Genomic DNA, 55,901 nt, shown 5'->3' with positions numbered 1-55,901 from the left:
CGTCGCGCATCACCGTACGGCCGCGAATGATCGTCGCCATCGGCAGACCGGTCGCCTCGAAGCCGTCGAACGGCGTCCAGCCCGAACGGGTGGCCATGTCGGCATGGATCAGGGTCTTCTTCGCCTTCAGGTCGACGATGGTCAGGTCGGCGTCATAGCCCTCGGCCATCCGCCCCTTGCCCGCCGTGCCGAACACCCGGTTGGCGCCCGCCGAGGTCAGATCGACGAAACGCTCCAGCGACAGCTTGCCGTTGGCGACATGGGTCAGCATGACCGGCACCAGGGTCTGCACCCCCGGCATGCCCGACGGCGACGCCGGATAGGGCCGCGCCTTCTCTTCCAGCGTATGCGGCGCGTGGTCCGAGCCCAGCACGTCGGCGACGCCGTGCTCGATGCCGCGCCACAGGCCGGCGATATGCGGCTGGCTGCGGATCGGCGGGTTCATCTGGGCCAGACCCTTCAGACGCGCATAGGCCTCGTCGCCGTCCAGCGTCAGGTGCTGGGGCGTGACCTCGACCGTGGCCACGTCCTTGTTGTCGGCCAGGAATTCGATCTCTTCCGCCGTCGTGACATGCAGGACGTGGATGCGGGCGCCGGTCTCGCGCGCCAGGGCCACAAGGCGCCTGGTCGAGCGGATGGCGCTCTCGGCGTCACGCACCTCGGGGTGGCTGGTCCAGTCGCCGGTGCGGGCCAGAGGCCGGCGCTCGACCAGACGGTATTCGTCCTCGGAGTGGAAGGTCGCGCGCCGCTTCACATGGCGCAGCACCTCGCGCACCCCGTCGTCGTCGGCGACCAGCAGGGTGCCGGTCGAGGCGCCCATGAAGACCTTGATGCCGCAGCAGCCGGGCAGACGCTCCAGCTCGCCCAGCATCGAGGCGTTGGCGTGGGTCCCGCCGATATAGAAGGCGTGGTCCGTCCACATCCGGTCGCGGGCGCGGGCCAGCTTGTCGGCCAAGGCGTCCGGATCGGTCGTCGAGGGTTCGGTGTTCGGCATCTCGAACACGGCGACGACGCCGCCCAGGGCCGCGGCGCGCGATCCGCTCTCGAGGTCTTCCTTCCACTCCAGCCCCGGCTCGCGGAAGTGGACCTGGGTGTCGATGACGCCGGGCAGGACCGTCAGCCCCGTGGCGTCGAACGTCTCGCCCGCCGAGGCCTGCGACAGGTCGCCGACGAATTCGACGCGGCCGTCATTGACCCCGACGTCCGCCATCCCGCGCCCGGCGTGATTACAGACCTCGCCGCCCCGCACGATCAGGTCATAGGTCTTCATCGCAGCACTCCCAGATCCGTCATCCTCGGGCTCGTCCCGAGGACCATTGTTCCGCGCTTGCGAGCCGACCCGACCAGAGGCAGCGCCAAGGCTCTCGCTCCCGGCGTTTGATGACAGATGGGTCCGCGGGACAAGCCCGAGGATGACGGTATTTGTTTTTCAGGCCGAAGTTTTGGCCGCCAGCAACTTTTTCGCCGCCTTCAGCACCCGCTCCGCCGGCAGGTCCATCATGTGCTGAATCGCCTGGTTCAGACGCGGATCCAGCGTCTTGAACTCGTCCAGAGAGCGCGGCCCTCGCACCGAGGCGCCCTGCCACGGGCCGACCTGGCCCTCGTCCGACGGCCCGAAGACCGCCACCGAGGGCACGCCGGCGGCGACCGCCAGCTGGGTCCAGATCGAGTCCGCCCCGACGTAGAGGCTGGCGTGCGACAGGGCGGCGGCGGTCTGCAGCCGTGTCAGTTTCCCTTGCGTCTCGATCACCCGGTTCCGGGCGACGGCCAGACGAATGGTGTGGGCCAGGTCGCGGTCGGCCTCTTCGCCGACGATCAGCAGCCGCCCGCCCGCCAGCGGCCCGTCATCGGCCAGCAGGGCCGCGACGACGCGGGAATAACGGTCGGCGGGCCAGCGCTTGCCGATCCAGTCCGTGCCCGGACCGACCGCCAGGATCGGCTTGCCGTCCGGCCTGACGATGGCGTCGGCCAGGCCTTGCGTCTCCTCGCCGAAGAACAGCCTCGGCGCCGGAACCTCATCCAGCTTCAGGATGTCGGCGGCCTGTTCGACGGCGTGCAGTTCCGGATTGACCTTGCCGCGCACCGCCCGCTTCTGGCGCCGCAGCTTGCCCGACAGGGTCGAGCCGCGCATGTCGACGACCAGTCCCCATTTGGTCTCCCGCACCTGATTCCACAGAGCGATCCATTCGAACCGGCCGTCGCGGTCGAGGGTCAGCAGCCGGTCGAGGCGCGGGGTGTCGGCGAACAGGGGCGAGGTCGCGGGCGATCCGACCACGGTGAAGGTCGCCTGGGGCATCGCCTCGACCAGATAGGCCAGGACGCCGGACGAGAGCACCGCGGCCTCAGCCTCGGCCTCGGCGATGTAGAGAATGGGAAAACGCGCCGCCATGGATGGACCGTATACGGATTCTATCGTGGGTTCAGAGAGATGAAACGGGCAGTTCAGTCGGCTTTGGTGGAAAAGATTCCCCGAAAGAGTCTGGGCGGCCCTCGCTCCCTGAACGCGCCAACCCTATCTTGGCCGCATGACAAACCTCGCCGGCCTCGACAGCCGCGCCCTGATCCGTGTGTCGGGTGAGGACGCGAAGTCTTTTCTGAACAATCTGCTGACCCAGGAAGTCGAGACCCTGGGTGAAGGCGAGCTGCGTTTCGGCGCCCTGCTCTCTCCGCCCGGACGGCTGCTGTTCGACCTCTTCCTTTTCGGAGACGGGGATGCGGTGCTGCTGGATGTCGCGGCCGACCGGCGCGAGGCCCTGATCCAGCGCCTCTCGATGTACAAACTCCGGGCCAGGGTCGAGGTCGCCGCCGACGACCGTCCTGTCACCGCCAGCTGGCCCGCGGTCGCCGAGGGCTTCGTCGCCGACCCGCGCACCGCCCTGCTCGGCGGCCGCCGCTACGGCGAGACCGGAACCACCACCGCGCCCGAGGCCGACTACGACGCCCACCGCCTCGCCGTCGGCGTGCCCGATCCGGCGCGCGACACGGCGGTGGATCGCACCTATCCGATCGAGGCGGACTTCGACCTCCTGAACGGCATCGACTTCGCCAAGGGCTGTTTCGTCGGCCAGGAGACGACCTCGCGCATGAAGCGGCGCGGCGCCATTCGCAACCGCATGCTGCCCCTCGTCTTCGACGGCCCTGCGCCCGCCGTCGGGGCCGAGGTCCTGCTGAACGGAGACCGCCGGGCGGGCGAAGTCATGACCGGTGCCGACGGCTCGGCTATCGCCCTGCTGCGGCTGGACCGGATCGACGGCGACCTGACGGTCGAAGGCCGTTCCGTGACCGTCCGCCGCCCTGACTGGATGCCTGTCGAACCGGCGCCACACTCTGAAGACTGAACGTCGTTGCGCGATCAATGATTGATCGACGCCGCCTCGCTTCCGCCCTCGCCGCCGCGCCGCTAGGATCGGCCCATGACCGAATCCCTGCATCGCTGCGCCCCCCACCGCTGCGCATGGTGCGGGACCGACCCGCTCTATGTCGCCTATCATGACACCGAATGGGGCGTGCCCGAATACGACCCGCGCGCCCTGTGGGAGAAGCTGGTGCTGGACGGGTTTCAGGCAGGCCTGGCCTGGATCACGATCCTCAGGAAGCGTGAGACCCTGCGCGCCGCCTTCGCCGACTTCGATCCGGCAAAGGTCGCCCTGTTTGATGACGCCGACCGCGAGCGGCTGATGAACGACCCGGGCATCATCCGCTCCCGCGCCAAGATCGAGGCCGCCATCAAGGGCGCGCAGATCTATCTGGAGATGCAGGCCTCGGGCGAGGACTTCTCGGAATGGCTCTGGTCCTTCGTCGGCGGGGCGCCGATGCAGGGCCGTCGCGCCGGCATGGGCGACATCCCGACCCAGACGCCCGAGTCGGTCGCCATGGCCAAGGCGCTCAAGAAACGCGGCTTCAACTTCTGCGGCCCGGTCATCGTCTACGCCTTCATGCAGGCCACCGGCATGGTCAACGACCACATCCAGCCCTGCTTCCGCTGCGAGGAAGTCCAGGCCATGAGCGGTCCGGCGTAGGTCGTCCGGGGTTCAGGCCGGAATATCCGGCAGCTTCTGGATTTTCTGAAGCATGTCCCGGCTCTCGTTGCGTTCCGACTGGTTCTGTCGCTCGGTCCGACAGACCCGACGCGGGAAGCGGCTGCCCGTGACCGGCTCCATGCGACACACCACACGATCGAGATCGGTTTCCGTAGGCGCCGCCGCTTCTCCGGCCCCGGCCGTAGCGGGCTCGGTCGCCGGCGCCCGCGGCCTGGGCGGCGGCAGCGGCTGGGCTGTGAACACCTGAACCTGAAGCGTCATGGCCGCCGCAAGGATGAGAAACGACATGTACCTCTCCCGACTGCTTGAAGAACAACGATCACTCTTCGGCTGTGCAAAGTCAATGAGGAGGGATCGGGCAAGGTCCGCACGCCCGTTGCTTCCGCCGCGGCGCGGATCAGGTTAAAGGCGGCGAATGACCGGCAAGATCGCCAAACCCCAGCTCGCCCCGAAGCGCACCCTCCCGAAGTCAGACCGTGCCTTCCCAACCACCGCGCTCGAGGTGCTGCTCAGCCAGTCCGTCGGCGGGCCGGTCTGCGGCGTGGACGAGGCCGGGCGCGGGCCGTGGGCCGGTCCCGTCTCGGCGGCGGCTGTGATCCTGAACCCCGACGATTTGCCCGAGGGCATCGACGACTCCAAGGCCCTGACCGAAAAGCGCCGCTTCGAACTCGAGCCCCGCATCAAGGCCTCTGCCATTGCCTGGGGCGTCGGCTTCGCCTCGGTGGAGGAGATCGAGGAGCTCAACATCCTCCATGCTACGGGCCTGGCCATGTGCCGCGCCATCGAGGCGCTAGGGGTTGAGCCGAAGGCCGCGCTGGTGGACGGCAATTACCGGTTCAAGCTGCCCTGCGATGTAAAGACTGTGGTCGGCGGCGACGGCCTGTCCCTGTCGATCGCGGCGGCCTCGATCCTGGCCAAGACGGCGCGCGACCGGCTGATGATCGAGCTCGACGCCCAATACCCGGGCTACGGCTTCGCCAGCCACAAGGGCTACAATGCCCCCATCCACCAGGCGGCCCTGAAAGCCATGGGCCCCTGTCCGGCCCACCGCCCCAGCTGGGCGCCGATCCGGGCCTTGCTCGAAGGCTGACGTCTAGATGTGGAGTGCGCCGCCCAGCAGCGCGCCCATCGACGCGGCGACAACGGCGCCGGCGGCGATCGTCACCCACGGGGGCAAATCCGACATGATCTCTTTCAGCGTCGGCTCCGACACGCCCGTGTCATTGGCTGGCCGGCTGTCGAAGCGGCTGACACCCGGGGCGCGCCAGGCGACGGCGTCGCGGGCGTCCATGGCCTTGCGGTAAGCCTTCTCTGCGTTCTGGGCGCGGAGCGCTTCGGCTTGCGAGATCGGGGTCATCGACAGCTGTTCCATGCCGACCCAAACGGCCTGCGTCCGCTAGCGTTCCTTACGCAAAGGTTAAGCCGCCTCCGGCAGGGCCACAACCCGATCGGTGACGAGGAACAGATACTCGACATTCTTCAGCCGCCCGACGGCGCCGACCTTCTCGCCCTTGGGATTATGAATGCCGATGCGGGCGCCGACGTAGCGGGGGCGGTCGATCTCCACCACCTGCACCCGTCCGCGCGCCGACAGCATCTCGACCAGCTGGTCGCGGCTCAGATAGCCTTCGTCGTTGAACGACACGATCAGATTGGGCGCCTGGATCGCCTCGATCACCGCCCCCAGAGCAGGGCCGATGCCGGGCTTGGAGTTGAAGGCGCTCTTCCTCGTGCGGACATCGACCCGCTTGTTCGCGATCCCATAGGTCTCGGGCTTGTCCCACAGCACCAGACTTTCCCAGACGTGGTAATTCCCGAGATAGGAATGCTGGTTGTAGGGCGGGTCCAGATAGACGAGGTCGGCCTCGACCTGGGCCGCGATCTCGACCGCATCGCCCTGCGTCGCCCGGCACGGCCCGCCCGCCACGCCCGGCAGCAGGTCGGGCATCCTCAGCGACAGGGGCTTCAGGGCCCGCGGCGCCCAGGCCTTCATATAGGCCATATGCACCCCGGCGGTGGAATCCACCCGGTCGGCGGCCTCCATCAGCGAGACCATGGCGACGGCCTCCAGCTCCGGCTCCAGCCCCATGGCCACGATCCGGTCGCGCATGGCGTCGATCCGCGCCCCGTTCTCCGGATGGAAGAAGCGGGCGTCCTCGCAGAAGGTCTTGGTGAACCAGCCGGCCTCGGGCTTCACCTCGCCCAGCTCGGCGATGACCGCGGCGGCCCTGTCCGACCAGACCTCGCGGTCCGCCTGCACATAGGCCGTCGCCAGCGTATGGGCATAGGTGTTGATGTCGTTGGACCAGACCCGATAGCCCTGCCCCTTCAGGGCGTGGCCCACCCGGGCGCTGCCGGAGAACAGGTCGCAGACGGTCCCGCCCTCGGGCAGGACGCGCGCAACGGCCGCCTTGATGGGATCAAGAAGGGCCCGTTTCGAGCCGAGATATTTGATCATCGCGTTCAGTCCTCCCCCGTCGGGGGAGGGGAACCACGAAGTGGTGGAGGGGGCTGGCCCCGGACACCGCATGTGGACTAGCCCCTCCACCGCCAAGAGGCGGACCCCCTGCCCCGTTGGAGGAGGATCGCGGCCTATTTGGCGGAGCGCTTCGCCGGTTTGGACGGAGCATGGGCCAAACGCAGCAGATTCGCAGCCCCCGGCGCGCCGAACGGTGTCCCGGCCAGAATCAGGACGCGTTGCCCCGGCTGGGCCAGGCCGAACTCGACCGCGCTGTTGACGGCGTTGTCGGTCACGTCCTCCAGCGAGGTCGGCTCCTTGCCCAGACGCGGCTCCAGTCCCCAGACCAGGGCCAGCCGACGCGCCGTCTCGGCTTTCGGCGTCAGGGCCAGCATGGGCTGCAGCGGCCGCTCGCGCGACATCCGCCGGGCCGTGCCGCCCAGGGTCGTGAAGATGACGATACAGGCCGTGGATTGGGCCTCGGCAGCCTTGCGCGCCGCCGCGACCAGGGCGTCGGCGTCGAAATCGTCCATGCCCGCGTGTTCGGCGTCCATCAGGCTGGGCCAAGTCGGGTCCTTTTCGACCCGTTCCATGATCCGGTTCATGATGCCCACCGCTTCCAGCGGATAGTCGCCGGACGCCGTCTCGGCCGACAGCATCAGGGCGTCGGCGCCCTCATAGACGGCGTTGGCGACGTCGGAGGCTTCGGCTCGCGTCGGAGCCGGCGAGCTGGTCATGGATTCCAGCATCTGGGTCGCGACGATCACCGGCACCCCGCGCTGGCGGGCGGCGCGGATGATGGCTTTCTGGGCCACCGGCACCTCTTCGGGGTCCATCTCGACGCCCAGATCGCCGCGCGCGACCATGACGCCGTCGCAGTAGTCCAGAATGGCGCCCAGATCGGCGAGGGCCTGGGGTTTTTCGATCTTGGCCAGGCACGCCGCCTTGCCGCCGACCAGCCGCTTCAGCTCGGCCATGTCCTCGGCCTTCTGGACGAAGCTCAGGGCCACCCAGTCGACGCCGATGCGCAGGGCGAAGGCCAGGTCCTCGCGGTCCTTGGGCGTCAGGGCCGAGACCGGGATCACCGCCTCCGGCACGGCGACGCCCTTGCGGTCACTGAGCTTGTGGCCGCTCTCGACCGTGACGTCGGCCCATTCGTCGGATCGCTCGCCGACGCGCAACCGCACCCGGCCGTCGTCCAGCAGCAGCAGGTTGCCGGTGCGCAGGGCCTTGAAGATTTCCGGATGCGGCATCTGCACCCGCGTCTCGTCGCCGGGGGTCGGGTCAAGATCGAACCGCATCTTGTGGCCCGGCTTGATGTCGATCTCGACATCCTTGAACCGGCCCAGACGCAGCTTGGGACCTTGCAGGTCGGCCAGCACGCCCAGAGGTCGTTGCAGCGCCATCTCGGCCCCGCGCACCGCCTTCAGGGCGGCGGCATGATCGTCATGCGAGCCGTGGCTGAAGTTCAGGCGGAAGACGTCGACCCCGGCCTGGGCCAGGGCCTTCACCGTGCCGGGCGCCCGGCTGGCGGGCCCCAGGGTCGCGACGATGCGCGCGCGTCTTGCTCTGATCATTGGACTGTCCCGTTTTCCGGTCGCGTTTCCTGATCCCTTGCCGGGAATCTGTGGCCCTTCTGGCAAGGTAACACGCCGGACGGTAGATCAGAGCCCACCGGGAAACACGATGTGACGCCCTGTAACGAAGCACACGCGACACCGGCCTCAGGGCTTGGCGTCAGGCTCCGCCGCGACCACCGGACACGCCGGGACGTCATACAGGCCCAGGTTCTGGCACACGCCGTCCACGGTGTCCGCCGCCGGGACATTGACCAGATTGGCCAGGGTCGGGGCGATGTCGACGGTGCGCAGCGGCCAGAAATGCTCCTCGCCGCGCTCGCCTGGCCGCCAGAAGATGATCGGCACGCGACGGTCATAGTCCCAGGGCGAGCCGTGGCTGGCGATCGAGCCGCCGATCCGGGCGTTGGAGGTCAGGTTGTAGGCATAGGCGCGCAGGATGTCGGCGCCTCGCCCGGCGACGGCGCTCAGGCGCAGCCTCTCGCGGATCGTCAGCTCTTCAGGATTGAAGTTCCGGGCCGGCATCGGGTCCTGCAGCAGTTCGTCGCGCGGCACGGCCAGGACGATGTTCGGCTCGGCGTTCAGCAGCGGGACGGCGGCGGCGATAATCTGGCTGCGCAGCGGTTCCGGCAGTTCCTTGTGATCCTTGTCGGCGACGATGAAGCCCGTGCCGCCGCTCTGTAGCGGGTTGTCGGTCAGGTTGAACTGGGTCTTCAGCTGGGCATTGATGCGCGTCAGCATGGTGGTGTCATAGCGGCCCGCGGCGCCGCCCCGCTGGGCGATCCGCTCGGGGAAGTCCGACCCGCCGTGGTCGGCGGTCAGGACCACGATGGCGCCCGGGGTCGCCGCGACTCGGCTCAGGAACCGCCCCAGCGCCTCGTCCATGCGCAGCAGCTGTTCGCACATCTCAGGCCCCTGGGTGCCGTAGGCGTGACCGATCTTGTCGGTGCCCGACAGGCTGACGCCCAGCAGATCGACCACCCCGCGTCGGCCCAGTTGCTGGCTGTCCAGCAGGTAGGTCGCGGCGTCCAGGGTGGTCTCGTCGAGATACGGCGAGTCTTCCAGATTGGCGTCCTCCGGCGGCAGGTCGGCGTGGAAGGTCTGGCCGCCGACGGTCGAGGTCGAGCGCAGGGTGCGGCACTGGTCGTGCTGGAAGGTCCAGGTCGGGTTCGGATCGGCCGCCAGCTTCGCCTTGTAGGCAGCGTTGAATGCCGCGATCGGCGCCAGCCGCGCCTCGGCGTTCTGGCCGGGCTCGACATAGGTCGTCAGCATCGGCCCGGCGATCCAGAAGGTCCCGTCGGCGTGGTGGCCCGCCAGGTTGATCGCGCCCCGGTCCTTGCCCGAGACGGCGAAAACGCGGCTGTCCGGGCTCTGGGCCTTCACCCAGTCCGGCAGGTTGGTGACCAGAAGCTGGTCCGAGCCCACCAGACCATTCTCGCTATGGGCGCCCCCGGCGATGGTGTTCTGCGGCGCCGCCAGACAATAGAGCTCCTTGCCCGTCGCCGGATCGATCCACTCATTGGCCGGGATGCCGGTATGGGTCGGGTGGGCGCCGGTCAGGACGGTGGAGTGGCCGGGGCAGGTCGTGGTGACGCCGTGGCTCTGGAAGCCGTTGGTATAGACCAGCCCCTGATCGGCCAGGGTCCTCAGTCCGCCTGTGAACCGGCTGCGATACTGGTTGAACAGATTGGCGCTGAACTGGTCGATCACGATGGTCACGACCAGGGTCGGACGGCCCGGCGCCGCGTTCGATCCGGGGAAAGGCGCGCGCTCCGGAGCGGCGGCCTCCCCTGCGGTCTGCGCGAGAGCCGGCGCGGCTCCCAGCATGAGAAGAGCCGAGACGATCGCGGTGGTGGACTTCACTGGGGGACGCTCCGATGACCTTGTCGGCCCCTTAGCGCCCGCGCATGGCGGATGCGTGACAGTAAGCGGAACCGGGCGGTCCTCCTACGCCTCCGCGACGCTTTGTCCAGAGTGGGTCTAGGCCTCGCCCGAGGTCCGGCGGCGCGGGTCGCCACGCACGGTTGCGTCGGCGGACGGACTCTCCTCGGCGTCCACCACCCAGAAGCTCCAGGTCAGTGGGCACATGTCGGCGGAGAAGACGCGCTCACGCGTTTCGTCGCGCTTCACGGGCGACAGGGGTGCGATCCAGTCCAGGAAAGCCATGGTCTTAATTCCTCCGGACGGTTCTTCGACCGTTCCAGTGGACAGAATGGCGCGCGTCCGGCTGAAATTGGAAGCCCCCTGCCCCGCAAAGCACTCACACTTTCGGCAGATCGCCGACGTAGCGCCTCAGATGAGCCAGGGCGGTCTGGTCGCAACCATCGCTACGCGACGCCACGGTCTGGAGCAGGACATCCAGCATGGCCCCGGCCTCTCCGGGGGTCGCGGGCTGCCATTTCAGCAGGAATTTCTCGGCGGATTCGAACCGCTCCCACACCGGCTCAAGATCCTGGGCGGACCATTCGCGCCAGAAGGCGACGGCGGACTCGAACGTCCATTGGGGGTCGGATTTCGTCATGGATGATATTCTGTCGAAAGAGGTCGGGCCTTGGCCCGGAAATGGGATCGGGTTTGCCGGCGCGCCGACAGGGCCTCGGCGATGCCGAACCCGCAGGCGACCATCTGAAGCATCCAGAGCACCAGCCGCAGCGAGACGCCGGTCCAGATCAGCAGATCGGGCTGGGCCAGGGCGATCGCATAGCTTGAGGTCGCCGCCACTTGGAATCCCGCCGCCGCGATGATCCACCAGCGGCGGGACACCACGACCAGGGCGATCAGGGACGCCAGAAGGCCGATAGACATCAGTCCCAGCCCCCAGCGGATGTTCCCGATCACCAGCGGTTCCAGCAACGGCGGGGCCAGGATGGCGGACACGAACACCGCCGCGCCCAGGCGATCCTCGCGCTGGCCGAACCACAGCAGGCCCGCCAGGACGAGGACGGTCGGCGCCATGAGAAGATACTGGAGAAGATTCATCCCTAAACGCCGGCCCCTACCTGTCTGGTTCGCCTCGCCAGGCTCAGCCGACCGCGGAGGCCAGGGGTGCGGTGCTGCCCGGCTTGGTCTCGGTCGGGCTTTCCATGCGCCACGGCACGGAGAACTCTTCCGCCGTCTGCAGCAGGCCTTCATGGGCGCGGATGGTCGCGCCCCGGGCCTCGACGGCCAGGCCGATGGCCCGGGTCAGTTCGGCCAGGGCTTCCTGACCCGCGGCGGCCGCGACGCCGATCTCGAGCCGGCCCATGACCAGGGTCTGAGCCAGGGCGAGATGGGACGCCAGGGCGTGGTCGAGCTGGTGTTCGGCGGTCCGGAGTTCACGGGCGGCCTTGGCGCCCAGGGCGCGCTTGGCTTGCAGGGCCGACCGGGAGGCGGTCGGCAGAGTGCTGATGTTCGACATGAAGTTATCCCTCCGCCCCATGGCGGGATGAATGTGTTGGCGTCGTCTGCCTCAACGGGCTCCGGCGGGCGCCGCCTGCTGCATCAGCTCCATGCCGAGGTGCAGGATCGCGGCGCCGCCGACCGCCAACACCGTCCCTCCGATGGCGAAGGCCGCCACCAGCGCCAGTCGGAGAACCAGCCGCTCCGGAGCCGGAGGGATGGACCAACCGACGGACGAAGGGGTCCCTTCACGTCTCGTCGTGACGAGGTCGTTGACCGCCTCGGCCCCGGCATCAGGGAGCGAAACCGGTGAACCGGATATCGGTATTGCGGCGCCTAGGTATTGAATGCCGACGCGCTCCGCCGCGCGCCGCCGATCGCGCACGCCCAGCTTTCCGAAGATGCTCTGGAAATGCGCGGCCACCGTCCGACGGCTGATACCCAGCCTGTCAGCGATCTCCTGGTCGCTCAGCCGTTGCGCGGCCAGCTCCAGACATTGCTTCTCTCGAGCGGTCAGCGGCTGTTGCGACATCTTTCCCCCGACGCCAACCTAGTCTGCGGAATTGAGCGCCGTCCAGCCGAGGCCGCTCCCCGGAGACCTCAGAAAAAATATCGACGTTCGAGAACCGCCGGTGGATCGAGGGCCCTGGATGGCCTCTTGATCGGCGGGTGGTGCGGGCGGCCGGGATCGAACCGGCATGGGCTAGGCCCGACGGATTTTCATACCACCTCGACTTTCGCCGCCGCCCCCAAAGCCAGAGGGGGCGTTCGTGGTCTGGACTATCCCTTCGTCATGGCCCCGGCCGGCCGGCCGAAAGCTTTAGACGCCGCCCGTCTAGTCTCTACACCTTCCCGTCGGCGGACCGTCGGGCTTGGCTCGGGATCGCCAGTTGAAAGGGTTCCCCGAATTTGAGCGGTTCTACGTCCGGGATTTCCCCCGGCGCACTCAATCCTCAGCTTAAGTCCGTTGCGTCTACCGATTCCGCCACGCCCGCAGGCCGAACCCCCTCTATAGCCAGCGCCGACGGCGAGGCCAAGGCGGCCGCAAAGCCCCTGCCCGGCCCGCTCCGACTAAAGTAATAGCGCCTTGTGCCATTTCAGAACAACGCGATGGTGTACGGAAGTTAACCTTACTTCGCGGTCAACCAACCCGGTACATTAACCAGCAACAACGTTCGTAAAACTCATCTTTTACTTCTGATGACATTGTCTCCGTGGGGATCGGAGAACACCTATGTCTCGCTACCGTCTGCGCAGAAGCGCGGCACTGATGATTTTTGCTGTCGGAGCCTTGGGGGCTTCCACGGCATGGGCCGGCGAAGCCGGTCAAGCCACACGCGTTGCGATGCCGCTCGGCGTCGCCGCGCCCGCGCCGGCCGGCTTCCTGGACTTCTGTCGCAGGACGCCGACGCAGTGCGAGCGATCGGCCGCCGATGCGCGGGATCCGGCCGCCGTGTCGCGTCTGGCCGCCAGCCTGTTCTGGCAGCAGGCCTTCGCCCGGTCGAACGCCGCCGCTCCCTCCGCGACCCGTCCTGCGCCGACGACCGCCGGTCGCGGGACCTATGACTGGAGCCGGGTCTTCCCGGCCCAGCGCGCCCCCGCGCCTGTCGCCCCTGCCCCGGTTCAGCCGACGCGCGTCGCCGCCGTTGAAGCCGGCGCCGCGTCCGCCGCGGACTTCGGCTCCCAGGCCGTGGCCGTTGAAGCCGGCGCCGCGTCCGCCGCGGACTTCGGCTCCCAGGCCGTGGACGCCTCGGCCGACGGCATCGCCTGGCAGGCCGCCTCCGCCGCGGAGATCAACCGCAATCCGATGGCCCGCACCTTCGCCCGTCTGGGCGTCCCGGCGCCGCGCATCCAGACCTCGCCCCTGGTTCCGATGCCGAACGGCGCCGGCGCCGCCTCGGCCGACGACCTGACCGCGCCCCGTGCGCCCGAACGCCCTGCCGAACAGGCCGCCGCCGACCGCGCCGCCACCGTCGTTCTGGACAGCGACAACTGGACCCTGCTCAACCGCGTCAACCGCTCGGTCAACCGCCGCATCCGCAATCTCTCGGACCAGTCGAACTACGGCCAGCTCGACTACTGGCAGGCCCCGTCCGGCAGCAGCCCGCGCGGCGACTGCGAGGACTATGTCCTGACCAAGCGCGAGGAGCTGATCGCGGCCGGCATTCCCGCCGCCGCCCTGTCCATCGCCATCGTCGAGACGCGCTGGGGCGAAAGCCACGCCGTCCTGCTGGTCGCGGGCGACACCGGCGAGGTGGTGCTGGACAATCTGTCCGCCTGGATCTCGCGCTGGGACCGCACCGATTATACCTGGCACGAACGCCAGGCCCCGGGCAGCGTGTTCGAATGGGTCAATGTCGCGGCCTAGGGTCGCCGCCTGACTGCGCTGAGACGGCTCACGTCTCAAAACTGAAGCGCCCGGCCACTACGGTGACCGGGCGTTTTCATATCCGCCCCGATCCCGCTCGGGTTCGTCCCTATCGTGGCACGAATACTGCTCTGCTATTGCGAATGAGGTTGGCCTCGTCGCATGACGGTTCTAATCGAACCCTGCACCGTCCCCCATCGGCCGCCTTATTCGGAACTCCATGTCCCTGGACACCAACCTCCCGGATGAACCGTTCGCCCGTCCGTCCGGACCGCTGACGGCGTTCCTGAACCGGCTCTCCGGGCTGCGCTACCAGGATCTGGCGCCCAGCCTGCTGGCCTGGTTCGGCTGCGCGCTGATCGTGGTCGCCGCCGTCACCCTGGTCCTGACCCAGCGCTTGGCCCAGATCCAGCAGCAGACGCGCAGCGACGCCGGCCCGGCCGTCCACAACACCCGCGCGCCCCTCTCCGGCCCGCTGACCCCGGACGAGTTCACCCTGGCGCCCGACGCCGTGCGTCAGCTCGACGCCTTGTCGTCGCAGATTTTCAACGATTCCATCCCGTTCTCTGACCTGCCGATCCAGCCCGCCAGGCCCTTCATCATGTCGCCGACGGACATCGTCCAGTATTCGCGCGCCGTCGATTGCATGACCGCCGCCATCTATTACGAGGCCGGCAACGAGACGCCCCAGGGTCAGGCGGCCGTCGCCCAGGTGGTCCTGAACCGCATGCGCCACCCGGCCTATCCCAACACCATCTGCGGCGTGATTTTCCAGGGCCAGGAACGCTCGACCGGCTGCCAGTTCAGCTTCACCTGCGACGGCGCCATGAACCGTCCTCCGAACCCCGAGAGCTGGGCCCGCGCCAAGGCCGTGGCCACCGCGGCGCTGAACGGCTCTGTCGCCGCCGAGGTCGGGATGGCGACCCACTATCACGCCGACTATGTCTCGCCCTACTGGGCCGAGCGGCTGGTCAAGCTGCGCAAGATCGGCGTGCACATCTTCTACCGCTGGACCGGCGCCTGGGGTCAGCGCTTCTCCTTCACTCGCCAGCACACGGGCGAGGAGCCGGTCATCGCCAAGATGGCGCTGGTGACCACGCCGCTTGATGCGCTGGAGGTTCCGGTCGATCCCAATCTGGTCCCCGAGCCGCAGATCGAGGTCGATACCACGCCCCTGATCGTCGCCCCGGTCCAGCACGCGCCCCTGCCCGAGCCGGAGCCCCAGGCTCCGCCGCCCCCGACGCAGGCCGCGCCGCCCCCGACGCCCGCCCCGACCACGACCAACCCCTGGCCCCGCCGACCGAGCAACGCCAGCGTCGCGGCCGCATCCCCGTCCCGAGCGGCTGGTAGCCCCCCGACGAAAACCCGCCGCGGCAGGGCCACGGCGGGTCAAGGATCTGTCAGACGGGCGGTGGTTTGAGGCGAAACGCCGGCTGGATCAGCAGGCCACGCTGCTCGGCTTGGGCGGGAGGATGCCGACGGCCCGGGCGCCGCGCACCACGCTTCGCAACCCGATCAGGCCCGTCACCACGGCCAGAAGCGACACCAGCAGCAGGTCGGCGATCACCTGACCCGCGAAGGCTTTCGGTCGGATACGCATCACCAGCCGCCCCGCGTGACACGGCGGAACACGCTGAGCGAGCCGGCGACGATCTCGGCCTCGCGCCGCGCCTGTTCCTGAAGTCCGGCGACGCCCTTCGAGACGGTGGAGCCGTTCTCGTCCAGCACCGACCACAGCCAGTCGTTCGACGGTCCGCCCGTCAGCTGGATCGCGAATTCCGCGTTCTCGACCATGCTCTTCCCCAAATCCGAAATGCGTCCCGGGACGGGACTTCGGTTTTCAGGCGAGCAAGTCGCGCGCCAGGGGAATGTCCCGGATCAGGCCTGAATTCAGTCGGGCGCCTCGACCACCGCCAGCACGGCGTCCGCCGTCACCTGGTCTCCGACCGCGACGCCGATCTCGCCCACGATCCCGTCGAAAGGCGCGGTCAGGGCGTGCTCCATCTTCATGGCTTCCAGCACCACGACGGGCTGGCCCTTGACCACTGCGTCCCCGGCCTTGACCGGCGCCGCGACGATCTTGCCCGGCATCGGTGCGCGCAGGGCGCCGTCGGAGGCCGAGCCGCCCGCGGCTCCGCTGAAGCGGGGCTTGGTCACTTTCCACGCCCAGCCCCGGTCGAAAACGAGGCCATCGGTCTCGATCCAGGTCCCGCGATAGCCGACGGACCCCAGCCCCTCGACCTCGACGGTCCGCGCCTGGCTGCGGCTCAGCCGGCGTTCGCCGTCGATCTCGACATCCCAGGAGAAATCGCCGTCCTGTCGCGACAGCAGACTTCCCGTCGTGGTCTCGCCCCCGATCAGGGCGCGATACAGGGCGCGCCGGGGCGCATTCAGCCGGAAGCCGGTGGCCACATTGTCCGCGTCCGCCTGCCACGGCGTGTCGAAGTCGGCCCGCCCCGGCTTGGGCGCCAGATGCTGGCTGTCGGCCATCAGGGTCAGGGCTGCGATCCGGGCGATTTCGGACGGGCGGCTTGAGATCAGAGCCCCCTCCTCCCGCGCAATGAACCCGGTGTCCACATCCCCGGACACGAAGGACGGATGCTCCAGACACCGAACGAGGAAGCCCGCATTCGTCCTGACCGGCCAGACCTCGACCTCGCCGCAGGCGTCCGCCAGCCGCGCCGCCGCCGCCTCACGGCTGGTCTCGTGCACGATCAGCTTGGCGATCATCGGGTCGTAGAACTGGCTGACCTCGCCGCCCTCATAGACCCCCGTATCGACCCGGATGTCGTCGGGCAGGACGAAATGTTCGAGCTTGCCGATCGACGGCAGGAAGCCGTTCGCCGGATCCTCGGCATAGAGGCGCGCCTCCATGGCCCAGCCGTTCATCGGGATATCGGCCTGTTTGAGCGGAACCGCCTCCCCCGCCGCCGCGCGGAACTGCCATTCCACGAGGTCCACGCCCGTGATGCTCTCCGTCACCGGGTGCTCGACCTGCAGCCGGGTGTTCATCTCCATGAACCAGATCCGGTCGGCCTTGAGGCCCTCCGAGGCGTCGGCGATGAACTCGATGGTCCCGGCGCCGACATATCTTACAGCCTTTGCGGCCTTGACCGCCGCCTCGGTCACCGCCGCCCGCGTCGCGGCGTCCATGCCGGGCGCCGGAGCCTCCTCGATGACCTTCTGGTGTCGCCGCTGCAGGGAGCAGTCGCGTTCGTACAGGTGGACGACTTCCCCATGGCTGTCGCCGAACACCTGAACCTCGATGTGGCGGGGGCTCAGGATGTATTTCTCGATCAGCACCCGGTCGTCGCCGAAGCTCGACGCCGCCTCGCGCTGGCACGAGGCCAAGGCGTCCAGAAACGCGCCGGCCTCATCGACGCGCCGCATCCCCTTGCCGCCGCCGCCCGCCACGGCCTTGATCAGCACGGGGTATCCAATCGCGTCGGCCTGGGCCTTCAGGTGCGACGGCGTCTGGTCTTCGCCCATATATCCGGGCGTGACCGGCACCCCGGCCCCCACCATCAGTTTCTTGGCCGCGTCCTTCAGCCCCATGGCCCGGATCGAAGCCGGCGGGGCGCCGATCCAGATCATGCCCGCCGCGACCACCGCCTCGGCGAACTCCGCGTTCTCGGACAGGAAGCCGTAGCCGGGATGGATCGCCTCTGCTCCCATCGCCCTGGCCGCCGCCAGCACCTTATCCTGATCCAGATAGCTCTCGCGCGCCGCCGCCGGTCCGATCAACATCGCCTCGTCGGCCTCGCGCACATGCAGGGCGTTGGCGTCCGCCTCGGAATAGACGGCCAGGGCCTTGATCCCCATCCGTTTGGCGGTGCGGAACACCCGGCAGGCGATCTCGCCGCGATTGGCGACAAGGACGGATTTGAACATCGGAATTCCACTCTTGCGGGTGACACGTTTGGCGAGATCGCCTAGTTAAGTCCAGGTTTGAACGGGGGCGGCGCCACACCATGATCGCGCTGTTGAAAACCCCTCTGCAGCGGCTTCGCCAGAGCTGGCGCAACCGCAATATCTTCGTCGAGGCGCGCACGGCGACGCGACTGGCCCGCCTTGAACACAAGTTCGACATTCACCAGCGCGAGATGCGCCTGATCCTGCGCAACGCCCTTTTGCCGGATCAGTCGGCGCTTGAAACACCGTCGCGCATTCCGCCGGGCAAACCGCTCCGGAACGTTTTCCCGATGTCGTCGGCCTGTCGCCAGGAGTATTTCGAACAGCCCTGGTTCGCCTACTGGATGCAGCGGATCGGGGTTCGCCCCGCCTACCACCGCAAACAGTGGGAGTTCGCCTATATCATCCAGGCGCTCTGGGAGCGGGACCAGTTGCGACCGGGGTCGCGCGGTCTCGGCTTTGGCGTCGGGCGAGAGCCCCTGAGCGCGTTGTTCGCCCACTACGGCTGCGCGATCGTGGGCACCGACATGGCCCATGAGTCCGCGCATTCGGCCGGCTGGACCCGCTCTGTGGAGCACGCGGCGAGCCTCGAGGGATTGCGGCGCCCGGACATCTGCGATGACCAGACCTTCGCGCTCAACGTGTCGTTCCAGGTGTGCGACATGAACGCGATCGACCAGAACCTGAAGGGATTTGACTTCTGCTGGTCCGCCTGTGCGTTCGAACATCTCGGATCGATCGATCTGGGGCTCGATTTCGTGGAGAACTCGCTGGCCACCCTCAAGCCGGGCGGTTGGGCCATCCACACCACCGAACTCAACCTGTCCTCCAACACCGACACGCTCGACCACGAGACCACGGTGCTGTTCCGTCGCCGGGACTTCGAAAGGCTCGCCCGACGCCTTGAGGAAAAGGGGCATCGGGTCGCGCCGCTCGACTTCACCGCCGGTGACCGCCCCATGGACCAGTTCATCGACGTGCCACCCTACCATTCCGAACCTTCTCTGGTTCTGGCGCTGCAGGGCTATGCCACGACCTCGTTCGGGCTGATCGTCCAGAAGGCCGCCTGATCGATCCCTCATCCCGGTCGATCCCCAGGACAGCGGACATAGGTCTGGCTTCCGTCATCGAAACGAACGGTCAGGGCCCTGTGATCCGAAGACAGGGCGAAGCCCCAGGTCTTGCGGTGCGTGATCAGCCGCCCGTCAAAGCCGGTCTCGTTAATGTCCCACCAGTCGAGGTCGGCCGCAGCCTCGCCCCCAGGGCTCAAGCGCACGCTGACGACATCGCCACCCCATTCATAGCCGCCGATCTTGCCGCCCTCGATCGCCAGCCCGTGCTGGCTCTCCAGATCGGCGCAGCCGGCGGCGCTGGTGTTCCATTCACCTTCGAACGGGGCCAGGGAGGCGTCCTGTCCTGCGGCGGCGGTCAGCAGCGCCGCCCCCGCCAGCGAGGACAGGAGGGCGATCATGCGCGATTGCCCGTGCAGCGCACATAGTTCTGGCGGTGGCCCTGAAGCGTCAGGATCAGGCCCGCCCCGTGGTCGGTCAGGACCAGCTCGCCGGACTGGCGCTGGTCGCGTGGGCGAACGCCCTCGTAATTGAAGTCTGCGCCTGTCATGTCGAAGGTCCCGCTGGCCCGCTCGCCCAAGGTCGTTACGGGTCCCGACAGGGCGCCGTGCCCCTCGTAGAAGCCCAATCCGTTCGCCGACACCGTCAACCGCGACACCCCGTCGGCGTCATTGCAGAGGGCCGCCGTCTGGGCCCACTGTCCCTGAAACTGCGCCGGCAGGCTCTCGACCTTCGCCCCGCATCCCGAGAGCGCCAAACCCGCGACAAGGCTGATTCCAGCCAGGGCGATTCCGCCCATCGTCATCCGCATCCTGATGTTTCCCGTTTTTATGGTTCTTGTCCGTCGGTCGTTTCGCCGCGGACCTACATCCTGAACACTCCGAACGTCGTGTCCAGCACCGGGGCATTCAAAGACGCGGAAATGGCCAGTCCGAGGACGTCTCGCGTCTGAACCGGGTCGATGATTCCGTCGTCCCACAGGCGGGCGGTGGCGTAGTAGGGATTGCCCTCGTCCTCGTATTTCTGGCGCACCGGCGCCTTGAAGGCTTCGGCCTGATCGGGGGTCCAGCTGTCGGCGTCGCGGTGGACGGTGGCCAGCACGGATGCTGCCTGCTCCCCGCCCATGACGCTGATCCGGCTGTTGGGCCAGGTGAACAGGAAGCGCGGACTATAGGCCCGGCCGCACATGCCGTAGTTGCCCGCGCCGAACGACCCGCCGATCAGGATGGTGAACTTGGGCACCTCCGCCGACGCCACCGCCGTGACCATCTTGGCCCCGTGCTTGGCGATGCCCTCGGCCTCGTATTTGCCGCCGACCATGAAGCCACTGATGTTCTGCAGGAAGACCAGCGGAATCTTGCGCTTGCAGGCCAGTTCGATGAAGTGCGCCCCCTTCTGCGCGCTCTCACTGAACAGCACGCCGTTGTTACCCAGGATGGCGACCGGATAGCCCCAGATGCGGGCGAACCCGCAGACCAGGCTCGATCCGTACAGCGGCTTGAACTCCTCGAACTCCGACCCGTCCACCATCCGGGCGATGACCTCGCGCACGTCATAGGGGGCGCGGACATCCTCGGGGATGATGCCGTAGAGCTCCTCGGGATCCAGCGCCGGAGCCTTGGGCTCGCGCACGTCGATGCTGACCGTCTTCACGCTGTTGATGTGGCCCACGATGTCGCGGACGATCTCGAGCGCATGCTCGTCGTTCTCGGCGACGTGATCGACGACGCCGGACTTGCGGGCATGGGTCTCGGCCCCGCCCAGCTCTTCCGCCGAGATGACCTCCCCCGTCGCGGCCTTCACCAGCGGCGGACCGGCCAGGAAGATGGTGCCCTGGTTGCGCACGATCACCGTCTCGTCGGACATGGCGGGCACATAGGCGCCGCCGGCGGTGCACGACCCCATGACGCAGGCGATCTGCGGGATGTTGCGCGCCGACATCCGCGCCTGGTTGAAGAAGATGCGCCCGAAATGTTCGCGGTCGGGAAACACCTCGGCCTGATGCGGCAGGTTGGCTCCGCCGCTATCTACCAGATAGACACACGGCAGATTGTTCTGCTCGGCGATCTCCTGCGCCCGCAGATGCTTCTTCACCGTCAGGGGGAAGTAGGCGCCGCCCTTCACCGTCGGGTCGTTGGCGACGATCATCACCTCCCGGCCCGAGACCCGGCCGACGCCGCAGATCATGCCCGCGCCCGGCGCCCCGTCGGGGTCTTTCGCATCGCCATACATGCCGTTGGCGGCCAGCTGAGCGACCTCGAGGAAGGGCGAACCCGGGTCCAGCAGCCGCTCGACCCGGTCACGCGGCAACAGCTTGCCCCGCGCCACATGCCGCTCGCGCGAAGCCTCCGACCCGCCCAGAGCCGCCTTCGCGACCTTGGCGCGCAGCTCGTCGGCCAGCGCCCGGTTATGGGCATCCAGCGCCCTGAACGCCGCGCTGTTCGGATCGATCGTGGAAGTCAGACGGGGCATTTGATACCGAAGTCCATCGTTGGGGCGTGATGGCGGCGTGTGTCGCCCGCCGTTATGGAACGCGATCCCGAAGCCACTCGCCCGCGATATAGCGTCTCTCGCTGAAGGTCAGGTCGTCGGCGATCAGGCCATTGGCTTCCGCCAGTTCCGGCAACTCTGCCTCGAAGGCCTGATAGAGTCCCCAGATCGGGACCGCCCCCAGGATCGGTGCCTTGCTTCGCGAGTGGTGCGAGAGCCAGTTTCTCACCTGTGCCGACGCCTGGTCGGCCTCGAGCGCATGGGTCCGGATATCCTGACCGGCGATGTCTGACAGCGCTCGCTGATACCGGAAGGCTTCTGCATCGAGGATAGTGCAGGCCTTGCGCGCCACCCAGCCCTCGCCGAAAGCCGACGCCCCCAGAAACAGTCCCAGTTCGAACGGCATGTTGAAGCGCGGCACGTCGCCGTCCAGGGCCATGAACGAGATGTCGTGAATGCCGAGATGACAGGTGCGGATCAGATCCTTGATCTTGTCCAGCCGGACCTGACCGGCGTTGTCCAGTTCCCGGGCGCAGTGCGGCGCGAAGCCCGCGGCCTGCACCGTGAACACCATCGCATTGAACAGCTCCGCGCGATCGGGCGTGAAAGGAGCGTTGATGAAGACCGATTTGTAATAGCCTTTGGGGGCGCGAGCCACGTCCTATTTGGCCGCCGAGCGCGCTTCGATCGCGGCCTTCAGCTTCGTCTCGGAGATTCTCGCGGGCTTCGAGAACTGAACCACTCGATGTCCTTTCGGCGTGGTGGTTTCGCCGACGGCCCCATTGAATCGCCCGGACAGAGCGTCGCGCTTCACCCAGCTCAAGAAATGTCCGGACGTCTTTGCCATGGGAGGAATATAGCATCGGTTTGACGGTGCGGAAGAGCAATCAGCTCCCCAGCAGCTCGCGGCCGATCAGGAAGCGGCGGATCTCGTTGGTGCCGGCGCCGATATCATAGAGCTTGGCGTCGCGGACCAGCCGCTCGACCGGCCATTCCTTCGTATAGCCCGCGCCGCCCAGGGCCTGAACGGCCTCCAGCGACACCTTCACCGCATTCTCCGACGCCAGCAGGATCGCCCCCGCCGCGTCATAGCGCGTCGTCTTGCCCGCGTCGCAGGCCCGCGCCACCGCATAGACATAGGCCCGGGCCGAGTTCAGGGCGACGTACATGTCGGCGACCTTGGCCTGCATCAGCTGGAAACTGCCGATGGGTTTGCCGAACTGCTTGCGGTCGCGGACATAGGGCAGGACCACGTCCAGCGCCGCCTGCATGATGCCCAGCGGCCCGCCCGACAGGACGGTGCGCTCATAGTCTAGGCCCGACATCAGCACCGCCGCCCCGCGCCCCTCGCCGCCCATGACGTTCTCGGCCGGGACCTCGCAGTCCTCGAACACCAGCTCCGCCGTGTCCGAGCCGCGCATCCCCATCTTGTCCAGCTTCTTGGAGACGCTGAACCCCTTCATCCCCTTCTCGATCAGGAAGGCGGTCACCCCGCCGTTGCCCTCGCCGGTGCGGGCATAAACCACCAGGGTATCGGCGGTCGGGGAGTTGGTGATCCAGAATTTCGTGCCGTTCAGGATGTAGCGGTCGCCCTTGCCCTCGGCCCTGGTCCGCATCGACATGACGTCAGAGCCCGAGCCGGCCTCCGACATGGCCAGCGAGCCCAGATGCTCGCCCGAGATCAGCCTGGGCAGATATTTCGCCTTCTGCTCCGCATTGCCCCAGCGGCGGATCTGGTTGACGCAGAGGTTGGAGTGGGCCCCGTAGCTCAGGCCGATCGAGGCCGAGGCGCGTGACACCTCTTCCATCGCCACCACATGCTCGAGGTAGCCCATGCCGAGGCCGCCGTATTCCTCCTCGACCGTGATGCCGTGCAGGCCCAACTCTCCCATCTCGGGCCACAGGTCGCGGGCGAACTTGTTGGTCTCGTCGATCTCGGCCGCGCGCGGCGCCAGTTTGTCGGCGGCCCACCGGGCGGTCGTCTCGCGGATCGCGTCGGCGTTCTCGCCGAGGCCGAACTCCATCGACTGGGGGGCGAAGGGAATGCTCATGCGAAGTTTCCTCGGTCCTCTGACGGGAGTCTGGCCGTCACCCTAGCGCGTCCGCCGCGCGCGGGAAATTTCAATTGGGCGAGGCTTCAGTATAGTCTGTCGCTATGCTCGACCGGACCTTGCTGCGATATTTTCTTGCCGTCGTGGACCGTGGGAACTTCTCCCGCGCCGCCGCCAACTGCCGCGTGTCCCAACCAACATTGTCCATCGGGATCGCGAAGCTGGAGCGGATGCTGGGCGAGACTCTGTTCATCCGCAACAGCCGCCGGGTCGAGCTGACCGCCGCCGGCGTCCGCCTCTCGGCCCAGGCCCGGCGCATCGAGGCCGCCTTCCTCGAGGCCGAGACCGCCGCCCCCGCCGAGGCGCCGAAGAAGCTGATCCGCCTCGGCCTGCTCTCCACCCTGCCCTCGTCCTGGGTCGAACGGGCGCTGGCCGCCCTGCGGGACAGCGCGCTCTCGGAACGGCTCGAAATCGTCGAGGGCCGTCAATCCGACCTGCCCGCCCTACTCGGCCGGGGTCGGGTCGATGCAGCCATCGGGGTCGTGGACGGCGCCGCGCGCGATCCGCTGTTCGTCGAGGACTACGGCTTGGCCATGCCTCTCTCCCACCCCCTCGCCCACCGCCCCGAGGTCGCTCCCGAGGAGGTCGCGGCCGAGACCATGATCGTGCGCCGCCACTGCGAGGCCCTGGCCGAGACCAGCCGCTATTTCACCGCCCGCGGCGTGCGCCCCTTCATGGCCGCCCGCACCACCCACGACGACCGGGCCCTGGCCTATGTCCGCGCGGGGCTCGGCGTCACCGTCCTGCCGCGCGGGTTCCAGGGCGAGGGCGTCGCCGTCGCCACCCTGACCGGCTGGGGCCTCACCCGCCGCATCGGCCTGATGATCGAGCCCGACAGCCGCGCCCGCCTCGCGGGAGCCGAGACCCTGCAGCTTTTCAGCGACAGTCTGAAGGCCTCCGCCGCCCGTTAAGATCTCGAACGGAACGGAAACGTCGCCCGCCCATTGATCTCGCAGAACCGGGATCACCCTCCAATGCTCGCCCTCATCTTCGCCGCCGCCCTGCTGTCCGACACCGCCCCCAGGGTCGAAGTCGCGCTCGAGCCCGTGCAGCCGGCGGTTCAGATGCGGGAAGCGCGGGCGACGCCCGCCGTCCCCGTCCTGACCGCCGTCGCCGTCACCCTGGAATGCACCGCCCGCGCCAATGGCGATGTCGAGAACTGCCACGTCCTGGGCGAGACCCATCCCGGCCTCGGATTCGGCGACGCCGCCGTCGCCCTGATGCGTGGCGAGCACGTCGCCCCTGGCCCGCGCGACATCCAGTTCGCCAAAACCATCCAGTTCGTGCCGTAGGCCCTGACGGCTCGGCCTAACCCAGCGCCGCCCCGGCCTCGCTCATCGCCCCCTCGATCACGGCGGCCAGCTCCTCGTCGCTCAGGTCTCCCAGCGCCTCCGCGCCCAGCTCCCAACGCCGCCGCTCCATGGCGGCGCGAACGGTGTCGAGGAACAGGTCGGCGTGGTCGTCGGCGGAGATCGTGGTCGCGTCGGCGGGAATCGGGTGTGGCGTCATGATGCGGCTATGCGCCCAAGACGCGCGCGCCGCTGTTCCAGAGATGAGACGCTACTCCACCGCCTCGGGCTCGGCCGGCGCCTGGAGCATCACCGTCGGCAGGGGCGTCTCACGCTCGCCGCGCTTGTTCCGCAGGCGATAGCGGCTCTGATAGGCCCGCCTCTGCTTGCCGACCTCATACAGGACGATCCCCGAGCTGGTGCCCAGGTTCAGGCTCTCGATCATCCCGAACATGGGGATGCTGACGCACATGGCGCTGCGCTCGACGGCGCGCGGGCTGATGCCCACGGCCTCGCTGCCGAACCAGACGGCCAGCTTGGTCTGTACCGTGTAGTCGCCCTCATCGAGGTTCACGCTCGCCTTGCCCTTCACGTGGGGCGACGTGACGATGGAGACGAAATTGTTCTGCTCCAGATAGTCGAAACAGTCATCGGTGCTGTCGAACCGCTTCACGAAGGTCCACTTCACCGCCGAGACCGAGAGCTTGGACACCTGCCGGTCCCCGCGCAGGTCCTGCCAGTCGTCCGGCAGGGCGCGCTTCGGGTCCACGACGAAGACCTTCTCGACCCCGAAGGCGTTGGCGTTGCGGATCACCGTGCCGATGTTCTTCACGTCGGACGGGTCCTCGATCACCGCGATCAGGTTCTTGCAACGGAACGGCTTGATCGCGTCTGCGCGGGCGCGAACCTTGGGGCGGGGTTTGGCTTCTTCCATGCGGCCAACCTAGCGGCGCCGAACCTTGGACCGCCAGTGGAAACGCACCGCCTCCCCTCTTCGCCCCCCTGACACCCGCCTCCGGAGTTCGCCCGATGGGGCCGGCTCCACGGCCAAGGCATCGTCCGCGCTTGAGGAGACTCACATGGCCCTGGCCCCGACCGCCCCGAACGTCCCGTCCGCCGCCGCCGCAGCCCGGCCCGCGCAAAACGTCGTCATGCATCCGGAGTACGCCCGGAACCTGGCCTCCTTCGCCTATGTCTGGGGCTGGCCCCTGGCCGATATGGACAACCGCCGCGCGGCCCTGGCCCGGACGCCCGGAGCCGGTCGCCTCGCCATGCGCGACGCCCCGGTCACCCCACACCAGACCGCCGGCGCCTGTCCCGACCCCGACCTCGTCCACGGCGCCGGCCTGTTCTCGCTCGGCGAGACCCCGGTGGTGCTCCAGGTGCCGGACTTCGGCGATCGCTACTGGGTCTATGGCCTCTATGACGGCCGCACAGAACAGTTCGGGCGGCTGGGCAGGGCCTATGGCTCCCGGCCGGGCTTCTACGCCCTGATCGGCCCGAACTGGGAGGGCCAGATCCCGGCCGGGATCACCGGCGTCTTTCGCTCCCCCACTGAAATGGCCAGCGCCGTCCCCCGCGCCTTCATGAACGACACCGACGAGGACCGCGCCGCGATCCAGCCGATCCTCAATCTGATCTCCGCCTATCCGCTGAGCGAGTTCGACGGGACCCTGAAGATCGTCGACTGGAGCCGGGCGCCGACCCTTCCCGGCCCCGCCCCGGAGGGCGAAGGCGAGACGAAACGGGTCGATCCCGAAACCTTCTTCGACCGGCTGCCCGACCTGCTGGACCGCATCCCGCCCCTGCTCGGCGAGGAGGCGCTCTATGCCCAGTTCCGCCTGATCCTGGCCGTCGCCGAGCGCGATCCGCAGCTGAAGGCGGCCATGGTCGAACAGGCGCACGAGGCCGAGGCCACCACCCTCAAGCGCTTCCTCGAATGGCGGCACAACGGTCATCCCGCCGGCAACGGCTGGAACCGTTCGACCAACAACGCCCGATGGGGGATCGACTATTTCAACCGCACGGGCACGGCGCGGTCGAACATGTTCGACAACCGGCCGGAGGAGACCCAGTATTTCTACACCGACCTCGACGGCGACGGCCGTCCACTGACCGGCGCCCGGAACTATGTGGTGACCTTCGCCGCCGGACAGGAGCCGCCGGTCAAGGGGTTCTGGTCCCTGACCCTCTACAACAGACACCACCTCTTCCACCCGAACCCGCTCGCCCGCTATTCGCTGGGGACCCGGAACACGAGCCTGAAACGCAACGCCGACGGTTCCCTGACCCTCTATGTCGGCGCGGACTCGCCGGGCCCGGAGCACGAGAGCAACTGGCTACCCGCGCCGGACGACGGCTTTTCCCTCTATATCCGCGCCTACTGGGCCGGCGCCGCCGTCCTGGACGGGAGCTGGCGGCCGCCGGAAGTTCTCAGGATTCCCTGATCCCTGGCTGCTCGCACGCCGACATCGAATTTCCTTCGCGCGCTATGGAACCAATGCAGCGCCGGGGGGTTCTTGATCGCCGGCGGTAATTCATCCCACCCTCGACGGTGTGCGGTTTGGCGCTTTCCAGCCGCGACAGGACCCCAATGATCCGTCACGCTCTGGCCGCCGCGACCGGCCTGCTCTGCCTTGTGTCCGCAACCCGGGCCGCGGCCGAAAATCTCCCGGCCAACATGGACCGATATGATTGCGCCGGGACCTATCTCCAGACCCCGCACCCCGGCGGCGCCCGGGTCCAGCCGTTCCATTTCGGCATGATCTGGAACACCGAAACCCTGTCGATGGCCTTCATCGGCAGCGTACCGGTTGTCGACAGCGTCTGGCTGATCCTTCCCGGCCAGTTCGCCTCGAAGGTCGCGCCCGACGGGACTGTGCATTTTGCGACAAATGCGATGGGCCCGGAGAAGACGCAGGGCGACATGGTTCTCGATACCGAGAGCAAGACCCTGCGCCTGACAATGACCTGGCCCCGCGCCGGCCAGCCCGATCGCGGCCTCACGCTCCAGGGCGTCTGCGTCCAGAACCGCACCTACAACAATCTCCAGCCCCTTTAGGCGGGTCGGGCGACCGGCGGCGCCTTCCACCGGCTTTCCCTGCCAACAGGACCGGACCCCATGATTGAAGAGAGCTATGTGCGGCTTTACGCGGGCGATTTCGCCCGGCTCGCCGTCCGCGCCGGCGCCGCGCCGCTGGATCCGGCCATCCTCACGCGCCGGATGAAGGAGGCCCGGGTCCACGCCGGGGTCATGGACGCCCGCAAGGGAGACGGCCACCTCGAGGCCCTGGTGACCCGGCTTCGCGACGAGGCGAGCCGCCCCCGCGCGCGGGGCCTCATGGGGTCGATCGATACGGCCGAGGCCAACGCCCATCACCACGACTTCCTGACTGGCGTCGCCGACGCGCTCAGCCTCGCCGACTGATCAAGCGCTGTCGGCGCAAAAAAACGCCGGATCCAGGGGGGATTGGATCCGGCGCAGGGACTAACGGTCGGGAGGAGAACCCGCGTCAGATCTTTAGAAGGTGTAGCGCAGCCCCACGAAGAACTGCCGACCCGTGTGGGTGTAGACGTTCAGACGGTTGTCGGCGTCGACATACTGATCGTTGAACTCGTCGGTCAGGTTGATGCCCTCGACGCTGAACTTGAGCTGCGGCGTGATGGCATAGGAGGCCTGGGCGTCGAAATTCAGGGTCTCGTTGGTGCCCGCGACCGAGTTGCCGTCGGCGGCCGGAACCCCCGTCAGATAACCCGCGCGATAGGCCGCCGACCCCCGGATCGAGAATTTTTCGGTCTCATAATACAGGGTGAAGTTGGCGGCGTGCTTGGACAGACCGATCAGGGTGTTGTCGATCACCGTCAGCGGGCTCAGGGACGTGATGTAGGTGATCTTGGAGTCGACGAAGGTGTAGTTGGCCTGGACCCCGAAATTCTCCATCCAGCCGGGCAGGAAGTCGAGACGCTTCTGGGCGTTCAGCTCGATGCCCTTCAGGTCGCCGCCCTCGGTGTTGATCGGCTGGGTGGTGCGGAAGATCGTCGTCGGCGTGGCGGTGGTGCCGGTCAGGATCGAGTTCGGCAGACCCAGCTGGTTGAACGGAATGTCCTGGGCAAGGGTCTGAACGAAGGTGTTGATCTTCTTGTAGAATAGACCCACGGCGAACAGGCTGTCCCGGTCGGGATAATATTCCAGCGACAGGTCGATGTTGTCCGACTCGGTCGGCTTGATGTTCGGGTTGCCGGTCGAATAGCTGTAGTTCGAACCCTGGATTCCGACGTCGCCGCCGGGCGTCAGGCTCGAGATCGAGGGCCGCGCCACGGTGCGGGCGGCCGAGAAGCGGGCCACTACGGTGTCGGTCAGATCGACCGCCAGGTTCATCGACGGCAGCCAGATGCCGTATTTGCGCTCGGCCTCCACCAGGTTGGAGCCGGCCGAGGTCGTCTCATAGCCCTGCGACCACTGGTCGGTGGAGACGTAGCGCACGCCCGCGTCGCCCCGCCACGGCAGGCCGAAGGCGTCGAAATGGTAGTCGACCTGGACATAGGCGCCCGTGTCGGCTTCCTCGACATTGATGTACTGGCCGCGCGCCGAGGAGTTGTTGACCCCGGTCAGGGCGTAGATGCCGGTGTTGGAATAGATGTTGTAGGTGGCGATGAACTTGGCCAGGTCCGGCGCCAGCCAGCTGGTCGGGGCGCCCGCCGGCAGGTCGGCATTGCGGCCGAAGCCCGAATAGACGCGCGACACAGCGGCCAGTTCAGCCGGCGTCAGGGTCTGAACGACGGTCTCGGTCGTGCGGTACAGGCCCTCGGAATGGAAGCCGAACTTGCGATAGTCGACACCGCCCTTGAGGGTGAGGTTGTCGTTGAGGTCCCACTCATAGAAGGCCTTGGCGGTCGTGAAGGTGTTCTCGACCGAGTTCGGGCGGATGCGGACCTCGGAGGTGCCGTTGATCATCGACCAGTTGGCCGGGTTGGTCAGGTCGAAGCCGAAATTGATCTCCGGCATCCGGGTGCGGAAGTCGTAGGAAAAGCCGTTGGTGTTGGCTCGGTCGAAGGTGACGATGGTTGAGACCGGGTTGTCGAAGAAAGACTTCGAATAGCCGCCGATGAAGCCTGTGCGGAACCGGTCGGTCCAGTTGCGATTGGCCGTCAGGGTGTATTGCTGGAACTTGGTCTCCAGCTCGTCGTGGGCCGACTGGGTACGCACGTCGACGGCGTCCAGATTGGCCTGGACGATGTTGCGGCCATCCACGACGCCCGACCGGATGATGGTCTGCGGCTTGCCCGTGCCCGAGCGGCTCAGGCCGATGGCCTGCAGCTGGGCCTCGTCGCGGGTCGACTTAACGTCCGAATAGAGGATGTCCAGGGTGACCGTCGACTGGTCGTCCGGGCGCCATTGCAGCGAGCCGGTCACGCCCAGGCGCTCGGTGTTGTGGTCATACGAGACGTAGGACGGCAGGCGCGGGTGGAACAGGCCGGTGGTCGCGCTGGCGTTGTTGATCTGGGCGATCGTATAGCCGTTGATCGTCGAGGCCGTGTTGAAGCCGCCGTTGGCGCCGCCGGCGCTCCAGCGGGTGATGTTGGCGCCCTCTTCCAGGATGTGGCGCTCTTCATAGGCGGCCGAGAACAGGGCCCCGAACTTGCCATCCGCCCAGGTGTTGGAGGCCAGCAGGGTGAAGCGCGGCTTCACGTCGCGCGCCAGGTCGTTGTAGCTGCCCTGGACGCCCATCACGAGGGTCGGCTTGGTATAGTCGAACGGGCGGGCGGTCTGCAGGTCGACGGTCGCGCCCAGCGATCCTTCCTCGACGTCGGCCGAGGCGGATTTGCGCACCGTCAGGCTGTTGAACAGCTCGGAGGCGAACATGTTGAAATCGAAGCCGCGCGAGCGGTTGGTGCCGCCCGAGTTGACCGTGCCGCCGGTGGTGGCGATGGCCTCCATGCCGTTGACGCGGACGCGGGTGTATTCCGAACCCAGGCCGCGCACCGAGATCTGACGGCCTTCGCCGTTGGCGCGGCTGATGGTGACGCCCGGCACGCGCTGCAGCGATTCCGCCAGGTTCAGGTCGGGGAAGTCGGCGATGTCCTCGGCCTTGATGACGTCGACGACGCCGCTCTCGCGGCGCTTGGCGCTGACGGCGTTCTGAAGGCTGGCGCGGAAGCCGGTGACCACGATCTCGTCGACGGTGGTCGCGCCGTCGTCGGTCTGCGGATCAGCGGGCGCCGTCTGCGCCGCCGCAACGCCGGCGACCGCCAGCGTCAGGACCAGCGCCGAGACGCCGCTGCGAAGTGCGAATTGGAATCCATGCGAGGAGCGCATCGTCGTCTTCCTTCCCCATATGTCCGGGTGTCCCGGATCTTCTTGGCTGGCGCTGTGGCGCCGGTTGTCCGCTCCGGTTCGAACACCGGTTGGCTTCGAGGGGACCATAGGATCGCCCTGTTCTCCGAGGCCAATCCCAATCGGGCATGGACCGATGCCGGACTTGAACCGATCCCCCGCCCTGGCGCGACATCCTGTCATCGATCATTCGTCGGTAGTGTTTCAGCCGGTTTCGCGGATCAATAGCCGCCCTGCGACCGATCGCCCCGATCGATACCGGTTCTGTATCAGTCCATAGTCGGTTTGGCTTGGACCCCCGCCCCCTCCCCTCCTATCGTCCGGTCAAGCCAGACGCCCGCAAGAGGCGCCGGTTGGGAAGCGAAACACCTCAAGGCGTCGGGCTTTTCCGGCATCACGGTTCATCGTCTCCCCCGATACGTCGAGGAGCGTAACGACCATGACCGACGCCGTTCAGACCACTGGCCCCGCTCCCGCCCCTCCCTCCGGAGGCAAGCGAACCCAGGTCCGCTTCCTGATCCTGCTGCTGATCTTTCTGATCACCACGATCAACTACGCCGACCGCTCCACCTTCTCGATCGCCGGCGACGCGGCGTCCGAGGACCTCGGCCTCAGCCCGGTCCAGATGGGTTACATCCTCTCGGCCTTCGCCTGGGCCTATTGCCTGGGCCAGATCCCCGGCGGCGCCCTGCTCGACAAGTTCGGCACCAAGCTGATCTACGCCCTGGCCATCGCAACCTGGTCGGCCTTCACCTTCTTCCAGGGCCTGTCCGGCTTCGTCATCGGCGGGGCGGTGTTCGCCACCCTGTTCGCCCTGCGCTTCGCTGTCGGTCTGGCCGAAAGCCCCTCCTTCCCCGGCAACGCCCGCCTCGTCGCCGCCTGGTTTCCCAGCTCGGAGCGCGGCTTCGCCTCGGCGGTCTTCAACTCGGCCCAGTACTTCTCCCTCGTCGCCTTCGCCCCTCTGATGGGCTGGTTGGTCCACACCTATGACTGGCACTCGGTCTTCTTCGTCATGGGCGGTCTCGGCGTCCTCGCCGCCGGCGTCTTCTGGTGGATGATCAAGGCCCCCGTCGACCACAAGGGCGTCAACCAGGCCGAGCTCGACTATATCGAGGCCGGCGGCGGCATGGTCCGCATGGAGACCAAACAGGCCGCCAAATCCGCCGCCTTCAGCTGGACCAACGTCTCCCAGGTGCTCAAGAACCGCATGCTGCTGGGCGTTTTCATCGGCCAGTACGGCATCAACGTCCTGACCTATTTCTTCGTCACCTGGTTCCCGATCTATCTGGTCAAGGAGCGCGGGCTGGACATCAAACAGGCCGGTTTCGCCGCCGCCGCCCCGGCCCTGATGGGCTTCTTCGGCGGCCTCTTGGGCGGGATCGTCTCGGACTACCTCCTGAAGCGCACCGGCTCCCTGACCATCGCCCGCAAGACGCCGCTGGCCATCGGCATGGTCCTGTCCATGACCATCATCGCCTGCGCCTACGTAGACTCCACCAGCCTCGTCATCGGCCTGATGGCCGTCGCCTTCTTCGGCAAGGGCATTGCCTCCCTCGGCTGGGCGGTCATCTCCGACACCTCGCCGCGCGAGTTCGTCGGCGTCACCGGCGGCATCTTCAACACCTTCGGCAATGCGGCCGGCATCGTGACCCCGATCGTCATCGGCTATATCGTCCAGGCCACCGGGTCCTTCGACCTCGGCCTCTGGTTCGTCGGGCTGCACTGCCTGCTGGTCATCGCCGCCTACTTCCTGATCACCGGCAAGATCGAGCGCATCACCCTGAAGGCCGCCCCCGAGAAGGCAGCCTGATGAGCGCCTCGCGTCGGAGCTTCCTCGGCGGCACGGCCGTCGCCGCCCTCGCTGTCGCGGTCGCCCCCAAGGCCAGAGCTCAAGCCCGGGCCGCGACCGCCTCGCTGACGGTCTCGACGCCCATGCCCGCCCCCGGCTGGGCCCTGCTTCAAAGACAACTTCTGGCCGACAACGCCGAGGCCTGCGCCGCCTTCTACGCCCGCTATTTCGACGAGCGCGGCTACTTCCTCTGCTTCGAGCGCTGGGGCGCCAACGACGGCCCCGACGACGCCATCGAGAACGTCAACAACTGGCCCCTGCTCCACGCCCTCGGCGGCGCCGACCGGGTCAAGGCCATGTACACCCAGGCCTGGGAAGGCCATCTGAAGCAGTACACGGCCGCGAAGACGACCGAGGTCGCCATCGCCCGCGAGGGCATGTTCTTCAAGGAGTTCAACGTCCAGCTCGATTGGCAGCACCACGCCGAAGAGCTGACCATGTTCAACGTCCAGGGCCTGTCGGACCCGAACAATCCCCGCTTCGCCGACCGCGCCCGACGCTTCAGCGCCCTGTATATGGGCGAGGACGCCGACGCCCCGAACTATGACCCGCAGCACAAGATCATCAAGAGCCTGATGAACGGCTCACGCGGCCCGATGCTGCGCAAGGCCACCGCCCTCGACTGGGCCGGCGACCCATTCGAGGCCGGCCACCGCTTCTTCATGGAGCATGGCGAGACCACCTACGAACAGACGCTGCACCACTACGACGAATACACCGACGTGGTCGGCGACCACCCGCTGAACCTCTTCTCCACCACCCTCGCCCTCAATGCCTATATGCTGGCGCAGGAGCCGAAATACCGCGACTGGCTGCTCGGCTATGTCGACGCCTGGATTGAGCGGGCGAAGGCCAATGACGACCTGCTGCCGTCCAACGTCGGCCTCGACGGCGTCATTGGCTCCTCGGCCGACGGCAAATGGTGGGGCGGGACCTACGGCTGGGGCTTCTCCCCGGTCAATCCGGTCACCGGCAAGCGCGAGGACCGCAGCCGCGTGCTCCGCACCATCCTCGGCTTCTTCAACGCCTACCTCCTGACCGGCGACGACAAATACCTCGATGTCTGGCGCAAGCAGGCCGACCGGCTGAACCGCGAGAAGCGCACCGTCGACGGCAAGGTCCAGACCCCGACCATGTACAATGCCGACGGCTGGTACGGCTGGAAGGACGGCCTGCACCAGCTGAACAGCCTCGACATCTGGTGGTTCTCGATGAAGCCCTCGGACCGCGCCCGCGCGCCGGACCATCCCTGGGTCGCCTTCCTCGAGGGCCGCAATCCCGACTTCCCCGAGACCGCCCTCCGCAAGGATCTCGCCCGCGTCGCCGAAATGGCCAAGGCCGAGCGCGAGGACACCACCACCCCCGACACCCGCCTCGCGGACGCCCGGCTGGAGTTCAATCCGGCCAGCGTCAGCTCCCTGATGCAGACCATGATGGGCGCCCTGCACATCGGCCGTCCGCCCTGGGGCCCGACCACGGCCAACGCCGGCGGCTCGCCCCTGTATGCCCGCCTGCGCTACTTCGACGCCGAGGCCCGCCGCGCGGGGGTCCCCGAGGACGTCGCGGCCCTGATCGATTCCATGACCGCCGACGAGACCGCCGTCACCCTCGTCAACCTGTCGCCGACGCAGTCGCGCGAGGTCATCATTCAGGGCGGCGGCTATGGCGAGCACACCATCAAGACGGCGACCTTCGACGGCAAGACGCAAGCCGTGAACGCCTCCGCCTTCACCCTGAAGCTGGCTCCCGGCGCCGGCACTCGGGTGGTCCTGGCCATGGACCGCTACGTCAACCAGCCGACGCTGAACTTCCCGTGGGATCGGTGATCGAAGGCCAGGCGTAAGACACAAATTTCCGCTCCTCCCCGCGAAAGCGGGGACCCAGTGCTTTGGGCTATTCCTGCTTATAGTGGCCCAGCGCCCCCAATCCCGGACGCCATGCCTCACAACAGAACTGGGTCCCCGCTTTCGCGGGGATGAGCGGAGATTGAGAATGCGGGTTCGCGCTATGCTGGCTGTAATCGCTGTCAGCGGGATAATGGTCTCAACCGCCCACGCACAGGAGGCCCCTAGCGCGCCTAAGTGGATCGCCGCCTGGACCTTCCCCCGTCGTCCAACGCCGGCCCCGTGGTCCCGCCCTCCCCGCCCAATCCGAACGACGTCCGCGGCCCCCTCGGCCCCTCGACCGTCGCGAACCAGACGGTCAGCCAGACCACCACCGTCTCGGCCGCCGGCGACCGCCTCCGCATCCGCATGTCCAATATCTACGGCGCGGCCCCCATTCGCGTCGGCGCGGTCAGCGTCGCCGTCGGCGACGGCGCCCCCGTCCCCGTCACCTTCGACGGCGCGAGCGGCCTGATCCTGCCCGCCGGCGCCCCGCGCCTGTCCGACCCGGTCGCCCTGCCGGTCCAGGCGCAGGACCGCCTGACGATCAGCGTCTTCTACCCGGATGAGGCCCGCCTCCCGACCCACCGCCTGCGTCAGGTCCTGACCAACGGCGACACGACGGGTGCCTCCGTTCCCGCCGACGCCCCGCGCCAGCGCCTCGGCGCCCTCGCCACCGCCGTCGAGGTCGAGACCCCCACCCGGGCTTCTGGCCCCACCCGCGTCATCGTGGCTTTCGGCGACTCGATTACCGAGGGCACCGGCTCCCTGCCCTCCGGCCCCGGCGGCTGGCCCGAACGCCTCGCCGAGCGGATGGCGGGCTCCGGCTGGGCCGTGGTCAACGCCGGCATCGGCGGCAACCGCCTGCTGCATCAGGGCTCCGGTCCCTCCGCCCTCGAACGCCTCGACGCCGACGCCCTGGCCGTATCCGGCGCGAAATGCCTGATCCTGCTGGAGGGCATCAACGACATCGGCCGCCCCGCCCGCGCCGAATACGCCCACGAAGCCGTCACCGCCGAGGACATCATCGCCGGCTACCGACAGGTCATCGCCCGCGCCCATGCGGCGGGGCTGAAGGTGGTCGTCTCGACCATCCCGCCCTTCGAGGACGCCAACTATTTCACCGCGTCCGGCGAGGCGATCCGCCAGTCGGTCAACCAGTGGATCCGCACCACGCCCGACATCGACGCCCGCCTCGACTACGACGCCATCCTGCGCGACCCGACCCGACCGACGAAGCTGCGCGCCGAATACCAGAGCGGCGATTGGCTGCACCCGTCCGACGCCGGCTATGCGGCCATGGCGGGGTCGATCCCGCTGGATGTCTGCAATTAGCCTGACCCTCTCCCGGCGGGAGAGGGCTTGAGGTTCGCAGAGCGAAGCGATGCGCAAACCGAAAGGGTGAGGGGCTGGCGCTCACCGGCTGGCGCCAACCCCTCACCCTCCCACTCACTCCGTTCGCGGGCCCCTCCCTCTCCCGCCGGGAGAGGGATCAGATGCGCATATCCTCTCACGCCAACACCCTGATCCGCCGCGCTCTTTTCGGCAGCCGCCCCATTCGGCTCAGCACGCCCCGAACGCGGTCTATAATCCCCGCCTCCGGTCTTTGACATCCGCGCCACGCTTGCACCTGCCGTGCACTCCGAGTGCAAAGCCGATGCTCAGCCTCAGCGCTTCAATTTCAGTCTCTTGAAAGCCGAACCTCCCACCCGACCTTCAGAATTGCACTTTTTGCACTCGCCTTTTTTCGCGTGCAAAAGCCTCAGGTGCCCTGCTTCAGGAAGGGCGCGACCTGGAACAGTTTGCGCTCCTCCGCCCGGGGGTCGTCGACCGACCGCGTTTCGACGTCGAACACCATCGTCGGCCGCGTCTGCAGGTCGTAGGGCTTCCACTCCGGGATGGCCGCGCTGTTCGGATTTCCGGTCCGGGCGAAGGCGATGAAGGTCTCGCTCATCTTCGCGGCCACCGCCCGCGCCTCCGGTCCCGTCCCCGTCTTCGAGGTCGGCTGGTGACAGTTGTCGAAGGCCAGGGCGATGTCGAACGAGTGGTAGGCGCCCAGTTTCGGATCCACCGGCGAGCCAAAGTCCAGCTGGTACATCCAGGTTTTATCCCCCAGCCGCGCCCGCTCCTGCGCCTGGATCAGATGCCCTGGCCGCGATCGGCCGCAGGTCGCGGCGGCGAAGAAGACATCGACCGGCGACATCTGCGGGAACTGGCGGCGATACCAGTCGACCACATACTGGGCGTTCAGATCGACCACGAACTCGGGCGCCAGCTTGGCCGCCACCGTGTCCCAGGTCAGCGAGAAATTCCGCGCATCGCCCGCCGTGAAGGCCCGCGCCTCGTCGTGGGTATTGCCGATGATCATCGGGATGTGGGCGCTCTCGGCCGGGGCGTCGGGCACGAAGGGATGCCGCGGCAGGGTGTCGTGGTCCATCACCGACCAGAAGGTGATGCCGCCCTTCTCGATCGGGTCGTCCATCGACAGGGCCTCGACCAGCTTCGCCGTCGGCACGGCGGCCAGTTCCCCGGCACGCTCCGGCGTCAGGCCCAGACGGTCGAGGAAGACCCGCATTCGCAGCGCCGCGTGCTGGGGCCCCATGGCGGTCACATGCTGGCCACTCATGGTGATGACCTTGTGATAGAGGCCCGCCGCCGAGGGCATGGCCATCAGGGTCACCAGCTTGGCCCCGCCGCCCGACTGGCCGAAGACCATGACATTGCCGGGGTCGCCGCCGAACTCGGCGATATTGTCCCGCACCCAGCGCAGGGCCAGCAGCAGGTCGAGGTTGCCGACGCTGCCCGAGGCCCCATAGGCGCCCCCGCCATGCGGCGACAGAAGCTGGCCTAACCCATTGTATCCAAACACGTTCAAGCGATGGTTCAGGGTCACCACCACCACATCGCCGCGCTTGCACAGGGCCACCCCGTCATACAGCGGGCTCGACCCCGAGCCGTTGGCGTGGGCCCCGCCGTGGACATAGACCATGACCGGCCGCTTCCCGCCGTCGCGAAGCTCGGGCGTCCAGACGTTCAGGAACAGGCAGTCCTCGGACTGGTTGGGCTCTTCCGACTTCTGCGGGCTGGCCGCGCCGTACTCGAGGGCGTCCCTGACCTCCGTCCAGGCCTCGGGCGCCACCGCCGGCTGGAAGCGCCGCGTCGAGGTGTCGGCGCCGTAGCGGACGCCCTTGAACACCTTGATCCCCTGATCGACCGCCCCGCGCACCCGTCCGTGCTTCGTCGTCGCGATCGGCGCCGCCCCTTCCGCCCACCCCGCCCCCGGCAGGCCGGCGACCAGTGCGGCGGTTCCGGCGGTCGCGATCACGGTCCTGCGGGTGGGCATGGTGTGGCTCCTTAGGGGTGCTCCCCTTGCGCCTCGATGAGGGCCAGCAGGGGCTTCAGACTGGGGTTGTCGTTGTCGCGTCGCCAGGCCACGAACAGCTCGACGGGCCGCTCGGGCGAGGTCTCCAGAGGCCGGAACTCGACCCCCTCGAAGTGCAGCTTCGTCGCCGCCTCCGGCACCACCGCCGCCCCGATCCGGGCGTGGACGAGGGCCAGGATGGAGTGGATCTGGGCCATGTGCTGGACGTACTGGGGCGACACCCCGGCCTCGTCGAACATGGCGCTGAGCATGCCGTGGAAGTAGCCGGCGCCCTCGGGCGCATACATGACCATCGGCTGGTCGCCGAAGTCCGACAGGCTGATGACGTCCTTCTCCAGCCGTGGGTCGCCGCTCGGCAGGGCCGCCACCAAGGGCTCGGTCAGGACGCGGACCTTGTCGAACTCGGGCCGGGTCAGGGGCGGCCGCACGAGGCCCAGGTCGATGCGTCCGGTCAGCAGGGCCTCGACCTGCTCGCCCGAGACCAGCTCCCTCAGGGTCAGGTCGACATTGGGCAGCTTCGTCCGCGCCAGGTCCACGAGGTTGGGCAGGAAGCTGTAGCCCGAGGCGGCGGTGAAGCCGACCGCCACCCTCCCGGCATCGCCCGAGGCAATGCGGCGCGTGGCTAGGGCCGCGCTGTCGGCCAGCCGCAGGATCCGCTTGGCCTCGATCAGGAAGGACCGCCCGGCCGGCGTCAGCCGCACAGACCGGCTGGTCCGGTCCAGCAGGACCACGCCTAGGATGCGCTCCAGCAGCTGGACCTGCCGGCTCAGCGGCGGCTGGGTCATGTTGAGACGCTGCGCCGCCCGCCCGAAGTGGAGTTCCTCGGCGACGGCGACGAAGCAGCGCAACTGACTGAGTTCGAACATGTTCATGACCACCTACTGCGTAGGTTGATGGTCTTAGGCCCTCCGGCGGACACCGGACAGAGGCCTGCGACTATCCGTTCGCCGCCAGCCTGGGCGCGGCCGGCTGAACGCCCGCGATCAGGGCCTTGAGCTGGTCCAGCTGGGCCGGGGTCAGGTCGACCAGCGGCGGACGGACCGGACCGGCGGTGCGGCCGATGGCGGTCATGCCCGCCTTCACGATCGAGACCGCATAGCCCTTACCCTGGTCGCGCAGGGCGATGTAGGGCAGGACGAAGTCGCGCAGGCCAGCCATGATGGCGGCATGGTCGCGGGCCCGGACGGCCTTGTAGAAGTCCAGGGCGAAGTCCGGCACGAAGTTGAATATGGCCGAGGAGTAGGTGGTGACGCCCATCTCCAGATAGGCGGGCGCGAAGGTCTCGGCCGTCGGCAGGCCGCCGACGTAGGTCAGGCGATCGCCCATCCGGGCATAGACCTTCATCATCAGTTCGATGTCGCCCACGCCGTCCTTGAAGCCGACGAGGTTGGGGTTGCGGTCGCACAGCTTCTCCAGCGTCTCGGGCTGGAGCACGGCGTTGTCGCGGTTGTAGACGATGACGCCCAGCGAGGTCGCCTTGCAGACCGCCTCGACATGGGCGGCGAGGCCCTCCTGGCCGGGGACCATGAGGTAGTTGGGCAGCAGCAGGACGCCGTCGGCGCCGTTGGCCTCGGCCGACTTCGCCAGCTCGACGGCGATGGCCGTGCCATAGCCGCAGCCCGCGATGACGGGAGTCTTGCCGGCGGTCTCCTCGACCGCGGCCTTGACCACCTTGCCGACCTCTTCGGGGGTCAGGGAGAAGAACTCGCCCGTGCCGCCGGCGGCGAACAGGCCGGCCAGCTCGTACTGGAGCATCCAGGCGCAGTGCTCGCGGTAGTCGGTCTCGACGAACTGGTGGGCGGTGTCGAAGTGGGTGACGGGGAAGGACAGCAGGCCGCCGCCGATCGTCGCGGCCATCTCCGCTGGGGTCATCCTGGACATAGAGTTCCTCACTGAAGCGGCCACGCCGCACGGCGCTGTCATCGCGCCCTGAGGAGAACGGTACTTGGCCCTTCGATGCGGGTCTAAGCCAAAGCGGCTATCGACCGATGCGGGTTTTGGCTTGATCAAGCCCGAACGCGGCTCCGCGAGCGCGGATCGATGCGCCGGGGCTCTCGATCCATGCCCCATTCAGTGTCGGCGCGCGGGCCTCCCGGGACTACACCGCGCATCAACCAGACACGACAGGGACCCGCGCCATGACCGACACCCTCCAGCTCTCCCACCTGATCGACGGCGAACGCGTGGAGACGGCCCGGCCGGGCGAGAGCCACAACCCGTCCAACACCAACGACATCGTCGCCCGGACGCCCGACGGCGGTCAGGCCGAGGTCGACGCCGCCGTGGCCGCCGCCAGGGCCGCCTTTCCGTCCTGGTCCGAGGCCAGCCCCGAAGTCCGCGCCGATGTGCTGGACCGCGCCGGGACGCTCGTCATGGAGCGCCGCGAACAGCTCGGTCGCCTGCTGTCGCGCGAGGAAGGCAAGACCCTGCCCGAGGGCATCGGCGAGACCGTCCGCGCGGGCCGCATCCTCAAGTACTTCGCCGGCGAGGCCCTGCGCCGCCACGGCCAGAACCTCGACAGCGTCCGCCCGGGCGTGGAGATCCAGACCTATCGTCAGGCCGTCGGCGTCTATGGCCTGATCACCCCCTGGAACTTCCCCATCGCCATCCCGGCGTGGAAGGCCGCCCCTGCCCTCGCCTTCGGCAACACGGTGGTGATGAAGCCCGCCGGCCCGACGCCCGCGACGGCCAGCGCCCTCGCCGACATCCTCGTCGAGGCCGGCCTGCCCAAGGGCGTCTTCAACCTAGTCATCGGCCGCGGCGGCGTGGGTCAGGCGATCGTCGACCATCCGGACGTGGACGGCGTCTCCTTCACGGGCTCGCAAGGCGTCGGCGCGGGCGTCGCGGCGGGCGCGGTCGCGCGTCAGGCCCGGGTCCAGCTGGAGATGGGCGGCAAGAACCCCCTGATCGTCCTCGATGACGCCGACCTGGAGCGGGCGGTCATGATCGCTCTGGACGGCTCCTACTACGCCACCGGCCAGCGTTGCACGGCCTCCAGCCGCCTGATCGTCACCGACGCCATCCACGACAAGTTCGTCGCCCTGCTGGCCGAGAAGGTCGCGGCCCTCCGCGTCGGCGACGCCCTCGATCCCAACACCCAGATGGGCCCGGCGGTCTCCGAGGCCCAGATGGAGACGAGCTACAAGTACATCGACATCGCCCGTCAGGGCGGCGGCCGCATCGTCACCGGCGGCGAGCGCCTGAGCCTCGAGAACCCGGGCTGGTACGTGCAACCGACCCTGATCGCCGACACCGATCCGGCCATGCGGATCAACACCGAGGAGGTCTTCGGTCCGGTCGCCTCGACCATCCGCGTCAAGGACTATGAGGAGGCGCTGAACGTCGCCAACACGACCGAGTTCGGCCTCGCGGCGGGCATCGTCACCACCTCGCTCAAGCACGCCCGCGACTTCCAGCGCCGGGCGAAGGCGGGCATGACCATGGTCAATCTGCCGACCGCGGGCGTCGACTACCACGTCCCCTTCGGCGGCACGAAGTCGTCCAGCTATGGCGCCCGCGAACAGGGCTTCGCGGCCATCGAGTTCTACACCCAGACCAAGACCAGCTACAGCTGGTCCTAGCGGCTCGTCAGGGTCGGGACGAAGCCGACATCGAACTTGCAGGGCTCGCCATAGGCCGCCGCATGGGTCTCGCAGGCCGCGGCGACCGAGGCGGGCGTGGGCTTCTCGCCCTTGTCGATCCAGGCCATCAGGGCGTCCAGCATCCCGGCATACTCCGGGGTGCTCAGCTTCGAATGGGTGTCCTCGTCGGTGAAGGTCTGGACCAGCAGGTCCGACCGTCCGGCCGCCGCCACGATGTCGCGATAGACGGCGTCCACGCTGACGAAGACCGTCGGGTCCTTCTTGCCGTGGATGCTCAGGGTCGGCAGCATGATCTGGCCGGTCAGGTCGGCGTCATAGGCCAGACGCGCCACCCCCTCCGGATCGGCCGCGAACCGCTCGACGCCCGCGTTCAGGGCTGCGTCGTCGTCCGAGCCTGAGTAGACCGTGCCGATGTTGGAGAAGGGGTTGTGGCCGTCCAGCCGCCTCTGGACCATGTCCTGGAACAGCCCCGTCGCCCAGTTCAGATGGGACACCAGCTCGTCCTCGCGGATGCCGATGACGCTCAGGATGTTCTTGAGGTTGCGGGCCTGTTGCGGCGTGCGCTGGTCGGCGGGCTTCGACACGCCCGTGCACTCATCCACCCGCTCGGTCAGCTGGGCGCGGGTCATCCGGGCGTCGGCGGGCAGGCCCTGCCACACCGGGTACTGGACCTCGTCCGCGCGCGGGTGGTTGCGGCAGTAGAACTGGTAGACCGCCCTCAGGTCCGAGCGGAACACATAGCCGCGCGTGCCCCCCGCCACGAGTCCGGCCGACAGCAGGACGCCGTCGTAGTTGCGCTGACCATTGCCGTCGACGGCGTAGAGCTCACTGACCTTGGCCGCGACATTGCCGCCCCAGGACTGGCCGTGGACGATGGTCCGGCGCGGCTTGCCGAAACGGTCCCAGAAGATGCGACGCAGGATGTCGGTGTCCTCGGCCGCCATCCGCACCCCATAGCCGCCGCGGCGATAGGTCGAGCCGGCCCAGGCATAGCCCTCGCGGACCATGACCGAGAACCGCTGCAGGTCGTCGATCTCGTCGTCGATGTTGGGGGTGGTGGTGCGCGGTCCGCCGTGGCTGTGGACGACGAGGACCTGGTTCCAGTTCGCCGGGATGGCGATCCAGTAGAAGGCCCCCTCCTCCGACCGGCCGGTGTAGCATTTCGTCCCGGCGGGTATGCCCTCCGGACAGGTCGCATCGGCCGGGATCGGCGAGACGACGGCCGCCTCAGGCGCCGGCGGTGTCTGGGCCGAGCCGGAGGTCGCACAGGCGGCGAGCCCGGCTCCGACAGCCAGTGCGGCGAGCATCGAACGACCGGCGGCGACCCAGGAACTCATGAGAGGCTCACTTCAGAAGACAAGGTCCGGGGCGGCGCCGAAACACCGCCCCGGCAAGGAGAAGAACCCTCTTTGGAGGGCGCTTCGGGGAGACGGATCAGAACGTCTTGGTGACGCTCATGTACCAGTAGCGGCCGTAGGGCTGGTACAGCGAGCCCAGATAGCCGGACGACGACAGCGGCGGCGCCTCATTGGTGATGTTGCGCACCCCGGCCCGCAGGCGGGTGTTGTTGGCGATGCCGAAGTGGTCCTCGAACTCGTACTGGCCGTACAGGTTGCCGGTCAGGCGGCTCTCGACCTCCCACGGATTGCCCGAGGTCCCGATGAAGGCGGTGTCGTCCACGGCGCTGATGTACTGGGTGAAGACCCCGACCTGCCACGGGCCGTTGGCCCAGGTGACCGTGCCCGAGACCTTCCACTCCGGACGGCCGTTCTGGGCCAGCAGGCTGGAGGAGTCCGGCAGGGGCGTGGCGGCGTTGATCGTGCCGGCGGCGCGGGCGGCGAACAGGGCGTCGATCTGCGGGCCGGGCTCACGGCTGAACTTGGTCAGCTTGGCCGCATTGATGTTGACCCGGAAGTTGCCGACCGGGGTGTTGCGCAGACGCCAGACGATGCCGAAGTCGATGCCCTGGACGTCCTGCGGCAGCAGGTTCACGAACTTGTCCGACACCGAGATGATCTGGCCGACCGGGGCGATGCCCGTACCGGCGAACAGGGCGATGTCATCGGCATTGGGCGCGGCGCGAACCACCAGCGGGTTGGACGAGCCGGTGACGCGGTCGAGGTAGTCCTGAACCGTGGCGGCGGAGCCGCCGAACAGGCCGACGATCTTCTCCTGCTGGATCCGCCACTTGTCGACCGTGAAGGTCCAGTCGCCCAGGCTCTCGGGCAGGAACTTCGGCTGGAAGACGATGCCGTACGACGAGTTGGTGCTCTCCTCCGGCTTCAGGTCCGGGTTGCCCGAGACCAGCAGCGAGTAACCGATCGAGCGGGCGCAGGCGCCGAAGGTGGCGATGCGGCCGGCGCGCAGGTCGGCCTCGCAGCGGATGAAGTCGTTGTTGGTCGCCAGACGGCCGTAGGTGGTGGCGTTGGTCTGTTCCAGGTTCGGGGCGCGGAAGCCTTCCGAATAGGAGCCGCGCAGGCGCAGGCCGTCGAAGATGTCCCAGGCGACGGCGATCTTGGGCTTGGCCACGCTGCCGAAGTCCGAATAGTGCTCGGCCCGGCCGGCGATCTGCAGGTCCAGCTTGTGGACCAGAGGGATGTTCATCTCCGGCGAGACGACCGGCACGGCGAACTCGATATAGGCGGCCGAGACCGTCCGTTCGCCGTGGGTGTCCGGGTTGGGGCTGACCGAGATGACGTTGGACAGGTTGGTCGCGCCGGTGACCGAGTCGACGAAGACATTGGTGCCGTCGACGTTCGGATCGCGGTCGTCGTTCTGGGTCTCCTTGCGGGCCTCGACGCCGAAGGCCATGCCGAGATCGCCGGCCCAGAGGTGCAGCAGGTCGCCCTTGGAGACCTTGAAGTCGACCATGGCCAGGGTCGTCTTGGACACCCGCTTCAGATCGAAGGTGATGGCGTCGATGGCCGCCTGCGAGCTGGCCGTGCAGTCGCCGACGCTGGTGTTGTCCAGGCAGCCGCCGTTGAACGGGTTGTAGGCGTCGGGCGTCGACAGGGCCAGCTGGGCCTGCAGCTTGGTGGCGTTGACGGCGGTCGAGCTATCGGTGGCCTCGGCTTCCGAATAGGTCAGCGCCGTCTCCCAGTCGAAGCCACGGAACTCGCCGCGCAGACCGGCCAGGGCGCGGGCCTGATAGTTGTCGACGCTGACCTTCTGCATGCCCGCATCGACGAAGCGGTACTGGTTCAGGGTGACCGCCAGACCCTGCACCGGGACATTGGTCAGGCCCGACAGTCGGTTCGGGTTGGTCTGGCCGTTGGCGAAGGTGACCGGGCCGAACGGGTTCCAGTAGTTGGTCGTCGGGATGGTCAGGGTGTTGAGGTTGATCAGCGCCGGCTGCAGACGCTTGGTCTCGGCCTGATACCAGCCCAGCTCCCCGAAGGCCGTGACATTGTCGTTGAGGTCGTAGTGGCCGGTGAAGAACAGGTTCAGGCGCTGGACCTCGGGCGTGATCGTCGTGCCCGTCGCGGTGTCATAGCGCAGGTCGCGCTGGACGCCATTGAAGCTGAGCGCCGCCTGACCGATGCAGATGCCGGTCTGGCTCAGGTTGGCCTGACAACCCGTGATGGTGGTCGGCTGGATGTGGAACACCCCCGCCGCGCTGGTCAGGGGCGTGGTGCCGCGCCGGATGATGCCGGGGCCGTTGATGACCGCCAGATTGGCCCAGGGACCACGCGTGTTGCGGGCGTCCGGCGTCAGGCTGGAGGCGAAGTCGGGATAGTCCTCGAACAGGAAGCGCAGGTTGTCCGAGCGGGTGAACTGCTGGTCGTCGGCCTGGAGCGCGGTGCGGTCGGTGAAGTCGATGAAGGCCGAGACATTGCCCCGGTCGAAGTCCTTGCCCGCGAACAGGCCGATGCTGAGCTCACGCAGATGGGTGTTCTCGGCGCCGCCGTACTGGGTGGTGAAGCGCAAGCCGTCGAAGTCGTCCTGGGTGACGGTGTTGACCACGCCCGCCACCGCGTCGGCGCCGTAGATGGCGGCCGCGCCGTCCAGCAGGACTTCCAGACGCTCCAGCCCCGAGACCGGAATGGCGTTGGAGTTGTAGCTGAGCACCGGCACCGTGCCGGTGTCGGACGTGCCCTGACTGGTCGGGTGGGAGACGATGCGGCGTCCGTTCAGCAGCACCAGGGTGTTGCCGACGCCGAGCGAGCGCAGGTTGACCGAGTTGACGTCGCCGCGGGCCGCGTTCGAGGTCTGGGCGTTGTTGGCGGCGCTGAACAGGACGTCGCCCATCTGCGGGATGGTGCGCAGCAGGTCGTCGCCGGTAACGGCGCCGGTGGCGGCGATCTGGTCCTGCCCCAGCACCGTGACCGGCAGGGCGGCGGTGACGTCGGCGCCGCGGATCTGGGAGCCGACCACGACGATGTCGTCGACGCTGGCGGCGGGATCGCCCTCCTCCTGCGCCTCCTCGACGATGGCCTGGGTCGCGGGCGAAGCGGCGGGCGCCGGCTGGGGCGCGGGCTGTTGCGGCGCTTGCGGGGCCGTCTGGGCCATCGAAGCGCCGGCGATCGCCAGCAGGGCCGTGGCGGCGGTGGTCGCCAGCATGGCGGTCTTGATCTTGATCATTGTTGTCCTCCCTCGTGTCGTTTTTTGTTGTCTTGTCTGTGTGTTAGTCGGCGGTAACGAGCGCATCGTCCCCCGGCCCGGCGGCGGGATCGGGTTGTGCGGCGAGTGGTTGGGGGTGGCCGTCGAGAGCGGCCTTGAGGGCGTCGCGGTCGAGCTGGTTCTCCCAGCGGGCCACCACCAGTGTGGCCACGGCGTTGCCGATGAAGTTGGTCAGGGCCCGGCATTCGCTCATGAACCGGTCGACGCCCAGGATCAGGGCCATGCCCGCGATCGGCACGCTGGGGACGACGGCGAGCGTCGCGGCCAGGGTGATGAAGCCGGCCCCGGTGATGCCCGCCGCCCCCTTGGAAGACAGCATGGCCACGGCCAGCAGCAGGATCTGCTGCTCGAGGCTGAGGTGGATGCCGAGCGCCTGGGCGATGAACAGGGCCGCCATCGTCATATAGATGTTGGTGCCGTCCAGATTGAACGAATAGCCCGTCGGCACGACCAGACCGACCACCGACTTGGCGGCCCCGGCCCGTTCCATCTTCTCCAGCAGGCTGGGAAGCGCGGCCTCCGACGAGGAGGTGCCCAGCACCAGCAGCAGCTCTTCCTTCAGATAGCGGATCAGCTTGAGGATATTGAAGCCGTTGGCGATCCCGACCAGCCCCAGAATGCCGACCACGAACAGGATGGCGGTCAGATAGAAGGTCGCCACGAGAGCCGCGAGGTTGGCGATCGAGCCGATGCCATAGGCGCCGATGGTGAAGGCGAAGGCCCCGAAGGCCCCGATGGGCGCGGCCTTCATCAGGATGGCGACCAGTTTGAAGAAGGCCGCCGAAATGGACTCAAGGAAGGTCAGCACCGGCTTGCCGACGTCGCCGATCAAGGCCAGGGCGACGCCGAACAGGATCGAGACGAACAGCACCTGCAGGATGTTGCCGGTCGAGAAGGCGCTGACCACGGTGTCGGGGATGATCCCCATCAGGAAGCCCTGGATGGTCGTCTCATGCGCGGCCGACGAATACTGGGCCACCGCCCCGGCGTTCAGGGTCGAGGGGTCGATGTTCAGCCCCCGTCCCGGCTGGACGACATTGGCCACGATCAGGCCGAGGATCAGCGCCAGCGTCGAGAAGACCAGGAAATAGGCAAAGGCCTTGGCCGCCACCCGTCCGACCCTGCCCAGATCCCGCATCCCGGCGATGCCGGTGACGATGGTCAGGAAGATCACCGGGGCGATGACCATCTTCACCAGCTTGATGAAGGCGTCGCCCAGCGGCTTCAGCGACTTGCCGAACTCCGGCCAGAAATGCCCGATCACCGCCCCCAGCACGATCGCCGTCAGCACCTGGAAATACAGGTGGGCGTAGAAGGGCTTCTTCACAGCCGGAGCGGCCGCGGTCTGGGTGATCGGTTGCAACGCCTGTTCCTCTTGGCGGACACGGTCCGCGAAACTCCCGGGACACGATCTTCGAGTCGTGTTTCCAGCCTTATTCTGGCCTCAGGCGCGGCGAACGTGAAACCACATCGACAAAAAACATATATACTTGATTATGCTTAACTAAATGCCATTTCAGGAACGATCTGGCAGCCTGAAATGCGAAATTCCGCCGCGACATCTAGGCAAAACGTGCGGATAATCGCACACTAAGCCATGGCCTTCAGCGACCTGCAGCCCCGATTATCGACAGTCCTTCGACCGACGGAGCGGCCGTGGATCGGGCTGGCGGTCGTCTGGCTGGTGCTCGCGGTCGGGGCGGCGCTGATCGCGGGCGAGCTGGCGCGTCGGCAGGCCGAGGGCGATCTGGCGCGGCAGGCCCAAGCCGGCGCGGCCCTGCACGCGGCGGTGCTGCGCAGCGAGCTGGAAAAGCACCGCTCCCTGCCCCTCGTCCTGGCCCAGGACCCGGAGGCCGTCGCGCTTCTGACCGATCCCGGCCCCGCGCGCACCGATCAGGTGGATCGCAAGCTGGAGCGGCTGGCCGAGCAGACGCGGGCCGCGGCCATCTATCTGCTCGACGCGAAGGGGGTGGCGCGCGCGGCCAGCAACTGGCGGCTGCCAACCAGCTTCGTCGGCGAGGACTACAGCTTCCGACCCTATTTCACCCGCGCCATGCAGACCGGCGACGCCGAGTTCTTCGCCCTGGGCACCGTCAGCGGACGGCCCGGCCTCTATCTGGCGCGGCGCATGGCCGACGCGGACGGACGCGTCGTCGGGGTCGCGGTCGTGAAGGTCGAGTTCGACGCGCTCGAGGCCGACTGGCGCGGTTCGGGCGAGCCCGCCTATGTCGCCGATCCCTCGGGCGTGATCCTGATCACCAGCGTGCCTGACTGGCGCTTCCGCACGGTCGCGCCGATGAGCGACGCCCAGAGGCGGCAGGTCCTGACCGGCCAGACCCTGGGCCACGACGCCCTCGCCCCCCTGCCCTTCCGCACGGCGGATGCGCGCCCCGCTCTCGTCACCGCCGCCGTGGACGGGCCGCCCGAAAGCTGGATAGCGGCCTCGGCCGATACGGCGACGCCGGGGTGGACCCTGCATCTGCTGTCGCCGGCGGGGACGGCCATTCTGGTGGCGGTCTCCAACGCCCGTGCGGTGGCCCTGCTGGCGGTGACCCTGCTGATGGGGGCCGTGGGCGTCCTGCTGCGCCGCCGCCAGCTGGCCGAGGCCCAGATGCGCGCCGAGGAGGCCGCCCGCGCCGATCTGGAGCGTCGCATCGACGAACGCACCGTCGAACTGCGCGCCGCCAATGACGAGCTGAACCGCCAGATCGACGAACGCCGCGCCGCCGAGGCCGGCCGCGAAATGCTGCGCGAGGAGCTGGTCCAGGCCAACAAGCTGGCGACCCTGGGTCAGATCGCCGCCGGGGTGGCGCATGAGATCAACCAGCCGGTCGCCGCCATCCGCACCAGCGCCGAGACGGTGCTGGCCTATCTGAAGCGCGACGACGGTGAAGGCGTCACCCGCACCGCCAACCGCATCGCCGAGCTGACGGCGCGGATCGGATCGATCACCGACGAGCTGCGCGCCTTCTCGAGGAAGACGACGTCGCGCCCATCGGCCGTCAGTCCTGACGAGGCCATCGACGGGGCGCTGGTCCTTCTGACCGGGCGGCTGCGCGCCAGCCGGATCGCGGTGACCCGGGCCAAGGCGCCGTCGCTGAAGGTGCTGGCCGACCGGGTCCGGCTGGAGCAGGTGATCCTGAACCTCGTGCAGAACGCCGTCGAAGCCCTGGACGAGGCCGGTGTCGCCGAGCCCCGACTGAGCCTGTCGGTCGCGGCCACCGGCGATGGCGTCGAGATCGTCATCGCCGACAATGGCCCGGGCCTGTCGGACGAGATCGCCGGCGCCCTCTTCACCCCCTTCGTCACGACCAAGGCGACAGGACTGGGCCTCGGCCTCGTCATCTGCCGCGACATCGTGGCCAGCTTCGGCGGGGAGCTGAACACCCGCCCGTCCGATGCGGGCGCTGTGTTCGTGATTTCGTTGAAGGCCGCCTGATGGATTTCGCCCAACCCAAGGCCGTTGCCCTGGTCGACGACGACGACGACTTCCGCGAGGCCCTGTCCGAACGGCTGACGCTGGAGGGTTTCGAGGTCTCGGCCTACCCCTCCGCCGAAGCCGCGCTGAAGGCGGTGGACGCCGGCTTCGCGGGCGTAGTGGTCAGCGACCTGCGCATGCCCGGTCTGGACGGTCGCCAGTTGCTGGCCCGGCTGCAGGCGATCGACGAGGGGCTGCCGGTCCTGATGATTACCGGCCACGGCGACATCGCCGATGCGGTCGAGGCCCTGAGGCACGGCGCCTATGACTTCGTGGCCAAGCCCTTCGCCTTCGAGCGACTGCTGGACAGCCTGAACCGGGCGCTGGAGAAGCGGGCCCTGGTGCTGGACAACCGGCGGCTGGCGGCGGCCCAGAGCGACGCCGGGCTGGAACTGCCCCTGCTGGGGTCAAGCGAGACCATGGCGCGGCTGCGGGCCACCATCGCCCAACTGGCGGACGCCCGGCTGGACGTCCTGATCGAGGGCGAGACCGGGGTCGGCAAAGAGGTCGTCGCCCGGGCCCTGCACAACGGCGGACGGCGACGCATCCACCCGTTCGTCGCGGTCAACTGCGGCGCCCTGCCCGAGGGGCTGATCGAGAGCGAGCTGTTCGGGCATGAGCCCGGCGCCTTCCCCGGCGCGACCCGGCGGCGTATCGGCCATATCGAACAGAGCCATCGCGGCACCCTGTTCCTAGACGAGATCGAAAGCATGCCGACGGCCGTGCAGGTCAAGCTGCTGCGGGTCATCGAGGAGCGGGAGGTGCAGCCGATCGGCGGGGCGGCTAAGACCCTGGACCTGCGCATCCTGGCCTCGTCCAAGATCGATCTGGAAGACGCCATCCGGGCCGGCGCCTTCCGCGAGGACCTCTACTACCGGCTGAACGTCGTGAAGCTGAGGGTCGCGCCCTTGCGCGAGCGCCGCGAGGACATGCCCCTGCTGTTCGCCCACTTCCTGCGGCGGGCGGCGGCGCGCGAGGACCGGTCCGCGCCCGGACTGACGGCGGCGGTCAGGCGGCATCTGCTGGAGCACGACTGGCCGGGCAACGTCCGCGAACTGGTCCATTTCGCCGAACGGGTGGCGGCGGGCCTGACCGATCCCGGCGGGGTCGGGGTCGTCGAGGAGGAGGCCGGCGGCCTGACCGAACGCGTCGCCCGCTATGAGGCCGAACTGATCCGCGAGACCCTGGAGCGCTGCGACGGCGACGTCACCGCCGTTACCGAGGCCCTGCGCCTGCCGAGGAAGACGCTGTACGACAAGCTGCAGAAACACGGGCTGAAGCCGGCGGACTTCCGGCGGCGGCGCGAGGGGTAAAGGGGGCTTCGCTACGCCCCTCCCCGCCGTTCGTCCCGGCGAAGGCCGGGATCCAGATTCACATGCGGTGTTTGAAGTTTCGCACGATCGGCGCCCTTGCGGCGGACCCGGTGTTTGCATCTGGATCCCGACTTTCGTCGGGATGAGCGGTGAAAGGGTTGAGGGCCAGACGCTGCTCGGTTTCTCGCGCCCGCCAGAAGGACAATTCCGTTCGGCATGCATTTTTTTACCCAAGGCACAAGCCAAGGCGATGATTCTTCGCTATAGGAGCCGGATGGTCTGTCACTCGACGCAATTTCGCCGCCTGCCGCTTCGGCTTGACGCGCGACTTATCGGCAGCCGCCGCGCCTGATCTGCGCCCGGCGGCTCTACCCGCGCCGTAACCTGTCCAGACCACTTCCAATATGAGGAGACGCGCCCCGATGCTGCGCGATCCGTCCGTAAAATACCGCCCCTTCCCCCAGGTCGACATTTCCGATCGCACCTGGCCCTCCAAGACGATCACCAGGGCCCCGCGCTGGCTGTCGACCGACATGCGCGACGGCAACCAAGCCCTGATCGACCCGATGAACGCCGAGAAGAAGCAGCGCTTCTTCGACCTGCTGGTGAAGATCGGCATCAAGGAGATCGAGGTCGGCTTCCCCTCCGCGGGCGCCACCGAGTTCGACTTCATCCGGTCGCTGGTCGATCGCGGGGCCATTCCCGACGACGTCATGCCCCAGGTCCTGACCCAGGCGCGCGCGGACCTGATCGAGAAGACCTTCGACAGTCTGGACGGGGCCAAACAGGCCGTGGTCCACGTCTATAACGCCGTCTCGCCCGCCTGGCGGCGCATCGTCTTCGGACTGGAGCGGCCCGAGATCAAGGGCATCGCCGAGACGGCGGCCAAGCTGCTGCGCGATCAGGCGGCGCGACGTCCGAACACCGACTGGCGCTTCGAATACAGCCCCGAGACCTTCTCCACCGCCGAGCTGGATTTCTCGGTCGAGTGCTGCGAGGCGGTGATGGACATCCTGCAGCCGACGCCGGATCGGCCGCTGATCCTGAACCTGCCGGCGACGGTCGAGGCGGCGTCGCCGAACGTCTATGCCGACCAGATCGAATGGTTCGGCCGCAACATCTCGCGGCGCGACAGCGTGATCATCTCGGTCCATCCGCACAACGACCGGGGCACGGGCGTGGCGGCGGCGGAACTGTCGATCATGGCCGGCGCCGACCGGGTCGAGGGCTGTCTGTTCGGCAACGGCGAGCGGACCGGAAACGTCGATCTCGTGACCCTGGCGCTGAACATGTACACGCAAGGCGTTGATCCGGAACTGGACTTCTCGGACATCAACGAGGTGGTCCAGACGGTCGAATACTGCAACCAGATCCCGGTCCACCCGCGCCATCCCTATGCCGGCGAACTGGTCTTCACCGCCTTCTCGGGCAGTCACCAGGACGCGATCAAGAAGGGCTTCGCGGCCCAGGCGGCGCGCAACGACCAGATGTGGGACGTCCCCTATCTGCCCATCGATCCGGCCGACATCGGCTGTTCGTACGAGGCCGTGATCCGGGTCAACTCCCAGTCGGGCAAGGGCGGGGTCGCCTGGATCCTGGAGCAGGACAAGGGGCTGAAACTGCCCAAGCGCCTGCAGGCCGACTTCAGCCGTCACGTGCAGGAGATGGCGGACCAGACCAGCCGCGAGCTGAACGCCGCCGACATCTGGAGCGCCTTCCAGACCGCCTATCATCTGAACAGCCCGCAGCCCCTGCGCCTGATCGACTATCAGGAGGGGGCGGTGACCGGCGGGTCGCGCCACTTCGTCGGCCGCATCAGCCTGGACGGTCAGGAGCATACGGTCAGCGGGCGCGGCAACGGCCTGATGTCCAGCGTGCTGGATGGCTTGCGCGAAGGCGTCGGCATCGATCTGGAGATCGCCGACTATCAGGAGCACGCCATCGGCCACGGCTCCGACGTGCAGGCCGCGGCCTATGTCGAGTGCAAGGGCGCGGACGGGGCGACCTGGTTCGGCGTGGGCATCGACGCCGACGTGGCCACGGCCTCGGTCAAGGCCCTGCTGTCGGCGGCGACCAGCGCCCGGGCGGCGGCTCAGGCGCGCGCCAAGGCTCCGGAGCCTGTTCAGGCGTAGCGGCTGATGGCCAGGTCGGCGGTCTCGATCTCGGGGCGTTTGCCGCTGATCTGGTCGGCCAGCACCCGCGCAGAACCGCAGGCCATGGTCCAGCCCAGGGTCCCGTGGCCCGTGTTGATGTGCAGATTGGCGATGCGGCTGGGCCCGACCACCGGGGTGCCGTCCGGCGTCATCGGGCGCAGGCCGGTCCAGAAGCGGGCGGCGTCGAGGTCGCCCGCCCCGGGAAAGAGGCTGGACACCGAATGCTTCAGCGTGCGCTCGCGCGCCGGCGGCAGGTCGTGGCTGAAGCCCGAAAGCTCGGCCATGCCGCCGACCCGGATGCGGTCGCCTAGGCGGGTGATGGCGACCTTGTAGCTCTCGTCCATGACGGTTGAGACCGGCGCGCCGGCTTCGTCGACGATCGGCATGGTGATGGAGTAGCCCTTCACCGGATAGACCGGCAGGCGCAGGTCGATCGACCGGGCGATGGCCGTCGAATAGCTGCCGAGCGCCAGGACATAGGAGTCGGCGCTGAGCTCGGCCTGATCGGTGATGACCGAGGTAATCCGGCCAGCGTCCACGTTCACCCGCTTGACCGTCTCGTTGAAGCGGAAGACCACGCCCGCCTCGGCGGCCATCTCGGCCAGGCGGACGGTAAACAGGTTGCAGTCGCCCGTCTCGTCGTGCGGCAGACGCAGGCCACCGACGAAGGGCACGTCGGAGCGGGCCAGACCCGGCTCGGCGGCGATACAGCCGGCGGGGTCCAGCACCTCACACGGCACACCCTCGGCCTTGAGCACCTTTACGTCCTTGTCGACGTCGTGGAGCTGTTTGTCGGTGCGGAAGAGCTGCAGCGTGCCCTGCTGACGGCCGTCGTAGGTGATGCCCGTTTCGCCGCGCAGGGCGTCGAGCTGGTCGCGGCTGTATTCGGCCAGACGAACCATCCGCTCCTTGTTCAGGGCGTAGCGGGTCGAAGTGCAGTTGCGCAGCATGGCCACGCCCCAGGTGATCATGTCCCAGTTGACGGCGGGCCGCAGGATCAGCGGCGCGTGCTTCATCATCAGCCAGCGCGGCGCCTTCCTCGGAATCGAGGGCGCGGCCCAGGGCGAGGAATAGCCGGGCGAAACCTGTCCGGCGTTGGCGAAACTGGTCTCCAGAGCCGGCCCCAGCTGGCGTTCGATGACCGTGACCTCATGGCCCTGCTTCGCCAGATACCAGGCCGTCGTCACCCCGATGACGCCGGCTCCGAGCACGATACACTTCAAGACAGACCCTCCAGAGGGAACATTCGACCCTTCTTAACGCGGGGTCGCGGAATCGGGTGCAGTCTGGAGAAGCGACGCCGGCTTGGCGAGCCCCCTGTCCGATCTGGCCCTATTTGGGCGTCACCGGACAGACGACGGTCTCCGTCCGCAGGGCCGTAAGCCAGCCGGCCTCCGAAGCCGAAATCGCCTTGCCGTCAGCCTCCAGCGGGATGCGGACCCGGCTGGGCGGACGGCCAGCTTCGTCTCCCGAGGCATACTGGCGCATGACGGCGACCTTCACATAGGCGTCGGGCAGCGGATAGCAGGCGAAGAACTGGGCCCAGGTCTGGATGCCGGTGGCGTCGACGGTGACGGCCGCGCCTTGTTTGCGCTCCTGGAGATCGACCGTCCGCCCCGCGCACCGCCCCATGACGATCAGCAGCAGGGCCAGCACGGCGATTACCGCCGGGACGCGCCACAGTGTCGAGCCGGTCTTCGGACGGGCGGCGGCGATGACGGACTTCCGCGCCATCAGCCGATCACCCGGTTGGGAGAATCCTGCGCCAGCCAGTCGAGCACGGCGCGATCCTGAACCAGCAGGGCCGCGACCTTGGTGGCGGGGTTGTGGATGGCGTCGCTGCGCTGCTGGACATTGATGGCCACGGTCAGGGCGCGCAGCGGCCGGTCATCGGAGGACCCGACCTCATAGCGGGCGATGGCCAGGGCGATGGCGTGGCCCTTCTCCGCATCGAAGCCCGCGTCGGGCGAGACGCCCAGCACCCGGCCGGTCTCACGATCCACCTGCAGGGCCGAGGGCGCTGAGCCGCCCGATCCCATGCGGTCGATGCGCTGGAAGGCCTGGGTCAGGGCGGCGACACCGACGCCGTCGATGACCGTGCGGCAGATCGGCTTGACCCGCTCATGGGCGCGACGGAGGCCCGAGGTCGTGCCCGACTGGTCGGCCAGGGTCAGCTGGCGCTCGCGCGTGTCCCACTTGAGCCCGCAGTCATAGGCGGCCAGCGCCATCATGGTCAGATCGACGGGGTTCAGGGCCTGCTGACGGTCGACGTTGGGCGTGCCGGTCTTGGCGAAGATCCGGTACTCCTGCCCCTCGGGCGCGGTCGGCAGCTTGATCTCATGGCCCGTGCCGCCCGGACCGACGACGGCGCGCAGCCCGGTCATCATCGGCTTCCAGGCCTCGTCGCGGATCATCAGCGGCTGCAGCGGCGGGCGTTCGGCGTCGATCAGGAACCGCGCCTCGACCTGACGCCGCAGCACCATGCGCGAGAACACCTCGGCCAGACGAAGGGTCGACCAGCGCGACCGCCCGCCGCCGAGCGTGCTCATCAGATAGTCGCCCTTGAGGTCGTGGATGACGTTGAGGCCCAGCGA

51 protein-coding genes (2 of these 51 cut by a window edge) are annotated in these 55,901 nt (G+C 67.9%); 18 read left to right on the top strand and 33 right to left on the bottom strand.

Translation table 11 applies throughout. The features are described from left to right. Together IFJ75_RS05465 and IFJ75_RS05460 are read right to left on the bottom strand one after the other, a co-directional pair. Positions 1-1,270: the 5' portion of a dihydroorotase gene (locus IFJ75_RS05465; protein ID WP_207931621.1), read on the bottom strand. 62 nt of this gene lie to the left of the window's left edge; only the first 1,270 of its 1,332 coding nucleotides appear in the window; the start codon lies at positions 1,268-1,270; its stop codon lies beyond the left edge, outside the window. A 159-nt stretch (positions 1,271-1,429) separates the two neighbouring features. Continuing rightward, positions 1,430-2,389: a glycosyltransferase family 9 protein gene (locus tag IFJ75_RS05460; RefSeq protein ID WP_207931620.1), complete on the bottom strand. Its 960-nt coding sequence runs from the start codon at positions 2,387-2,389 to the stop codon at positions 1,430-1,432. A gap of 136 nt (positions 2,390-2,525) precedes the next feature. Here IFJ75_RS05460 and ygfZ point away from each other — a divergent pair, with 136 nt between their 5' ends. Both ygfZ and IFJ75_RS05450 read left to right on the top strand, forming a co-directional pair. Then, positions 2,526-3,338 carry a CAF17-like 4Fe-4S cluster assembly/insertion protein YgfZ gene (ygfZ, locus tag IFJ75_RS05455; protein WP_207931619.1) on the top strand — a complete coding sequence of 271 codons (813 nt, stop codon included), beginning with the start codon at positions 2,526-2,528 and terminating at the stop codon, positions 3,336-3,338. 75 nt (positions 3,339-3,413) lie between these two features. Further along, a complete protein-coding gene (locus tag IFJ75_RS05450; protein ID WP_207931618.1) occupies positions 3,414-4,019 on the top strand; it encodes a DNA-3-methyladenine glycosylase I in 606 nt (201 codons plus the stop codon). A gap of 12 nt (positions 4,020-4,031) precedes the next feature. Here the strand turns inward: IFJ75_RS05450 and IFJ75_RS05445 are convergent, their stop codons facing one another. Beyond that, positions 4,032-4,328: a hypothetical protein gene (locus IFJ75_RS05445; protein ID WP_207931617.1), complete on the bottom strand. Its 297-nt coding sequence runs from the start codon at positions 4,326-4,328 to the stop codon at positions 4,032-4,034. Positions 4,329-4,455: 127 nt separating this feature from the next. On the opposite strand from IFJ75_RS05445, the gene IFJ75_RS05440 reads away from it, so the two are divergent. Next, the gene (locus tag IFJ75_RS05440) at positions 4,456-5,130 is read left to right on the top strand and encodes a ribonuclease HII (RefSeq protein WP_207931616.1); all 675 of its coding nucleotides are present in this window, start codon (positions 4,456-4,458) and stop codon (positions 5,128-5,130) included. Between the two features lie 3 nt (positions 5,131-5,133). On the opposite strand, the gene IFJ75_RS05435 is transcribed toward IFJ75_RS05440, so the two are convergent. The 9 genes from IFJ75_RS05435 to IFJ75_RS05395 all read right to left on the bottom strand — a co-directional run bounded on the left by IFJ75_RS05435 (position 5,134) and on the right by IFJ75_RS05395 (position 11,985). Then, positions 5,134-5,397 (bottom strand): hypothetical protein, encoded by a 264-nt coding sequence (locus IFJ75_RS05435; RefSeq protein WP_207931615.1) that lies wholly within the window; start codon positions 5,395-5,397, stop codon positions 5,134-5,136. Between the two features lie 60 nt (positions 5,398-5,457). Beyond that, entirely contained in the window at positions 5,458-6,498 is a 1,041-nt protein-coding gene (locus tag IFJ75_RS05430) for a DNA adenine methylase (protein ID WP_207931614.1), read from the bottom strand. A gap of 134 nt (positions 6,499-6,632) precedes the next feature. Further along, complete coding sequence (gene pyk, locus IFJ75_RS05425) at positions 6,633-8,075, bottom strand: pyruvate kinase (protein WP_207931613.1); 1,443 nt, start codon at positions 8,073-8,075, stop codon at positions 6,633-6,635. Positions 8,076-8,222: 147 nt separating this feature from the next. Beyond that, complete coding sequence (locus tag IFJ75_RS05420; protein WP_225897008.1) at positions 8,223-9,938, bottom strand: alkaline phosphatase family protein; 1,716 nt, start codon at positions 9,936-9,938, stop codon at positions 8,223-8,225. A gap of 117 nt (positions 9,939-10,055) precedes the next feature. Beyond that, positions 10,056-10,241 carry a hypothetical protein gene (locus IFJ75_RS05415; protein WP_207931612.1) on the bottom strand — a complete coding sequence of 62 codons (186 nt, stop codon included), beginning with the start codon at positions 10,239-10,241 and terminating at the stop codon, positions 10,056-10,058. Positions 10,242-10,335: 94 nt separating this feature from the next. Beyond that, positions 10,336-10,596: a hypothetical protein gene (locus tag IFJ75_RS05410; protein WP_207931611.1), complete on the bottom strand. Its 261-nt coding sequence runs from the start codon at positions 10,594-10,596 to the stop codon at positions 10,336-10,338. Further along, on the bottom strand, positions 10,593-11,030 hold the full coding sequence (locus tag IFJ75_RS05405) for a hypothetical protein (RefSeq protein ID WP_207931610.1): 438 nt from the start codon (positions 11,028-11,030) through the stop codon (positions 10,593-10,595). Before IFJ75_RS05405 ends, IFJ75_RS05410 begins: the two co-directional genes overlap by 4 nt. 67 nt (positions 11,031-11,097) lie before the next feature. Continuing rightward, positions 11,098-11,472, bottom strand: coding sequence for a hypothetical protein (locus IFJ75_RS05400; RefSeq protein ID WP_207931609.1), 375 nt, complete (start codon positions 11,470-11,472; stop codon positions 11,098-11,100). 51 nt (positions 11,473-11,523) lie between these two features. Continuing rightward, complete coding sequence (locus IFJ75_RS05395; protein WP_207931608.1) at positions 11,524-11,985, bottom strand: helix-turn-helix domain-containing protein; 462 nt, start codon at positions 11,983-11,985, stop codon at positions 11,524-11,526. Between the two features lie 813 nt (positions 11,986-12,798). On the opposite strand from IFJ75_RS05395, the gene IFJ75_RS05390 reads away from it, so the two are divergent. Both IFJ75_RS05390 and IFJ75_RS05385 read left to right on the top strand, forming a co-directional pair. Continuing rightward, positions 12,799-13,821, top strand: a complete 1,023-nt coding sequence (locus tag IFJ75_RS05390; protein WP_207931607.1) for a transglutaminase-like cysteine peptidase — start codon at positions 12,799-12,801, stop codon at positions 13,819-13,821. Between the two features lie 220 nt (positions 13,822-14,041). After that, a complete protein-coding gene (locus IFJ75_RS05385) occupies positions 14,042-15,241 on the top strand; it encodes a cell wall hydrolase (RefSeq protein ID WP_207931606.1) in 1,200 nt (399 codons plus the stop codon). Positions 15,242-15,259: 18 nt separating this feature from the next. Here IFJ75_RS05385 and IFJ75_RS05380 read toward each other — a convergent pair whose 3' ends face one another. The 3 genes from IFJ75_RS05380 to IFJ75_RS05370 all read right to left on the bottom strand — a co-directional run bounded on the left by IFJ75_RS05380 (position 15,260) and on the right by IFJ75_RS05370 (position 17,712). Then, positions 15,260-15,421 (bottom strand): hypothetical protein, encoded by a 162-nt coding sequence (locus IFJ75_RS05380; protein WP_207931605.1) that lies wholly within the window; start codon positions 15,419-15,421, stop codon positions 15,260-15,262. Then, positions 15,421-15,615: a hypothetical protein gene (locus tag IFJ75_RS05375; protein ID WP_207931604.1), complete on the bottom strand. Its 195-nt coding sequence runs from the start codon at positions 15,613-15,615 to the stop codon at positions 15,421-15,423. Before IFJ75_RS05375 ends, IFJ75_RS05380 begins: the two co-directional genes overlap by 1 nt. 96 nt (positions 15,616-15,711) lie before the next feature. Beyond that, on the bottom strand, positions 15,712-17,712 hold the full coding sequence (locus IFJ75_RS05370) for an acetyl/propionyl/methylcrotonyl-CoA carboxylase subunit alpha (protein WP_207931603.1): 2,001 nt from the start codon (positions 17,710-17,712) through the stop codon (positions 15,712-15,714). Between the two features lie 80 nt (positions 17,713-17,792). Between IFJ75_RS05370 and IFJ75_RS05365 the strand changes: the two genes are divergently transcribed. Next, complete coding sequence (locus IFJ75_RS05365) at positions 17,793-18,803, top strand: class I SAM-dependent methyltransferase (protein ID WP_207931602.1); 1,011 nt, start codon at positions 17,793-17,795, stop codon at positions 18,801-18,803. An 8-nt stretch (positions 18,804-18,811) separates the two neighbouring features. Here IFJ75_RS05365 and IFJ75_RS05360 read toward each other — a convergent pair whose 3' ends face one another. From IFJ75_RS05360 to IFJ75_RS05335, 6 genes are read right to left on the bottom strand one after another with little or no spacing between them, the layout of a single operon-like run. Beyond that, positions 18,812-19,204: a hypothetical protein gene (locus tag IFJ75_RS05360; RefSeq protein ID WP_207931601.1), complete on the bottom strand. Its 393-nt coding sequence runs from the start codon at positions 19,202-19,204 to the stop codon at positions 18,812-18,814. Then, positions 19,201-19,614: a hypothetical protein gene (locus IFJ75_RS05355; protein WP_207931600.1), complete on the bottom strand. Its 414-nt coding sequence runs from the start codon at positions 19,612-19,614 to the stop codon at positions 19,201-19,203. Before IFJ75_RS05355 ends, IFJ75_RS05360 begins: the two co-directional genes overlap by 4 nt. A 53-nt stretch (positions 19,615-19,667) precedes the next feature. Then, positions 19,668-21,275, bottom strand: coding sequence for a carboxyl transferase domain-containing protein (locus IFJ75_RS05350; RefSeq protein WP_207931599.1), 1,608 nt, complete (start codon positions 21,273-21,275; stop codon positions 19,668-19,670). Between the two features lie 52 nt (positions 21,276-21,327). Then, positions 21,328-21,951 carry a hypothetical protein gene (locus IFJ75_RS05345; protein WP_207931598.1) on the bottom strand — a complete coding sequence of 208 codons (624 nt, stop codon included), beginning with the start codon at positions 21,949-21,951 and terminating at the stop codon, positions 21,328-21,330. A 3-nt stretch (positions 21,952-21,954) separates the two neighbouring features. Continuing rightward, on the bottom strand, positions 21,955-22,140 hold the full coding sequence (locus IFJ75_RS05340; protein WP_207931597.1) for a hypothetical protein: 186 nt from the start codon (positions 22,138-22,140) through the stop codon (positions 21,955-21,957). 40 nt (positions 22,141-22,180) lie between these two features. After that, positions 22,181-23,344: an isovaleryl-CoA dehydrogenase gene (locus IFJ75_RS05335; RefSeq protein ID WP_207931596.1), complete on the bottom strand. Its 1,164-nt coding sequence runs from the start codon at positions 23,342-23,344 to the stop codon at positions 22,181-22,183. Positions 23,345-23,448: 104 nt separating this feature from the next. On the opposite strand from IFJ75_RS05335, the gene IFJ75_RS05330 reads away from it, so the two are divergent. After that, the gene (locus IFJ75_RS05330; protein ID WP_225897007.1) at positions 23,449-24,315 is read left to right on the top strand and encodes a LysR family transcriptional regulator; all 867 of its coding nucleotides are present in this window, start codon (positions 23,449-23,451) and stop codon (positions 24,313-24,315) included. Positions 24,316-24,378: 63 nt separating this feature from the next. Then, the gene (locus tag IFJ75_RS05325; RefSeq protein ID WP_207931594.1) at positions 24,379-24,696 is read left to right on the top strand and encodes an energy transducer TonB; all 318 of its coding nucleotides are present in this window, start codon (positions 24,379-24,381) and stop codon (positions 24,694-24,696) included. Between the two features lie 16 nt (positions 24,697-24,712). Here IFJ75_RS05325 and IFJ75_RS05320 read toward each other — a convergent pair whose 3' ends face one another. Together IFJ75_RS05320 and IFJ75_RS05315 are read right to left on the bottom strand one after the other, a co-directional pair. Next, positions 24,713-24,913, bottom strand: a complete 201-nt coding sequence (locus IFJ75_RS05320; RefSeq protein WP_207931593.1) for a hypothetical protein — start codon at positions 24,911-24,913, stop codon at positions 24,713-24,715. A gap of 51 nt (positions 24,914-24,964) precedes the next feature. Next, positions 24,965-25,627 carry a TrmH family RNA methyltransferase gene (locus IFJ75_RS05315; protein WP_207931592.1) on the bottom strand — a complete coding sequence of 221 codons (663 nt, stop codon included), beginning with the start codon at positions 25,625-25,627 and terminating at the stop codon, positions 24,965-24,967. A 145-nt stretch (positions 25,628-25,772) separates the two neighbouring features. Here IFJ75_RS05315 and IFJ75_RS05310 point away from each other — a divergent pair, with 145 nt between their 5' ends. From IFJ75_RS05310 to IFJ75_RS05300, 3 genes are all read left to right on the top strand, one after another. After that, positions 25,773-27,140, top strand: coding sequence for a DUF1254 domain-containing protein (locus IFJ75_RS05310; RefSeq protein WP_207931591.1), 1,368 nt, complete (start codon positions 25,773-25,775; stop codon positions 27,138-27,140). A gap of 146 nt (positions 27,141-27,286) precedes the next feature. Beyond that, a complete protein-coding gene (locus IFJ75_RS05305; protein ID WP_207931590.1) occupies positions 27,287-27,754 on the top strand; it encodes a hypothetical protein in 468 nt (155 codons plus the stop codon). Positions 27,755-27,814: 60 nt separating this feature from the next. Beyond that, a complete protein-coding gene (locus tag IFJ75_RS05300) occupies positions 27,815-28,120 on the top strand; it encodes a hypothetical protein (RefSeq protein ID WP_207931589.1) in 306 nt (101 codons plus the stop codon). Positions 28,121-28,213: 93 nt separating this feature from the next. On the opposite strand, the gene IFJ75_RS05295 is transcribed toward IFJ75_RS05300, so the two are convergent. Then, positions 28,214-31,009, bottom strand: coding sequence for a TonB-dependent receptor (locus tag IFJ75_RS05295; protein WP_207931588.1), 2,796 nt, complete (start codon positions 31,007-31,009; stop codon positions 28,214-28,216). Between the two features lie 457 nt (positions 31,010-31,466). On the opposite strand from IFJ75_RS05295, the gene IFJ75_RS05290 reads away from it, so the two are divergent. The 3 genes from IFJ75_RS05290 (at position 31,467) to IFJ75_RS05280 (ending at position 36,094) form a co-directional block, all read left to right on the top strand. Beyond that, positions 31,467-32,837: an MFS transporter gene (locus tag IFJ75_RS05290; protein ID WP_207931587.1), complete on the top strand. Its 1,371-nt coding sequence runs from the start codon at positions 31,467-31,469 to the stop codon at positions 32,835-32,837. Next, positions 32,837-34,702 carry a hypothetical protein gene (locus IFJ75_RS05285; protein ID WP_207931586.1) on the top strand — a complete coding sequence of 622 codons (1,866 nt, stop codon included), beginning with the start codon at positions 32,837-32,839 and terminating at the stop codon, positions 34,700-34,702. The genes IFJ75_RS05290 and IFJ75_RS05285 overlap by 1 nt, the downstream gene beginning before the upstream one ends. A gap of 255 nt (positions 34,703-34,957) precedes the next feature. Further along, positions 34,958-36,094: an SGNH/GDSL hydrolase family protein gene (locus tag IFJ75_RS05280; protein ID WP_207931585.1), complete on the top strand. Its 1,137-nt coding sequence runs from the start codon at positions 34,958-34,960 to the stop codon at positions 36,092-36,094. Between the two features lie 427 nt (positions 36,095-36,521). Here the strand turns inward: IFJ75_RS05280 and IFJ75_RS05275 are convergent, their stop codons facing one another. From IFJ75_RS05275 to kdgD, 3 genes are all read right to left on the bottom strand, one after another. Beyond that, on the bottom strand, positions 36,522-38,102 hold the full coding sequence (locus tag IFJ75_RS05275; protein WP_207931584.1) for a carboxylesterase/lipase family protein: 1,581 nt from the start codon (positions 38,100-38,102) through the stop codon (positions 36,522-36,524). A gap of 11 nt (positions 38,103-38,113) precedes the next feature. Continuing rightward, a complete protein-coding gene (locus IFJ75_RS05270; RefSeq protein WP_207931583.1) occupies positions 38,114-39,007 on the bottom strand; it encodes a LysR substrate-binding domain-containing protein in 894 nt (297 codons plus the stop codon). A 70-nt stretch (positions 39,008-39,077) separates the two neighbouring features. Next, positions 39,078-39,998, bottom strand: a complete 921-nt coding sequence (kdgD, locus tag IFJ75_RS05265; RefSeq protein WP_225897006.1) for a 5-dehydro-4-deoxyglucarate dehydratase — start codon at positions 39,996-39,998, stop codon at positions 39,078-39,080. A gap of 281 nt (positions 39,999-40,279) precedes the next feature. Between kdgD and IFJ75_RS05260 the strand changes: the two genes are divergently transcribed. Continuing rightward, a complete protein-coding gene (locus IFJ75_RS05260; RefSeq protein ID WP_207931581.1) occupies positions 40,280-41,722 on the top strand; it encodes an aldehyde dehydrogenase family protein in 1,443 nt (480 codons plus the stop codon). Here IFJ75_RS05260 and IFJ75_RS05255 read toward each other — a convergent pair. The 3 genes from IFJ75_RS05255 to IFJ75_RS05245 form a co-directional block, all read right to left on the bottom strand. Then, positions 41,719-43,080 (bottom strand): hypothetical protein, encoded by a 1,362-nt coding sequence (locus IFJ75_RS05255; RefSeq protein ID WP_207931580.1) that lies wholly within the window; start codon positions 43,078-43,080, stop codon positions 41,719-41,721. The genes IFJ75_RS05260 and IFJ75_RS05255 overlap by 4 nt on opposite strands. 97 nt (positions 43,081-43,177) lie before the next feature. Then, positions 43,178-46,324 (bottom strand): TonB-dependent receptor domain-containing protein, encoded by a 3,147-nt coding sequence (locus tag IFJ75_RS05250; protein WP_207931579.1) that lies wholly within the window; start codon positions 46,322-46,324, stop codon positions 43,178-43,180. Between the two features lie 43 nt (positions 46,325-46,367). Next, the gene (locus IFJ75_RS05245; RefSeq protein ID WP_318781071.1) at positions 46,368-47,726 is read right to left on the bottom strand and encodes a dicarboxylate/amino acid:cation symporter; all 1,359 of its coding nucleotides are present in this window, start codon (positions 47,724-47,726) and stop codon (positions 46,368-46,370) included. A gap of 234 nt (positions 47,727-47,960) precedes the next feature. Here IFJ75_RS05245 and IFJ75_RS05240 point away from each other — a divergent pair, with 234 nt between their 5' ends. From IFJ75_RS05240 to leuA, 3 genes are all read left to right on the top strand, one after another. Continuing rightward, on the top strand, positions 47,961-49,802 hold the full coding sequence (locus tag IFJ75_RS05240) for a sensor histidine kinase (protein WP_207931578.1): 1,842 nt from the start codon (positions 47,961-47,963) through the stop codon (positions 49,800-49,802). Continuing rightward, complete coding sequence (locus IFJ75_RS05235) at positions 49,802-51,154, top strand: sigma-54-dependent transcriptional regulator (RefSeq protein ID WP_207931577.1); 1,353 nt, start codon at positions 49,802-49,804, stop codon at positions 51,152-51,154. Before IFJ75_RS05240 ends, IFJ75_RS05235 begins: the two co-directional genes overlap by 1 nt. 422 nt (positions 51,155-51,576) lie before the next feature. Next, complete coding sequence (gene leuA / locus IFJ75_RS05230) at positions 51,577-53,286, top strand: 2-isopropylmalate synthase (protein ID WP_207931576.1); 1,710 nt, start codon at positions 51,577-51,579, stop codon at positions 53,284-53,286. Here leuA and IFJ75_RS05225 read toward each other — a convergent pair. The 3 genes from IFJ75_RS05225 to IFJ75_RS05215 form a co-directional block, all read right to left on the bottom strand. Then, a complete protein-coding gene (locus tag IFJ75_RS05225; protein ID WP_207931575.1) occupies positions 53,277-54,530 on the bottom strand; it encodes a D-amino acid dehydrogenase in 1,254 nt (417 codons plus the stop codon). The two genes, leuA and IFJ75_RS05225, sit on opposite strands and share 10 nt — an antisense overlap. Positions 54,531-54,639: 109 nt before the next feature. After that, the gene (locus IFJ75_RS05220) at positions 54,640-55,041 is read right to left on the bottom strand and encodes a hypothetical protein (protein ID WP_207931574.1); all 402 of its coding nucleotides are present in this window, start codon (positions 55,039-55,041) and stop codon (positions 54,640-54,642) included. Continuing rightward, a protein-coding gene (locus IFJ75_RS05215) for a penicillin-binding protein 2 (RefSeq protein ID WP_207931573.1) crosses the window boundary here: on the bottom strand, positions 55,041-55,901 show its 3' end. 1,875 nt of this gene lie beyond the right edge of the window; only the last 861 of its 2,736 coding nucleotides appear in the window; its start codon lies off the right edge, out of view; its stop codon occupies positions 55,041-55,043. Before IFJ75_RS05215 ends, IFJ75_RS05220 begins: the two co-directional genes overlap by 1 nt.

Source organism: Brevundimonas goettingensis (assembly GCF_017487405.1).
Taxonomy (GTDB): domain Bacteria; phylum Pseudomonadota; class Alphaproteobacteria; order Caulobacterales; family Caulobacteraceae; genus Brevundimonas; species Brevundimonas goettingensis.
The sequence above is the reverse complement of the archived record's forward strand: the minus strand, read 5'-3'. Positions and strand labels throughout refer to the sequence as shown.

Excerpts from the sequence above, each read along its gene's own strand:
- IFJ75_RS05350 (WP_207931599.1), bottom strand. The coding sequence starts at position 21,275 with ATGCCCCGTCTGACTTCCACGATCGATCCGAACAGCGCGGCGTTCAGG.
- IFJ75_RS05290 (WP_207931587.1), top strand. The coding sequence starts at position 31,467 with ATGACCGACGCCGTTCAGACCACTGGCCCCGCTCCCGCCCCTCCCTCC.
- IFJ75_RS05220 (WP_207931574.1), bottom strand. The coding sequence starts at position 55,041 with ATGGCGCGGAAGTCCGTCATCGCCGCCGCCCGTCCGAAGACCGGCTCG.
- IFJ75_RS05310 (WP_207931591.1), top strand. The coding sequence starts at position 25,773 with ATGGCCCTGGCCCCGACCGCCCCGAACGTCCCGTCCGCCGCCGCCGCA.
- IFJ75_RS05445 (WP_207931617.1), bottom strand. The coding sequence starts at position 4,328 with ATGTCGTTTCTCATCCTTGCGGCGGCCATGACGCTTCAGGTTCAGGTG.
- IFJ75_RS05325 (WP_207931594.1), top strand. The coding sequence starts at position 24,379 with ATGCTCGCCCTCATCTTCGCCGCCGCCCTGCTGTCCGACACCGCCCCC.
- IFJ75_RS05260 (WP_207931581.1), top strand. The coding sequence starts at position 40,280 with ATGACCGACACCCTCCAGCTCTCCCACCTGATCGACGGCGAACGCGTG.
- IFJ75_RS05275 (WP_207931584.1), bottom strand. The coding sequence starts at position 38,102 with ATGCCCACCCGCAGGACCGTGATCGCGACCGCCGGAACCGCCGCACTG.
- IFJ75_RS05305 (WP_207931590.1), top strand. The coding sequence starts at position 27,287 with ATGATCCGTCACGCTCTGGCCGCCGCGACCGGCCTGCTCTGCCTTGTG.
- IFJ75_RS05355 (WP_207931600.1), bottom strand. The coding sequence starts at position 19,614 with ATGCGGATGACGATGGGCGGAATCGCCCTGGCTGGAATCAGCCTTGTC.
- IFJ75_RS05375 (WP_207931604.1), bottom strand. The coding sequence starts at position 15,615 with ATGGTCGAGAACGCGGAATTCGCGATCCAGCTGACGGGCGGACCGTCG.
- IFJ75_RS05400 (WP_207931609.1), bottom strand. The coding sequence starts at position 11,472 with ATGTCGAACATCAGCACTCTGCCGACCGCCTCCCGGTCGGCCCTGCAA.
- IFJ75_RS05395 (WP_207931608.1), bottom strand. The coding sequence starts at position 11,985 with ATGTCGCAACAGCCGCTGACCGCTCGAGAGAAGCAATGTCTGGAGCTG.
- IFJ75_RS05440 (WP_207931616.1), top strand. The coding sequence starts at position 4,456 with ATGACCGGCAAGATCGCCAAACCCCAGCTCGCCCCGAAGCGCACCCTC.
- IFJ75_RS05335 (WP_207931596.1), bottom strand. The coding sequence starts at position 23,344 with ATGAGCATTCCCTTCGCCCCCCAGTCGATGGAGTTCGGCCTCGGCGAG.
- IFJ75_RS05390 (WP_207931607.1), top strand. The coding sequence starts at position 12,799 with ATGCCGCTCGGCGTCGCCGCGCCCGCGCCGGCCGGCTTCCTGGACTTC.
- IFJ75_RS05365 (WP_207931602.1), top strand. The coding sequence starts at position 17,793 with ATGATCGCGCTGTTGAAAACCCCTCTGCAGCGGCTTCGCCAGAGCTGG.
- IFJ75_RS05270 (WP_207931583.1), bottom strand. The coding sequence starts at position 39,007 with ATGTTCGAACTCAGTCAGTTGCGCTGCTTCGTCGCCGTCGCCGAGGAA.
- IFJ75_RS05430 (WP_207931614.1), bottom strand. The coding sequence starts at position 6,498 with ATGATCAAATATCTCGGCTCGAAACGGGCCCTTCTTGATCCCATCAAG.
- IFJ75_RS05315 (WP_207931592.1), bottom strand. The coding sequence starts at position 25,627 with ATGGAAGAAGCCAAACCCCGCCCCAAGGTTCGCGCCCGCGCAGACGCG.
- IFJ75_RS05320 (WP_207931593.1), bottom strand. The coding sequence starts at position 24,913 with ATGACGCCACACCCGATTCCCGCCGACGCGACCACGATCTCCGCCGAC.
- IFJ75_RS05300 (WP_207931589.1), top strand. The coding sequence starts at position 27,815 with ATGATTGAAGAGAGCTATGTGCGGCTTTACGCGGGCGATTTCGCCCGG.
- IFJ75_RS05235 (WP_207931577.1), top strand. The coding sequence starts at position 49,802 with ATGGATTTCGCCCAACCCAAGGCCGTTGCCCTGGTCGACGACGACGAC.
- IFJ75_RS05250 (WP_207931579.1), bottom strand. The coding sequence starts at position 46,324 with ATGATCAAGATCAAGACCGCCATGCTGGCGACCACCGCCGCCACGGCC.
- IFJ75_RS05255 (WP_207931580.1), bottom strand. The coding sequence starts at position 43,080 with ATGAGTTCCTGGGTCGCCGCCGGTCGTTCGATGCTCGCCGCACTGGCT.
- IFJ75_RS05415 (WP_207931612.1), bottom strand. The coding sequence starts at position 10,241 with ATGGCTTTCCTGGACTGGATCGCACCCCTGTCGCCCGTGAAGCGCGAC.
- IFJ75_RS05240 (WP_207931578.1), top strand. The coding sequence starts at position 47,961 with ATGGCCTTCAGCGACCTGCAGCCCCGATTATCGACAGTCCTTCGACCG.
- IFJ75_RS05410 (WP_207931611.1), bottom strand. The coding sequence starts at position 10,596 with ATGACGAAATCCGACCCCCAATGGACGTTCGAGTCCGCCGTCGCCTTC.
- IFJ75_RS05405 (WP_207931610.1), bottom strand. The coding sequence starts at position 11,030 with ATGGCGCCGACCGTCCTCGTCCTGGCGGGCCTGCTGTGGTTCGGCCAG.
- IFJ75_RS05380 (WP_207931605.1), bottom strand. The coding sequence starts at position 15,421 with ATGCGTATCCGACCGAAAGCCTTCGCGGGTCAGGTGATCGCCGACCTG.
- IFJ75_RS05340 (WP_207931597.1), bottom strand. The coding sequence starts at position 22,140 with ATGGCAAAGACGTCCGGACATTTCTTGAGCTGGGTGAAGCGCGACGCT.
- pyk (WP_207931613.1), bottom strand. The coding sequence starts at position 8,075 with ATGATCAGAGCAAGACGCGCGCGCATCGTCGCGACCCTGGGGCCCGCC.
- IFJ75_RS05450 (WP_207931618.1), top strand. The coding sequence starts at position 3,414 with ATGACCGAATCCCTGCATCGCTGCGCCCCCCACCGCTGCGCATGGTGC.
- IFJ75_RS05435 (WP_207931615.1), bottom strand. The coding sequence starts at position 5,397 with ATGACCCCGATCTCGCAAGCCGAAGCGCTCCGCGCCCAGAACGCAGAG.
- IFJ75_RS05360 (WP_207931601.1), bottom strand. The coding sequence starts at position 19,204 with ATGATCGCCCTCCTGTCCTCGCTGGCGGGGGCGGCGCTGCTGACCGCC.
- IFJ75_RS05295 (WP_207931588.1), bottom strand. The coding sequence starts at position 31,009 with ATGCGCTCCTCGCATGGATTCCAATTCGCACTTCGCAGCGGCGTCTCG.
- IFJ75_RS05285 (WP_207931586.1), top strand. The coding sequence starts at position 32,837 with ATGAGCGCCTCGCGTCGGAGCTTCCTCGGCGGCACGGCCGTCGCCGCC.
- IFJ75_RS05385 (WP_207931606.1), top strand. The coding sequence starts at position 14,042 with ATGTCCCTGGACACCAACCTCCCGGATGAACCGTTCGCCCGTCCGTCC.
- ygfZ (WP_207931619.1), top strand. The coding sequence starts at position 2,526 with ATGACAAACCTCGCCGGCCTCGACAGCCGCGCCCTGATCCGTGTGTCG.
- IFJ75_RS05330 (WP_225897007.1), top strand. The coding sequence starts at position 23,449 with ATGCTCGACCGGACCTTGCTGCGATATTTTCTTGCCGTCGTGGACCGT.
- leuA (WP_207931576.1), top strand. The coding sequence starts at position 51,577 with ATGCTGCGCGATCCGTCCGTAAAATACCGCCCCTTCCCCCAGGTCGAC.
- kdgD (WP_225897006.1), bottom strand. The coding sequence starts at position 39,998 with ATGGCCGCGACGATCGGCGGCGGCCTGCTGTCCTTCCCCGTCACCCAC.
- IFJ75_RS05370 (WP_207931603.1), bottom strand. The coding sequence starts at position 17,712 with ATGTTCAAATCCGTCCTTGTCGCCAATCGCGGCGAGATCGCCTGCCGG.
- IFJ75_RS05460 (WP_207931620.1), bottom strand. The coding sequence starts at position 2,389 with ATGGCGGCGCGTTTTCCCATTCTCTACATCGCCGAGGCCGAGGCTGAG.